A 57,671-nucleotide genomic window follows, 5' to 3' on the forward strand; every position below is an offset into this window, starting at 1 on the left:
ACCCTTTACTTTTACGGCAGCCAACTCAATGACTGTGTCGTATACAGCTGATAAACCTGTCGTCTCAACGTCGAAAACAACATACGTTTCCTCTGCAAGTAAACGATGCGCCTCGTTATACGCTATCGGTACACCATCATTAACTAAATTCGCTTCTACACCGTATATAACTTTAACTCCAGCTTTTTTCCCCGCAGAATATGCCTCCGGGAACGACTGAGCCACAGCATGGTCTGTAACCGCAATAGCTTCATGTCCCCATTTACCAGCTTGGGCAACAAGCCTAGAAACAGGAGTAACAGCATCCATTTGGCTCATCGGAGTGTGAAGATGAAGTTCTACACGCTTTTCGCCTTCTGGCGCTTTATCTTTACGAGACGGCCCTGTTATTTCATTAATATCATTTGCAATCATTACTAAATCTCGAACGAATGTATCGTTTTGAACAGAACCACGCGCTTTCACCCACATTCCTTTTTTCAAGGATTGCAGCATTGGAATATCTTCTTTGTCACGCGAGAACATTTTGATCATAATAGAATCCGTATAATCCGTTATTTTTAAAGTTAATAACGTACGCCCACTACGAAGCTCTTTTGTTTCTACATGGAAGACATATCCTTGAACCGTTTTTCTTCTTTCTTCATCTTGAATTTCTCGCATCGGTGTAATCTCTTCATCCGGCTTAATAAGATACCCGAGTGTAATCGGTCCTTCATGCACAACGCTGCTTTCTTCAGCTTGCTTCTTCGCCATTTCTTCCATAGCTTGTATAACACGCTCGCGGTCTTCTTGCTGCGTTTGCTCACGAAACTTTTGCATTTCTTCTGCATTTTGCTGTATATGTGTGTCTAACTGGAAACGCGGGAATCCAAAAGCTTCGTATTGATCCCCCACTGGTTTCGCAACGTTTTTCTTTAAAGCAGTAGACTCCAGCTCATTATTTACATTTATTAACAACTTCACTCCATTCACCTGCGGAAGTTGCTTCTTTAAGTACGCGAACATGGGTGAAAATGTAATTCGTTCCGTACAAAGTGGCCAATACGCCCTTACTTCTTCTTCTGTAAATTGTTTATTCTCTGTTTCTAATGCAAATGTTGTTCTTGCAATATGAGAAAATGATTGCTTAAGCTTTGTTTCTAGCAATTCATATAATTCTGTAGGCAAAATACGTGGCACTTGTAAATCAAAATGCCAACTTTTATTCGCTTTATCAATAACGAGCCTTTCAATACCACCGCCTTGTAAATATTGATTTATAAGGTCGTCTGGTATTTGCAACTGCTGGAGCAAAATTTGAAATCGCTCTTGTTGTTCATTTGTTAAAGACATAAGCACTCTCCTTCCATTTGCTATTATAAATTGAAACGTACTACAAAGAAAGATTTCTTCCTTCTTCTTTTACAAAATACGTTTACAAAGAAAGAGAAGGTACCCCATTACGAGGTACCTCTTCTTATTTTAAAATATTTGCAATATATGTTTGAAGTTCTTCTACTTTTACTTCTTCAGACTCACCTGTAGCACGTACTTTCACTTCTACAATACCTTCGTCTGCTTTTTTACCAACTGTAACGCGAACTGGAAGACCGAATAAATCTGCATCTGCAAACTTAACACCTGCACGTTCTGCACGATCGTCTAATAACACTTCATAGCCTTGTTCTTGTAATGAGTTGTAGATATTTTCACCCATTTCACGTTGTGCATCAGATTTCATATTTACTGGAATTACATGCACATGGAATGGTGCTACAGCTTTTGGCCAAACTAAGCCGTTCTCATCGTTAAACTGCTCTGCAATTGCTGCCACTGTACGAGATACACCGATACCGTAACAACCCATAATAAGTGGTTGTGTTTTTCCGTTTTCATCTAGGAATGTCGCGTTCATTGCTTCACTATAACGAGTTCCTAATTTGAATACATGACCAACTTCAATTCCGCGTGCGAAAAGAATTGTTCCGTTTCCATCTGGAGATTGGTCTCCTTCTTGAATGAAGCGTAAATCTGTATATTGACTTACTTTAAAGTCACGTTCTGGATTTACATTTACATAATGGAATCCTTCTTCGTTCGCTCCTGAACATCCGTTAACAATTGATGCTACAGCGTGATCAGCAATAATTTCAATATCACCTGTTACACCAATCGGCCCTAATGAACCAATTCCACAATTTAATAATTCTTTTACTTCTTCATGAGAAGCAAGCTCAACAACTGAAGCGCCGTATACATTTTTCACTTTCACATCGTTTACTTCGTGATCACCACGAACAAGTACAACTACTAATTTCTCATCTACTTTAAATACCATAGACTTAATGCACTTATCAGCTGCAATGTTTAAGAATGCAGATACTTCTTCAATTGCTTTTTGGTCTGGTGTTGCTACTTTTTCAAGAGCTTTTTCTACTTCGTCACTCTTCGTATACGTATCTACAACAGGAGCCATTTCGATGTTTGCTGCATAATCAGATGTGTCAGAGTATGCAATTGTATCTTCACCAACATCAGATAATACCATAAATTCATGTGTATCTTTTCCGCCCATTGCTCCAGAATCAGCAATAACTGCACGGAAATTCAAGCCACAACGAGCAAAAATGTTAGAGTATGCTTTATATAAGCGATCGTATACTTCATCTAAGCTCTCTTGTGTAGCATGGAAAGAGTATGCATCTTTCATTAGAAACTCTCTTCCACGTAATAAACCGAAACGAGGTCTTTGCTCATCACGGAATTTTGTTTGAATTTGGTATAATGTTAACGGTAATTTTTTATATGATTTCACTTCATCACGCACAAGATCCGTAATTACTTCCTCATGTGTCGCTCCTAATGCGAATTCACGAGCGTTACGATCTTTCATACGCATTAATTCAGATCCGTATGAATACCAACGACCTGATTCTTGCCATAATTCTGCAGCTTGCATAGCTGGCATTAATAATTCTACAGCTCCTGCACGCTCCATTTCTTCTCGAACGATACGTTCTACTTTGTGTAATACTTTTAATCCAAATGGTAGAAAACTATAAATACCAGAAGCATTTTGACGCATAAAACCTGCGCGAAGTAATAATTGATGACTCTTAATTTCAGCATCAGCTGGAACTTCACGTAATGTAGGACTGAATACCATACTTTGTTTCATTTATTTGCACCTCTTCATTTTACTCTTACACGCAGTAAAACCCCTCACCTCGAATTAGGTGAGGGATTTTATTCTACGAGCTCTATTTCATTATTAGTTTCATTCTATTTTACAAGAAAAACTTACGAATGTCATTCCATGTTACAACTAACATTAATAACATTAATAATGCAAAACCAATAAAATGAACCATTCCTTCTTTTTGACGGTCAATTGGTTTCCCTCGTAACGCTTCAATTAAGAAGAATAATAAACGGCCACCATCTAAAGCAGGAACTGGTAATAAATTAAATAAACCAAGATTAATGCTTAGAACTGCCGCTAAACTTAGTACACGCGTAAATCCATAATCTACAACTTGATCTGTTAGATTATAAATTCCTACTGGACCTGACAACTCATTAATAGAAAATTGACCAGTTACTAATTTCACAAGAGATTCAAAAATTAGTTTCGTCCATTGGTACGTTTGTTCAAATCCTGATTTAATAGAACCCATTACTGTTTTCTCTACAGGAGAATAAACACCAATTCTACCAACTTCGTCTTTTCCTTCTTTATCAAGTGTTGGCGTTACTTTCACATTAAACTGTTCATTATCACGCTTTACTTGTAACGTAATTTCTTTATTCGGGTTTTCACGTACAATAGTAACAACATCTTTCCATGTACTTGTGTTTTTCCCATCAATCGCTTGAATTGTATCATTCTCTTTCAGGCCAGCTTGCTGTGCTGCACTATTATCCATCACTTTTCCGACCATTGGTTTGTCAATAGGAACCCCTTGTACAAATCCAAGAATCACAAAAATAACAAATGCTAAAATGAAGTTCATTGCAGGACCCGCAAAGATTGTTAAAGCGCGTTGACCCAATTTTTTAGAGCCAAATTGCCTGTTATATGGAGCAATTTGAATTTCTTCTCCAGCAGTAATGATGCGAGCCTTTTTATTCACTCGGAATGTTTGAAGCTCTTCCTCATACTCTTCATAGCCTGAAATCGTTAGATTATGCTCTAAATCAGCTTGTTCGACTTCAATAACACGAACATTTGGATATTTTTCATATCCATCAAAAACTAATTTCACAGCTTCGTCTTTTTCATTTAGCACAAGGCCAACCTTTTTCCCTGGCTTTAACTCAACTGTGTCTGCATCCTCGCCAGCCATTCTTACATAGCCACCCAGAGGCAGTAATCGAATCGTATACACCGTTTCATTCTTTTCAAATGAGAATATTTTCGGACCAAAACCAATCGCAAACTCGCGGCATAAAATGCCTGCTCTTTTCGCGAAGTATAGATGCCCTAGCTCATGGAAAAATACGAGTGCACCGAAAATTAATATAAAGGCAATCGCTGTATTCAATTCCATAACCACCTTTGCTAAATTTGTTCCATCACAAACCGTCTTGTGGCTGCATCAATTTCCAGAATTTCCTCTAAGCTCGGACGTGCAATGACATTGTGATGGTTCATTGCTTTTTCAATGAGGTCTTCCACTGTTAAGAAACCAATTCTCTTTTGTAAAAAAGCTTCAACAGCTACTTCATTCGCTGCGTTCATTACAGCTGGCATACTTCCACCAGCTTTTCCAGCTTCATACGCAAAACGTAAACAACGGAATCGTTCTTGGTCCATTTTCTCAAAATGCAACGTCCCTATTTCCCATAAGTTTAACTGTTTTGTTTCTGAAAGAGGCAATCTATCAGGATATGTAAGTGCGTATTGAATTGGTACTCGCATATCAGGTGAACCAAGCTGCGCCATTACACTACGATCTTCAAATTCAACCATAGAATGGATAATACTTTCTTTATGTAAAACAACATCGATTTGCTCATAAGGGATACCAAAAAGCCAATGTGCTTCAATTACTTCTAGTCCCTTATTCATCATTGTAGCAGAATCAATTGTAATTTTCGAACCCATTGACCAGTTTGGATGTCGAAGCGCATCTTCTACGGTCACATGATGCAATTCATCTCTCGTTTTATCACGGAAACTTCCACCAGAAGCCGTTATAATAAGACGAGAAATTCTTTTTTCATTTTCACCATTCAAGCATTGAAAAATAGCCGAATGTTCACTATCTACTGGAAGTAACGAAACATTATGTTTTCGCGCTGCTTCCATTACAAGATGTCCTGCAGTTACTAACGTTTCTTTATTTGCAATTCCAATTGTTTTTTTCGCCTCAATCGCACGAAGTGTCGGTAACAACCCTACGCTACCTACAACAGCATTTACTACAATCTCCGCATCTGGATGTAATGCTACTTCTAAAAGTCCTTCACTACCATATACAATTTTTGTATTACCAGAAACAGTTTGTAATTTTAAAACATCTTCCTCTCTTTGCACAGAGACGATTTGCGGAGAAAATTCTTGAATTACCTTTACTGCGTAGTCAATATTTTTCCCTACAGAAAAAGCAACGAGACGGAATTGGTCTGGGTGCGAGCGTAATACATCTAAAGTTTGTGTACCAATTGATCCGCTTGCACCTAATAAACTAATGTTTTTCATGACTCCAACCCCTCGTTCATTTATTAATTGTATTGTAATAAGAAGTAGAGAATTGGTAAAACGAATAACCAACTATCTGTTCGATCTAATATACCACCATGCCCAGGTAAAATTGTACCTGAATCCTTTACGCCATAATGACGTTTAAAAGCAGATTGTACTAAATCACCAATTTGTCCAAAAATAGAAATGATAATTGTCAGCACAATTAAAATTACTACATTCGATTCGACTGGGAAGAACACGTTGTAAACAAGTGCCACAATAATTCCACAAACGATGCCGCCTAATGAACCTTCAATCGTTTTATTTGGACTAATTTCTGGCCACAATTTTCTCTTGCCTAATGCTTTTCCTACGAAATATGCGCCTGAATCAGTAGCCCATATAACAAATAATGCACAAAACACATATTTAATTCCTAATATTCTCGTTTCATTTAAATATAAGAATCCCATTGCCACATATGTCGTTGCCATTAGTAAAAATGAAGCATTATCAAAAGTAAATGTATTCTTAGAAAGGACTGTATATGATAAAAGTAATAAAACAATCACAAATGTGATTTCCAATTTACCTAATCCAATCCATGTAAACAGTTCTGATGCACTACTTGGAATTAAAAGAATCCACAATAATACTGCAGCTAAAACTGTCGGTACTGAAATAAGCGTAAGCTTATTCATACGAATTAATTCATATAAACCTATAGAAGCAAGTGCATACACTAAAACCGTAAAAGGCACGCCACCGTATATTACGATGGGAATGAATAGCGCGGCAGCAACCACTCCAGTAATAATTCTCTGTTTCACTACCAAACCCTCTCTTTCTACACGCCTCCGAATCTGCGCCCTCTATGTTGAAAGTCAGTAATCGCATTTAGCAAATGTTCTTCTTTGAAGTCTGGCCAATACACATCTGTAAACCAAAACTCCGAATATGCAATTTGCCATAACATGAAATTACTAATACGTAGCTCTCCGCTTGTTCGGATTAACAACTCTGGATCGGGTAAAGAACTCGTCATTAAGTAGGAGGAAAGCATTTCTTCACTTACCTCTTCAGAACGAATTTTTCCTTCCTCATTATCTTTCATCATATGTTGCACAGCAGAAACGATTTCATCTCGACTTCCATAGTTTAACGCGAAATTAAGAATTAATCCCGTATTCTCTTTCGTATCTTCCATGGCTTTCTCCATCGCTCTGCGTGTATGCGTAGGAAGACGATCTTTTTGCCCTATTACTCGGACTTGTACGTTTTCTTCAATCAATTCTGGTAAAAATGTACCTAGAAATTCTTCTGGAAGCTTCATTAAATAATCAACTTCCTTTTTCGGTCTTTTCCAGTTCTCAGTTGAAAAAGCATAAAGAGTTAACACTTTCACATTAAGTTTACTTGCAAATTTTGTAATTTTCTTTACAACTTGCATACCTTCATGATGTCCCGCAATACGAGGCATTGCTCTCCTCTTTGCCCATCTTCCATTCCCATCCATAATGATGGCAATATGTTCTGGGATATATCCTTTTTTCACTTCTTCAACGAGATGATCAAACGATGTGTCCTTTTTACCTTTAAAAAAAGGAAAGTTTTTAAACATCATTCATACCCTCCAACAAGCAGACGTATGCCTAAAAGTGTAAAAAGACCCCCTTAAGAAGAGGGTCATATTTGCGAAGTTATCGCTATTACACTTCCATGATTTCTTTTTCTTTGTTTTTTGCGATTTCGTCAACTTTTGCAATATATTTATCTGTTTCTTTTTGGATATCTTCAGTATATCCTCTTAAATCATCTTCTGTAATCTCGCCAGCTTTTTCAAGCTTCTTAAGATCATCATTTCCGTCACGACGTACGTTACGAACAGCTACTTTTGCTTCTTCAGCATATTTTTTCACAACTTTAACAAGATCACGACGACGCTCTTCTGTTAATGCAGGGAATGCAATACGAATTACAGTTCCATCATTAGAAGGGTTTAAGCCTAAATCTGCTTTTAAAATTGCTTTTTCGATATCACCGATAGAAGTTTTATCATAAGGTTGAATTACAAGTAAACGTGCTTCTGGAACTGTAATGTTCGCTAATTGCACAACTGGTGTTGGTGCACCATAGTAATCAACTTGTACCTTATCTAATACAGACGAGCTTGCACGACCAGCGCGAACTGTTGCTAATTCACGAGAATAAGCAGCAACTGCTTTTTCCATTTTTTCATTTGAAGACTTCAATACTTGTTGTCCCATATTTATTTCCCCCTTACAACTGTTCCAATATTTTCGCCTAAAACGGCACGTTTAATATTACCTTTTTCCATAACTGAGAATACAATTAATGGAATATCATTATCCATACATAGAGAAGAAGCTGTAGAATCCATTACACCTAAACCTTCTTTTAATACATCTAAGTAAGTAAGCGTTTCGTATTTCGTAGCTGTTGGGTCAATAGATGGATCTGCGCTATATACACCATCCACATTATTTTTTGCCATTAAAATAACGTCTGCTTCGATTTCCGCTGCACGTAATGCTGCTGTTGTATCTGTAGAGAAGTATGGATTACCTGTACCTGCTGCAAAGATAACAACACGTTTTTTCTCTAAGTGACGAACTGCTTTACGGCGAATGTAAGGCTCTGCCACTTGACGCATCTCAATTGAAGTTTGTACACGAGTTTGGATTCCAATATTCTCCAAGCTATCTTGAAGAGCTAATGAATTCATAACTGTAGCTAACATGCCCATGTAATCTGCTCCTGCACGATCCATGCCCATTTCACTTCCAATTTTCCCACGCCAAATGTTACCGCCACCAACAACAACAGCAACCTCTACATCAAGTTCTGCAATTTCTTTTACTTGTTCTGCAACTGACTTAATAACAGTTGGATTAATTCCAAATCCTTGCTCTCCAGCTAAAGCTTCTCCACTTAGCTTTAAAACGACACGATTATATTTCGGTTTACTCATAATGAACCTCCAATTGCTTACATCTTTATTTTAAAAAAGGGAACACAATGTGTTCCCTAATCTGTATTAGTTACTACCTTTTACTTGGTTCATTACTTCTTCAGCAAAGTTGTCTTCGCGTTTTTCGATACCTTCACCAACAGCGTAGCGAACGAATCCTTTTAATGTTCCGCCTTTAGACTCAACGAACTGACGAACTTTCATATCAGGGTTTTTAACGAATGCTTGGTCAAGTAAGCAAATCTCTTCGAAGAATTTGCCTAGACGGCCTTCAACCATTTTTGCAACGATTTTTTCAGGCTTGCCTTCGTTTAATGCTTGTTGTGTTAATACTTGACGCTCATGCTCAACTTCTTCAGCTGTTACAGCATCGCGGTCGATGTATTTAGGGTTAACTGCAGCGATGTGCATTGCAACATCTTTAGCAGCAGCTTCATCAGTAGAACCTTCAAGAACTGTTAATACACCAATGCGTCCACCCATGTGTAGGTAAGCGCCGAATGCATCTGCATCAGTTTTTGATACGATTTCGAAACGACGAAGTGTAAGTTTTTCACCAATTTTAGCGATTGCTTCGTTGATGTGCTCTTCAACGTTTTTACCGTTTTCCATTGTTTGAGCCATAGCTTCTTCAACGTTAGCTGGTTTGTTAGTTAATAAGTGAGCAGCTAATTCTTTAATTAGTGCTTGGAAACCTTCGTTTTTCGCAACGAAATCAGTTTCAGAGTTTAATTCTAAGATTAAAGCGTCGTTACCGTTTGTTTCGATGAAAGTTAAACCTTCAGCAGCAATGCGGTCTGCTTTTTTAGCAGCTTTCGCAATACCTTTTTCGCGTAAGAAGTCAATTGCCTTCTCCATGTCGCCGTTAGTTTCTGTTAAAGCTTTTTTGCAGTCCATCATACCTGCGCCAGTTTTTTCACGTAATTCTTTTACCATTTGAGCAGTGATTGCCATATTTTTCATCCTCCTAAAATATGTATTTATACCTTTTATAAAGGTGTTTATACCTTAAAAAAGGTGATAAAAGGCCGAACCCCTTATCACCTTTCCAACTTTGTTACGCAGTAACAGTTTCTTCACCTTGTTTTGCTTCAAGGATCGCGTCTGCCATTTTAGATGTAAGAAGTTTTACAGCACGAATTGCATCATCGTTTGCTGGGATAACGTGATCGATTTCGTCTGGATCACAGTTTGTATCAACGATACCGATGATTGGAATGTGTAATTTGCGTGCTTCAGCAACTGCAATACGCTCTTTACGAGGGTCTACTACGAATAATGCACTTGGAAGACCTTTCATATCTTTAATACCGCCTAAGAATTTCTCAAGACGCTCTAACTCTTTTTTAAGTTGAACAACTTCTTTCTTAGGAAGTACTTCGAAAGTACCATCTTCTTGCATTCTTTCGATGTCTTTAAGACGCTTGATACGCTTTTGGATTGTTTGGAAGTTTGTTAAAGTTCCGCCTAACCAACGTTGGTTAACGAAGTACATACCAGCACGAGTTGCTTCTTCTTTAATAGCTTCTTGTGCTTGTTTTTTAGTACCTACGAATAAGATGTCTCCACCTTCAGCAGCGATGTCGCGCATCGTTCTGTAAGCTTCCTCAACTTTTTTCACAGTTTTTTGTAAGTCGATGATGTAGATACCGTTACGCTCTGTGAAAATGTAACGCTTCATTTTTGGGTTCCAACGACGAGTTTGATGTCCGAAATGAACACCAGCTTCAAGCAATTGCTTCATAGAAATTACTGACATAATATAGTTCCTCCTAAATGGTTTTTGATATCCTCCGTTTACTTCATCTCTAAGCGAAACTACAAACGTAGCACCAACACTTAAATCAGTAAACGTGTGTACTTTGTACTGACACCACTGCTTACTATATCATACTGAAATATTACAATCAAGTCGAAAATGCGAACAATGTAAAACTTTCTTTGTTCATACTCGAATTCTAGTATTACCAACCTTCATTTCTTTTAAGCAAAAAAGTAAAACACAATTAATAGTTTTCCCAGAAAACACGCTTATGGCACTTTTCACAAGCGCCATCAATCCATTGCACAAAAAAACTCTCCTCGATCGAGGAGAGTTTTTTATAAATTAGTTTGTTTTTAATTTAGCAAGTTCCTGTAGAAACTTATCGTTTAGCACTTTAATGTATGTTCCTTTCATACCTAAAGAGCGAGACTCAATTACACCAGCACTTTCTAATTTACGTAGTGCATTTACGATTACAGAACGAGTAATTCCTACACGATCAGCAATTTTACTTGCAACAAGTAAACCTTCTGTTCCATTTAATTCTTCGAAGATATGCTCAATTGCTTCTAACTCACTGTAAGATAATGAGCTGATCGCCATTTGAACAACAGCTTTACTACGTGCTTCCTCTTCGATTTCTTCTGCTTTTTCACGTAAGATTTCCATGCCTACAACAGTTGAGCTGTACTCAGCAAGGATTAAATCGTCATCTAAGAACTCTTGACCAAGACGAGCTAATACTAATGTACCTAGACGCTCACCACCACCAACGATTGGTACGATTGTAGTTAAACCTTGACCAAATAATTCTCTGTTTTCTACCGGGAATGCTGTGTAAGCACTGTTCACATCTAAGTTTGAAGATGTTTCTGTAATGTTGAATAAGCTTTGTGTATATTCTTCTGGGAATTGACGTTCTGCAAGCATTTGCTTCATGCGTTCGTTTTCGATTTGTTGGTGAATTGCATAACCTAGTAATTTACCACGACGACTAACTACGAATACGTTTGCTTCGATTACTTCACACATTGTGTCAGACATTTCTCTAAAGTTTACAGGCTTCCCTGCTGCGCTCTGTAATAACGCATTTAATTTTCTTGTTTTTGCTAATAATTCCATTTCAAAAGTTCCTCCTACATGTTACTCACATATTTTTTCATCACTTGGAAACTAGGGCGAGTCACCTGATGACACTATTACAAAATAAACTGGCTCACATCTTTATTTTTAGCAATTGTTGCTAATTTCTCCTCAACGTATTGAGGGGTTATCGTTATTTTCTCTAACGTAATTTCAGATGCTTCAAACGATAAATCTTCAAGGAGCTTCTCCATAATCGTATGAAGTCTTCTTGCTCCAATATTATCTGTATCCTGATTAACTTGATAAGCAATCTCAGCAATCTTACGAATAGCTTCGTCTGAAAATTCAATTTCTATACCTTCGGTCGCTAATAATGCCATATATTGTTTAATTAACGCATTGTCAGGCTCGATTAATATTTTAACAAAATCGTCTGTCGATAATTTTGTTAATTCTACTCGAATCGGAAATCTCCCTTGCAATTCCGGAATTAAATCCGACGGTTTAGACATATGGAACGCTCCAGCTGCAACGAATAAAATATAATCCGTTTTTACTGATCCGTATTTTGTCGCAACATTCGACCCTTCTACAATAGGCAAAATGTCACGTTGCACACCTTCACGTGATACATCTACGCTATTCGACTGCTTACCAGCAATTTTGTCAATTTCATCAATAAAAATAATCCCGAGCTGTTCAGCACGATAAACAGCCTCTTGTGTAACTTCATCCATATCAATTAAGCGCTGTGCCTCTTCATTTGTCAAGAGTTTTCTTGCTTCTTTTACAGAAAGTTTACGTTTTTTTGTTTTTTTCGGCATAAAACTCCCTAACGCATCTTGGAAATTCATCCCCATTTGCTCCATGCCAGTTCCTTGTAACATATCAAACATTGACGACTGTTGCTCAGTCACTTCAATCGATACAATCTCTTCTTCAAGAAGCCCTGCAGCAAGCTTTCTCTCCACATCTTGACGTTTCTTTTCGATTTCACCATCTTCTTGTGTATCAGACGTTTGACTCGAATTTTGAGCGCCCCCAAAAAGCATCTCTAATGGATTTTTAAATCCAGATTGCTTCTCCGGACTCGGTACTAAAATTTCAACAAGACGTTGATTCGCTTGCTCTTCTGCTTTATCTTGAACTTTCACTACCATTTCTTCTTTTACGATACGAACCGATGTTTCCACAAGGTCACGTACCATCGACTCTACATCTCTACCCACATATCCAACTTCTGTGAATTTTGTAGCCTCAACCTTAATAAAAGGTGCTCCAACGAGTTTCGCCATTCGTCGTGCTACCTCTGTTTTCCCAACACCTGTCGGTCCAATCATCAAAATGTTTTTAGGTGCTATTTCATCACGTAAATTTTCAGCTAATTTACTGCGACGGTATCGATTTCTCAACGCTACAGCAACCGCTTTCTTTGCGTCTTTTTGACCGATGATATATTGATCTAATTTTTCCACAATTTGGCGCGGAGTAAAATGTAAATGCATATAAAATGCCTCCCTTACGATTCTACAATTCTTCAACAATTATGTTGTGATTCGTATAAACACAAATATCACCAGCAATCTCTAAACTCGCTTTCGCAATTTGTTTCGCTGTTAAGTGTTCACTTGCATATTGCTTTAAAGCACGACCTGCAGAAAGCGCATAATTTCCACCAGATCCAATTGCTAAAATACCATCATCCGGTTCAATCACTTCTCCTGTACCTGAAACAAGAAGCATAGTTGTTTTATCCATGACAATGAGCATCGCTTCTAGTTGACGTAACATTTTATCGCCACGCCATTGTTTTGCCATTTCAACAGCAGCACGCTGCAAGTTGCCATTATACTCTTCTAATTTTCCTTCAAACATTTCAAAAAGAGTAAATGCATCAGCAACTGAACCTGCAAAACCAGCTAAAACTTTACCTTGGAAAAGTCTGCGAACTTTACGAGCTGTATGTTTCATTACAACAGCATTTCCCATTGTCACCTGACCATCTCCAGCCATTGCACATTCTCCATTATGATGAACTGCAAATATCGTTGTAGCGTGGAAATTCCCCATAGAAAAAACTCCTTTATTTGTTTTTATAGCTTTTAAAGCAATTTATGCCCGCGGGTGATGCTTCATGTAAACAGAACGCAATCTTTCTTTAGAGACATGCGTATAAATTTGTGTAGTCGACAAATTCTCATGACCTAATAGCTCCTGTACAGTACGTAAATCCGCCCCTTCATCTAACATGTGTGTAGCAAATGTATGCCTTAACATATGGGGACTTATCCGCATTGTCAGTGACGCCTTTTTAATGAGTTCATTTAAAACATAACGTACTCCACGACTTGTTAGCGGTGTACCTTTCGCATTTAAAAATACCATACGAGAGTCTTCGTCAGTCTTATTAACTAACTGTTTTCTCCCATTCTCTATATAAGTAATTAAAGAATCTTGCGCATAGCTTCCGAACGGAATATACCTTTGTTTTTTTCCTTTTCCCATTACTAAAATTGTTCCCACCGCAAAGTCAATATCGGTAAGTTGTAAATTGACACATTCACTCACACGGATTCCAGTCGCATACATCAACTCTAATAAAGCTTGATTCCTTTGACCTAATGGTGTTCCCGTGTCAGAAACTTCAAATAATTCCTCTAACTCTTCAGCATATAAAAACTTTGGGATTGACAATTCTTTTTTGGGGAGTGACGCAAGTGCAAACGGATTATCTTTTCGATAACCTTCACGCATCAAAAAACGATATAAACTTCGTAAGCTTGATACTTTTCTTGCGACAGATTTACGGGCTAACTTTTCATCGTGCAACGTCGTTAAGTACAAACGAACATCCGCGTATGTAACGTCTAAAAAAGAGGATATGCCTTCTCGCTCCATAAATTGCACAAAATGTTCTAAATCATTTTGATAACTTGCAATTGTATATTTTGAATAATTTCTTTCAATTTGTAAATATCCAACGAATAATTGTAACAATTTCTTCACATTCACACAACTCACCTCAATAAAGGCTACTAAATCGTATCACAACTTAGTAGCCTTTGCAAGAAATTTAACTAAATATTTACAAAATTTTGAATTGTTTCTAAAGCGCGTGTTGCGTATGCTTCATTTCGTTCCGCTTTCTTTTTGATCTTTTTCTCTAACGGTGCAAATAGACCGAAGTTCGCATTCATCGGTTGGAAGTTTTTAGCATTCGTTGCCGTAATGTAATTTGCCATGCTACCCATTGCAGTTACTGACGGTAATACAACTGGCTCTTCACCTTGCACAAGACGTGCAGCATTAATTCCCGCTAATAATCCTGATGCTGCTGATTCAACATATCCCTCTACTCCAGTCATTTGACCAGCGAAGAATAAATCATCACGTTGTTTATATTGATATGTTGGACGAAGCAAATTAGGTGAATTAATAAACGTATTACGATGCATTACACCATAACGTACGATCTCTGCATTTTCCAGTCCCGGAATTAACTGTAGCACTTCTTTTTGTGGTCCCCATTTTAAATGCGTTTGGAAACCTACGATATTGTATAAAGTTCCCGCTGCATCATCTTGACGCAACTGAACAACAGCATATGGCGTTTTTCCTGTTTTTGGATCTTCCAATCCAACAGGTTTCATAGGTCCAAATACTAGCGTCTGTCTCCCTCTACTTGCCATAACTTCTACTGGCATACAACCTTCAAAGAAAATTTCTTTTTCAAACTCTTTTAAAGGCACTGTCTCAGCAGCAATTAAAGCCTCATAAAAACGGTCAAACTCTTCTTCTGTCATTGGGCAATTTAAATATGCAGCTTCACCTTTGTCATAACGCGATTTTAAATATACTTTATTCATGTCAATGCTGTCTTTTTCTACGATTGGTGCTGCCGCATCGTAGAAATAGAAATAATCTTCACCTGTTAGTTCTTTTAATTGTGCAGCAAGATCAGGAGATGTAAGTGGACCTGTTGCAATAATTGTTGGTCCTTCTGGAATTTCAGTAAGCTCTTCGTTCACTACAGTTACATTCGGATGGTTTTTTACGTATTCTGTTACTTTAGCTGCGAACTCATGACGGTCTACAGCTAAAGCACCTCCAGCTGGTACAGAGCACTCGTCTGCCGCACGAATAATTACAGAATCCATTAAACGCATTTCCTCTTTAATAACTCCAACTGCATTTGTTAAAGTGTTTGCACGAAGTGAGTTACTACATACTAATTCAGCAAATTTATCTGTGTGATGAGCTGGTGTTTGCCTTACCGGCCTCATTTCATATAATCTAACTTGGACACCACGTTTTGCAATTTGGTAAGCTGCTTCACTTCCTGCAAGACCTGCGCCAATGACGTTTACTACTTGTGTTGTCATTTATATCACCTTTCCTTTTCTTCCCGAAAAAAATGTGAGCAATTACGCTCACATTTGTTGTTCTTCTTCATAATCGCACGAAATACATTGTACTTGCACGCCTTTTTTTAACTTTTTCTCTACAAGCATGCCTTCACACTTCGGACATTTACGACCAATTGGCTTATCCCAAGATACAAAGTCACACTCTGGATACGTACCGCATCCATAGAAAAGACGTTTCTTTTTGTTACTGCGACGCTCAATAATTTGTCCTTCTTCACATTTCGGACAAGTTACACCGATTTCTTTCACAATCGCTTTTGTATTACGACAATCAGGGAAATTCGAACAAGCCATAAACTTCCCGTATTTACCCATTTTAAAGACCATTGGATGTCCGCATAATTCACAGTCTTCCCCAGCTGGCTCATCTTTAATTTCCACTTCACGCATTTCTTTTTCCGCTTTTTCTAAGCGCGGTTCAAATCCTACGTAGAAATCATCAACAATTTTCACCCAATTGGCATTTCCTTCTTCTACTTCATCAAGGCTTTGCTCCATATTGGCAGTAAATTCAATGTTAATAATTTCTGGGAAAAACTCTAAAATAAGTTCAATTACTATTTCACCAAGTTCAGTCGGAACGAAGCGTTTATTATCCAAACCTACATATCCACGTTTTTGAATCGTTTCAAGTGTAGGTACATAAGTCGACGGTCTTCCAATTCCAAGTTCTTCAAGTGTTCTTACTAGACGGGCCTCTGTATAGCGCGGAGGAGGTTGTGTAAAATGTTGCTTCGGTTCTAAATCCTTTGAAAATACAGTTTCCCCTACTTCTAAAGGCGGCAACATCTTATCCTTTTCTTCCGCACCATCATCTTTCGACTCTACATACACTTTCATAAATCCTGGGAACTTTACAACCGATCCACTTGCACGGAACTGAACATTGTTATTAATGAGTCTCGCTGTCACAGTATCCATTATAGCAGACGCCATTTGACTTGCAACAAATCGCTCCCAAATCAATTTATATAATCGAAGTTGATCACGACTTAAGAAACTTTTCAGTTCCTCTGGCTTTCTCATTACCGAAGTAGGACGAATTGCCTCATGTGCATCTTGTGCATTTGACTTTTTCGATTCTTTCTTCTTTTCTGTTCCTATGTATTCCGTACCATACGCTTCAGTGATGTAAGTACGTGCCTCTGTTTGAGCTGTTTCTGAGATACGTGTTGAATCAGTTCTCATATACGTAATAAGACCTACAGTTCCTTGTTTTCCAAGATCTATCCCTTCATACAATTGCTGTGCAAGCATCATCGTTTTCTTTGCTCGCATATTTAACTTACGTGCTGCTTCTTGTTGCAAGGAAGATGTTGTAAACGGTAATGCAGGATTACGTTTTCGCTCTTTGCGCGTTACATTTTCAACTGAAAACGCATTGTCTTTCATCTGTTCAATTATTTCATTCACTTGCGTTTCATTCGTTAATTGAACTTTTTCACCATCTACACCGTAAAAACTTGCTTCAAATGTGTCTTTTCCTTTTACAAATTCTGTTTTAATTGTCCAGAATTCTTCAGGTTCAAAGCTTTGAATTTCCTTTTCACGTTCGATGATTAAACGAACTGCTACAGATTGTACACGCCCTGCACTTAATCCTTTTTTTACTTTCTTCCATAATAAAGGACTAATATTGTAACCAACAAGACGATCAAGTATGCGTCTTGCTTGTTGTGCATCTACTAAATCCATATTAATTGCGCGAGGATGTTTAAATGATTCTTTGATTGCATCTTTCGTAATCTCATTAAACACAACCCGACAATCTGATTCAACGTCCACATTTAACGTATTCGCTAAATGCCAAGCAATCGCTTCCCCTTCGCGGTCTGGATCGGCCGCGAGATAAACTTTCTTTGCTTTTTTCGCCGCTGATTTTAAATCCTTTAAGACGGGACCTTTACCACGAATGGTAATATACTTCGGGGTGAAGTTGTTCTTTACTTCTATCCCCATTTGACTTTTTGGCAAATCGCGAACATGTCCCATAGACGCGACAACTTTGTATTTTTTCCCTAAATATTTCTCAATGGTCTTCGCCTTAGAAGGCGACTCCACGATTACGAGGTAATCTGACATGCTAGTGCCTCCTTAAGAGGTGGATTCAAGTCTTCATTAATCTTATTGATTTCTCTTGTTTTTGTCAATCAAGAATGAATATACCATACAGTGCCAATCTACCATTTGTCAATAATTGTTTAATAAAAATTTAAAAATATAAGGTTAATTTAAAATCTCCTCCAAGATATCTTCTGCATTTCTTACTAATTTTGCTCCTTGTTGAATAAGATGATTCGTTCCCGATGCCCCCTCTATAAATATAGGTCCAGGAAGCGCAAACACCTCTCTATTTTGCTCTAACGCAAGGTCTGCAGTAATAAGTGTTCCACTTCTCGATTTGGCTTCTACAACTAAAACACCTTTACTTATACCACTAACAATCCGGTTCCTTTTTGGAAAATACCATTTTTTCGGTGCATAGTGCGGAGGATACTCTGTCAATAACAATATATATTCCTTCCACATTTCATATAAATGTCTATTTTCTTTCGGATACATAAACGACAATCCGTGCCCTAATATCGCAATAGTCGGGCAATGATGCCTTACTGTAATCTCATGAGACATTGTATCTATCCCTTTTGCAAACCCACTGACAATAAGCCACTCTCTTTCTAATAAAGGGTGTAAAATAAACTTCAAACTCTCATGACCATATAATGATGGTTCTCTCGTTCCAACAACTGCTAATTTATTTACTTTATTGAGAAAATCTTTCTCTCCTTTTCCATATAAAACGAAGGGAGGATCTTGTATTTCACGTAATAATTGCGGATAATTTTCATCCCATATCGTTATATAAAAAATACGATTTTTCTCTAAATAAGATATATATTGCGGAAGATTTGAACTTTGAAGAAATTTCACTAGTTCTGAAGATTTTTTCGAGGATATTCCAGTGTAGTATTCCATTTGTTTTTCGTTAAAAGTATATATGTTCTTTAATTCTGGATCGACATATAGTAGCCTCTCCATCGCTTTCCAATAATCTGCTAGCAAGTAATGAAGATGTAATAATCGCTCTCTTTTCATCTCAATTCTCCTTACCCATAATTTTTATTATGTAAACAGAAAAAGTGTAAAAAGACACCCTCAAGTAAGAGGGTGTTTTTCAACAGATTAATAGTTTTTGCAAGTCTCAAATAAACCTTTTTCTTTTAAAACAGAGATTAGCGTTTCTCCCATAACTGCTGGAGTTTCAGCTACTTTAATGCCACAAGCTTCCATTGTTTTAATCTTTTCAGCAGCAGTTCCTTTACCGCCAGAAATGATTGCACCAGCATGGCCCATACGTTTGCCAGCAGGCGCTGTTTGACCACCAATGAAGCCTACAACAGGTTTTGTCATATTAGCTTTTACCCATTCAGCTGCCTCTTCTTCTGCTGTACCGCCGATTTCACCAATCATAATTACAGCATGTGTTTCTTCATCTTCATTAAATGCTTTTAACGCATCAATAAAGTCTGTACCGTTAACAGGGTCCCCGCCGATACCTACAGCAGTAGATTGTCCAATACCTTCTTGTGTTAACTGATGTACAGCTTCATACGTTAAAGTACCAGAGCGCGATACGATACCTACATGACCTTTTTTATGAATGTATCCTGGCATAATACCGATTTTACATTCATCAGGCGTGATAACACCTGGGCAGTTTGGTCCAAGTAAACGTGTATGTTTACCAGCCATATATCTCTTTACGTTTACCATATCTAATACAGGAATTCCTTCAGTAATACATACTACTAAATCAATTTCTGCATCAACTGCTTCCATAATTGCATCAGCCGCAAAAGCGGGTGGAACGTATACAACTGAAGCGTTTGCGCCTGTTGCTTTCACTGCATCTTCTACAGTATCAAATACTGGTACACCTTCAATATCAGTGCCACCTTTACCTGGCGTTACACCACCGACAATTTTCGTACCGTATTCAATCATTTGTTTTGTATGGAATAAACCTTGAGAACCTGTAATACCTTGAACAATAACTTTTGTATCTTTATTAACTAATACGCTCATTTTTCTCCCCCGCTTTCTATTAGCCCACTAGTGAAACAATTTTTTGTGCACCGTCTGCCATAGATTCTGCTGCAACAATATTTAAGCCAGACTCATTTAAAATTTTCTTACCTAGTTCTACGTTTGTACCTTCAAGACGTACAACTAAAGGTAACTCAAGACCTACCTGTTTCGTTGCTTCAATAACACCTTCTGCAATAACATCACACTTCATAATGCCACCAAAAATGTTAACGAAGATACCTTTTACATTTTTGTCAGAAAGGATAATTTTGAATGCTTCTGTAACTTTTTCAGCAGTTGCACCGCCACCAACATCTAAGAAGTTAGCTGGGTCACCGTGGTAATGTTTAATGATATCCATTGTAGCCATCGCTAAACCTGCACCATTAACCATACAACCGATATTTCCATCTAAAGGAATGTAGTTTAAGTCGTATTTTGAAGCTTCAATTTCTTTTGCATCTTCTTCGTCAAGATCACGAAGCTCTAAAATGTCTTTATGGCGATATAACGCATTGGAATCAAAGTTTAATTTTGCATCTAGTGCCATAACTTTACCTTCACCTGTTGTAACAAGTGGGTTAATCTCAGCGATAGAGCAATCTTTTTCAATAAACGCACGGTATAAGCCCATCATAAACTTCACAGCTTGTCCTACAAGCTCTTTTGGAATATTGATGTTAAATGCAATTCGGCGCGCTTGGAAACCTTGTAAGCCTACTGCCGGATCAATATATTCTTTAAAGATTTTTTCAGGTGTTTTTTCTGCTACTTCTTCAATTTCTGTTCCGCCTTCTTCAGAAGCCATTAAAACAACTTGAGAAGTTGCACGATCTAAAACTAGACCTACATAATATTCTTTTTTAATATCGCAACCTTCTTCGATAAGTAAGCGTTTTACTTCCTTACCTTCAGGACCTGTTTGATGTGTCACAAGTGTAGTTCCTAAAATGCTTTCTGCATATGTACGAACTTCATCTAAATTTTTTGCAACTTTTACTCCGCCAGCTTTGCCGCGTCCACCAGCGTGAATTTGTGCTTTCACTACACATACATCTGTTCCTAATTCTTTCGCTGCTTCTACAGCTTCTTCTACTGTAAATGCAACCTTCCCGTTCGGAACGCTAACCCCATAGCTTCTAAGGACTGCCTTACCTTGATACTCATGGATATTCATGGTCCCATCCTCCCCTGTTTTCCTGTTTTACTCGAAAAGTTTTTTAATGTTTAAAAAACATTACATTGCCATTGTATAAGATGATTGGCACGCTGTCTACAATAAAGTGTCAGAAAACTGAAATCGCTTTATTCTTTTTCGGAAATAGTAATGTTTATATGCCAAAATAAAAAATAAGCTGTATATTTACAGCTTATTTTTGAATCATATCTTTAATTGGCGCGAATGACTTTCGGTGTTCCTCTAATACTCCATGCACTTCAATTGCCTCTAAATGTTGCTTTGTGCCATATCCCATATGTTGCTCAAATCCGTATTCAGGATACTTCTCTCCCAGTTCTTTCATCATACGATCTCTCGTTACTTTTGCGATAATGGATGCAGCTGAAATCGAAACACTTTTCGCATCACCTTTAATAATTGAAGTTTGCGGAATTGGTGTGGGAAGCTTCATCGCATCAATTAATAAATGTTGGGGTGTATAAGATAAATTTGCAACAGCATCTAACATCGCTTGTTTCGTTGCTTGGTAAATATTAATTTCATCAATAACTTGCGGTGATACAATTCCAACTCCAATTGCAATCGCTTGTACTTTTATTTCATCATAAAAACGCTCACGTTTCGCTTCACTCAGCTTTTTTGAGTCATTTAACCCTGGAATATAAAAATCCTCAGGAAGAACGACAGCTGCCGTCACAACAGGCCCAGCCAATGGCCCGCGCCCTACTTCATCAATACCCGCGATATACGTGACCCCTTTTTCACGCAAAGCATTTTCATACTTGGACATTTCAAAAAACTTCTCTTTTTCTTTCTGTTCTAACTCTTTTTGTTTATACCACTTCAAAACGAGCTTTTGAACGCCTTTTCGCTCATCTTTCATTAACAGTTGAAAGCGATCATCTTCTTCATTCATAATTTCTTCCAATACATTTTCCGCTTCTTTTATCGTCATTGTTTGCATTTATACAAGCTCCTTTTTAAACGTATCCAAAAAGAAAAGACGCACAAACGCACGTCTTATACTTCTTCTATTTTTTCCACATCTTCTACTTGCTCTGCAAACTCTTCCGGTGTTTCAAACGTCATTTTTCCAAGTTTGCCACCACGAAGCTCACGAAGTACAAGCTCAGATGTCTTATCATAATCAATCATTCCGCCGCCCATTAAGCAGCCTCTATTTTTTCCAATTGCATCGAATAATTCCACAATATCTTCTGGAATCTCATTTAAATTGTAGCGTTCTTTCAAGCGTTCTGGATAATGTTTCTCCATAAAACGTAATGCGTAAACAGCTACATCTTGTAAATTTAAAATTGAATCTTTAATTGCACCCGTCGTCGCTAAGCGAAGACCCACTAATTGATCTTCAAATTTAGGCCACAGAATACCTGGCGTATCTAACAATTCCATTTCCTTCCCAACTTTAATCCATTGTTGAGCTGTTGTCACACCTGGACGATCTCCTGTTTTAGCAATATTTTTCTTTGCCAATTTATTAATTAATGTAGATTTACCAACATTTGGTATGCCTACAATTAATGCGCGAATCGCTCTCGGTCTAATACCTTTTGCAACCATTTTATCAAATTTTTCTTTAACAAGCACTTTACAAGCTGCTGCAATTTCTTTCATACCTTGTCCAGCTTGCGCATTAATCGAAATTGCCATATGGCCTTTTTCTTTAAAATATGCGATCCATTGTTTTGTTAAACGATCATCTGCCATATCCGCTTTATTTAAAACAACAAGCCTCGGCTTATGTGTAATGATTTCATCAATCATTGGGTTTCGAGATGATAATGGTAATCGAGCATCTACAAGCTCAATTACAACATCAATTAATTTTAATTTCTCCGTTACTTGGCGTCTAGCCTTCGCCATATGCCCTGGAAACCATTGAATTACCATGTTGCCACCTTCTTTTTCATTTATTTCACAATACGTGCGTCTTCTAACGGCCAATATAACATATTGGCTTTACCAATTACTTGATCCTTTGAAATCGTACCGATTGAACGGCTATCTTTACTAAAACGACGATTATCACCTAAAACAAATAATTGATCTTTTGGAACAGTTTTCTTGCCTGTCATTTCTTCAAGATTAAAATCATATGTAAGCGGTCCGTCAGCAATTTGCTTTTTCTGCTTGTCTAAATACGGCTCCTCATAAGCCTTTCCGTTAACATACAGTTTATCATTACGATACTCTATTTCATCGCCTGGCAGGCCTATAATGCGCTTAATGTAATCTTTATCTTCTGTTGCTCGAAATACGATAATATCAAAGCGTTTTGGATCTCCAATGTGATAACCAATTTTATTCACAATCATTCGATCACGATCATGTAAAGTAGGTGCCATCGATACCCCGTCTACGAGAATTGGAGCAAAGAAAAACTGTCTAATAACACCAGCTAATACAACAGCAATCAAAATTGCTTTAATCCATTCCCAAAGTGAACTCTTCTCTTTTTTCATGCATTTCCCCTCCACGGTTATGTAAGCTGTTCGTATTATACCAAAATTTCATATAGATTGGAAAAAGGGAGCTTGTGCATTTACAAGCTCCCATACATGTCTTATCGAATTTCTTTAATACGTGCTTTTTTACCGCGAAGGTTACGTAAGTAATATAACTTAGCACGACGTACTTTACCACGGCGAAGTACTTCGATTTTCGCGATTCTTGGCGTGTGAACTGGGAATGTACGCTCAACACCTACACCGTAAGAAATCTTACGAACTGTGAATGTTTCACTAATTCCGCCACCACGACGTTTAATTACAACACCTTCGAAAAGCTGAATTCTTTCACGAGTTCCCTCAACAACTTTTACGTGTACACGTAAAGTGTCACCAGGACGGAATGAAGGAAGGTCAGTTTTTAATTGGCCTTTTGTAATTTCTGCGATTAATTGTTGCATATTAAATTCTCTCCTTTAAACAGATGCTCTTATAAAGTCTTAATAAATTACAGCGGAACATCGTTAATACGGCTACTGATTTCAGTAGCACAAATGTTATAATAGCATATTACTAGGCCTGTTGCAATAGCAAATATATGAAGTTATTACTGCTCTCGCTTTATTTCCTCAAGCCATTTTTTCTCTTGTTTAGATAGATCTCTATCATCTAACAAATCAGGTCTACGCGTATACGTACGGCGCAAAGATTCCTTATGTCGCCATTCGTCAATATTTTTATGATTCCCTGACATTAATACATCCGGTACCTTCATACCACGAAAATCAGCCGGACGTGTATAATGAGGATGCTCTAATAAACCTGTACTAAACGAATCCTCCACTTGTGAAGCATGATTTCCTAGCACGCCTGGCAAGAGACGTACAACACTATCAGTAATAACCATAGAAGCTAATTCTCCGCCCGTTAATACATAGTCACCAATAGAAATCTCATCCGTTACGAGATGCTCACGAATTCGTTCGTCATACCCTTCATAATGCCCACATACAAAGATCAAATGTTCTTCCTCTGCAAGCTCTTCCGCTTTCTTCTGCGTAAATCTTTCGCCCTGCGGACACATTAAGACAACTCTCGGCTTACGCTCTGTCTCTTTCGTCAAATCTTCTACAGCATCAAAAATAGGCTGAGGAGTAAGCACCATACCAGCTCCTCCGCCGTAAGGATAATCGTCTACGCTATTATGCTTACTTGTTGTATAATCACGAAAGTTAACAACACGAAGGTTTACCGCTTCTTTTTCTTGCGCCTTCTTTAATATAGAAGATCCAAATACACCGGTAAACATGTCTGGGAACAACGTTAAAATATCAATTTTCATTATAGCAACCCTTCCATTACATGAATGGTTACTAATTTATTTTCAATATTAACTTGAAGTACAACGTCATCAATATAAGGAATTAAAAGATCTTGACCCTTCGGACGTTTAATCACCCAAACATCATTTGCACCAGGAGAGAGAATTTCTTTGATTGTCCCTAGCGCTTCTCCTTCTTCCGTTACAACGCTGCAACCAATAATTTCGTGATAGTAGTATTCACCTTCAGCAAGTTCGCCTAACTGCTCTTCTGGTACTTTTATTAAAGAACCTTTAAACTTCTCTACTTCATCTACATTGTTATATCCTTCAAATGTTAATAAATCGAATGTCTTATGTTGGCGATGAGAAGTTACCTTCACCGGAAGGTAGTCTGTGTCTTTCTCATTCGATATGTATAGTGTGTTTCCTACTTTATATCGCTCTTCTGGAAAATCAGTACGAGAAATAACACGGATTTCTCCTCTTACGCCATGAGTATTTACAATTTTCCCTACGTTAAACCACTTTGTCATAAATAGTATGTCACCCCTGGTTTCTATATAAATTAAGCATCTCCATTTCATAGATGGAACATGCAATCTCTATTTAAATGTTAAAAAAGGGAGAGGAATAACTCCTCGCCCTTTTTACGTTTATTGAATTTCCAGTGTTACTTTTTCATCATTATGATGTCCCACTGAATACAAGAGCATCCGAATCGCTTTCGCAACTCTCCCTTGCTTTCCAATGACTTTTCCAACATCCTCAGGATGTACAGTTAATCGATACTTTATCTCTCCGTTGTAAAGTTCCTGTGTAACTTTTACATCTTCAGGATGATCGACAAGAGGCTTGACAATCGTCTCGACTAACTTCTTCATAGTCATTGCCTCAATTACTTACCTTGTTTAGATAAGTGGAATTTCTCCATGATACCTTGGTTAGAGAATAAGTTACGAACTGTATCAGATGGTTTAGCACCATTTCCTAACCATTTTAATGCTGCTTCTTCGTTGATCTTAACTTCAGCTGGTTGAGCAACTGGATTGTAAGTTCCGATTTCCTCAATGAAACGTCCGTCACGAGGAGAACGAGAATCTGCAACAACTACACGATAGAAAGGAGTTTTTTTAGCTCCCATACGTTTTAAACGAATTTTAACTGCCATTTATAAAGCACCTCCGAATTTATTTCACACAGATAATTATATTAGCAAAAAGACTATTGCTTTGTAAAGTATTTTTTCTTAACAGAGCCATCTTTTTTTCCTTACATGAATGGAAACTTCAATCCACCTAGTCCTTTTTTCTTGCCTTTTTGCATTCCAGTCATCGTCTTCATCATTTTTTTCATGTCATCGAATTGTTTGATTAGACGATTGATTTCTTGTACAGTTGTACCGCTACCTTTGGCAATGCGCTTTTTGCGACTAGCATTGATTATTTCCGGTTGTTCTCGTTCTAATTTAGTCATAGAACGAATAATTGCCTCAATATGCCCAATTTGTTTTTCATCAACTTGCGCATTTTTCAGCCCTTTAATTTTATTTGCACCAGGAAGCATTCCTAACAATTCATCAAGCGGCCCAAGTTGACGCACTTGTCCAAGTTGTTCTAGGAAATCGTCAAGCGTAAACGAAAGCGTACGCATTTTTTGCTCAAGTTCTTTTGCTTTCTCTTCATCAACTGTAGCTTGCGCTTTTTCAATCAATGTTAAGACGTCGCCCATCCCTAAAATACGGGATGCCATACGCTCTGGATGGAACGCTTCAATTGCATCTAGTTTTTCACCCATACCAGCAAATTTAATTGGTGTGTTTGTTACAGCCTTAATAGATAATGCAGCACCACCGCGCGTATCACCATCTAATTTCGTTAATACAACACCTGTTAAACCTAACTGTTCATGGAAACTTTGTGCAACATTTACCGCGTCTTGTCCCGTCATCGCATCGACAACAAGGAAAATTTCATCCGGTTTCGCAACTTCTTTAACTTTCGCTAATTCATCCATTAGTTCTTCATCAATATGCAGGCGACCCGCTGTATCAATTAAAACATAATCATGATGATCTTCTTTTGCTTTTGCAATCGCTTGTTTCGCAATTTCAACAGGACTTACTTGATCTCCTAAAGAAAATACAGGCATGTCCAATTGCTTCCCTAATGTTTCAAGCTGTTTAATTGCTGCTGGACGGTAAATATCAGCTGCAACAAGCATCGGTTTACGATTATGCTTTTTACGAAGCAAATTCGCAAGCTTACCTGTCGTCGTTGTTTTACCCGCACCTTGCAGACCAACCATCATAATAACAGTCGGTGGCTTATTAGCAACAGCAATTTTGCTTTGCTCTCCGCCCATAAGTTCTGTAAGTTCTTCCTGTACAACTTTAATTACTTGTTGTCCAGGTGTCAAACTTTTCATTACATCTTGTCCGACAGCACGTTCAGACACACGCTTCACAAAATCTTTTACTACTTTAAAGTTAACATCTGCTTCTAAAAGAGCTAGACGAACTTCTCTCATCATTTCTTTCACATCGGCTTCAGAAACTTTTCCTTTGCCGCGGATTTTTTGCATTGTCTGTTGAAGTCGGTCGGCTAATCCTTCAAATGCCATATTGCCGCCCTCCTAATCTAATTTTTCGATAGCTTCAACAACTTGTTTCATTTCTTCATTCACATGCTCTTCTTCGCTGATTAGCTGTTTTAGCTTTGCAACAAGTCGCTGTCGCTCTTGAAACTTTTGAAGTAATACTAATTTTTCTTCATATTCTTCAAGCATCGCTTCAGTCCGTTTAATGTTATCATACACGGCTTGGCGACTTACATCAAATTCTTCCGCAATTTCACCAAGAGATAAATCATCTAGATAATAAAGCGACATATAACTTCTTTGTTTTTGCGTTAACAACGATTGATAAAAATCAAATAAATAGTTCATTCTCGTTGTTTTTTCGAGCATGTTGGATCATCCTTTGTTAAGTGATTTCCCTTTACATGAATTAGTTTACATGGAGTCCAAAAGAGTGTCAAGTTTTTTTCTTAACATCATATATTTTTATAGAAAAAGAAGCGGAAATACCGCTTCTTTCGCTTATACTTCTTCTGTTTCTACTAAGTTCGCAAATAAACCATACACATATTGTTCTGGATCAAACTGCTGCAAATCATCCATTTGCTCTCCTAATCCAACAAACTTCACCGGTACATCCATTTCGTTACGAATCGCTAATACAATACCACCTTTAGCAGTTCCATCTAACTTCGTTAAAACAATACCAGTTACATTCGTTGCCTCCCGGAATGTTTTCGCTTGGCTTAAACCGTTTTGTCCTGTTGTTGCATCAATAACAAGCAATACTTCATGAGGAGCACCTGGTACTTCACGCTCAATTACACGCTTCACCTTCTCTAACTCTTTCATTAAGTTTACTTTATTTTGCAAGCGTCCTGCTGTGTCACATAGTAATACATCTACCTTACGTGCTTTCGCAGCTTGTACAGCGTCATACATAACCGCCGCTGGATCAGATCCAGATCCTTGTTTAATCACTTCTACACCAACGCGATCGCCCCATACTTCTAATTGTTCAATCGCCCCAGCACGGAATGTGTCTCCTGCTGCTAATAGGACTGACTTACCTTCTGATTTAAACTTATGCGCCAGTTTACCAATTGTTGTCGTTTTTCCTACACCGTTAACACCAACAAATAAAACAACCGTTAATTGGTCCTCTTGCATATTAATTTCGTTACTGAAATCGCTGTCACCTTTGTAAATTCCCACTAGTTTTTCTGAAATAACAGCTTGTACTTCTTTTGGATCTTGAATGTTACGACGTTGTACTTCTTCTTTCAATTGATCAATTAATTCCATTACCGTCGCAACGCCAACGTCTGCACCAATTAAGATTTCTTCTAACTCTTCGAAGAAATCTTCGTCCACTTTACGGTAACGATAGACTAAATCATTCACTTTATCCGCAAATGAATTTCTAGTTTTTTCTAATCCGTGTTTAAATTTCTCTGTAACTGTATCCGTTTGTTTTGAAATTTTTTCTTTTAGTTTTTTAAAAAAACTCATACTTTCCCATCCTTCCTATTCACTTGCAATAAGTTCTTCTCCGGCATCTAAACGAACCGATACAAGTTTAGATACCCCTGATTCTTGCATTGTTACACCGTACAACACATCAGACTCTTCCATTGTACCTTTTCTATGTGTAATTACAATAAACTGCGTCTCATCACTAAATTTCTTTAAATACTGTGCAAAACGAGCTACATTCGCTTCATCAAGGGCAGCCTCTACCTCATCTAGTACACAGAACGGTACTGGGCGCACTTTTAAAATACCAAATAAAAGCGCAATTGCCGTTAAAGCACGCTCGCCACCTGAAAGTAAACCTAAGTTCTGCAATTTCTTCCCTGGCGGTTGTGCTACAATATCAATACCCGTATTTAGTAAATCCTCTGGATTAGTCATTACTAAATCCGCTCTACCGCCTCCAAATAATTCAGAGAATACCGATTGAAACTCCATTCTAATGCCTTCAAACGTAGTAGAAAAGCGTTTTTTCATTTCTTCATCCATTTCGGTAATAAGCTGGTGCAATGTCGTTTTCGCTTCTTCTAGATCGTCTCTCTGCTCTAGTAAGAATGTATGCCGCTCCGCTACACGTTCATATTCATCAATTGCCCCTAGGTTCACTGTACCTAACTCTTCTATGGATAATTTGATTAATTTTACTTTCTTACGCGCATCTTCTGCAGGCATTGTCATTGTATATTTTAGTTTCGCCGCTTCAAATGAAATCGTATATGTTTCACGTAAATGTTGTAATCTATTTTCCAACTCTACATCAAGTCGGTTTATTCTCACTTCTTGATCTTTCAACATTTCAAGAATATATTTATGTTTACCTGTCGTTTCTTTCAAATTGCGTTCTAAATGTTCTACTCTCTCTTGCAACGATACACGTTGTTCACGACGAGAGCGAATTAATTCTGAAGTTTGATTACGATCATACGCTTTCTTCTCAATCATATTCGTAATTTGCTCTTCACCACTTGAATTAGATGTCATTTCTTGTTTTAAGAATGCTAAATCCTCTTTCGTTTTTACAAGTGTCGCATCCGTTTCTTCTTTTTCCTTCGTCAATCGTTCAACTTTTTCTTTTTGATTAGATAAGCGTTGTTGCTTTTCAGCTGCCAGCACTTTTAATTCAGTCATTTCTTTTTGAACTTTTTCTTTCGAAGAATGTTGCTCACTTTTTTGTTTTGTTAAAGCTACAATTTTACTATCTAACTCAGTGATATCAGCTTGAAGATTCGCTAAAATCCCTTCTAACTCCTCTTTACGCCCTTGCATTTTTACTCGATCTTGTAAAAACCCTTCAATCTCTAAATCATAAATAGACAAGCGGTCATTAATACGATGTTCGTCTAATTCTAAACGATTAATCTCTTCTCTTAATTTCTGCTCTTCTACACGATCCACTTCTACAGTTTGCCTTAGTTCGCGTATTTTCACTTCTTTTTCTTGAATCTCTTGTTTTACTGCTTTAACAAAGTTTTCTAACTTCGTTGTTTTTTCTTCCATATCAGTTAACTTGCGAGTCCACTCTTCCAGTTCACGTTGGCGTCCTAATAAAGAAGATTTCGCTTGTTTTACCGCCCCACCAGTCATAGAACCGCCAGGATTCACTACGTCACCTTCAATTGTTACAATGCGATAACGGTATTGCAGTTGTTTCGCCAACTCATTTGCTCCGCGTAAATCTTTCGCAACAATAACAGTACCTAATAAATTTGAAACTACATTTTCATATTTATTGTTGTACTGCACAAGTTCTGCCGCCACACCTACAAACGATGGGTGTTGATTTGCAATGCGTAATTGCTCAAATGATAACGATCTGCTTTTAATAACAGCTTGCGGTAAAAACGTTGCACGTCCGTGTTTATTTTGCTTTAAAAATGCAATCGCATTACGAGCATGCTCCTCTGTTTGTACAACAATATGCTGCATCGCTGCACCTAGAGCGATTTCCATTGCAACTTCGTATTCTTTCGGAACCGTTAACAGTTCCGCAACAGCACCCTCGATACCTTGCAACCTATTTTCTCTAGCTTTCAATACTTCACGTACACCTTGATAGAAGCCAGAATAATCTTCTTGCATCTCTTCAAGCATTTCTTTTCGAGAACGTGCCTGTTGCACAAATTGGTATGCTTGGTATAGTTTTGTTTCATTTTCACTATACTGCGTCTTACATTTCCCAAGTGCCGCCTCTGTCTTCTGTATGTTTGAGAGAATGCCCGCTACTTTTTCTTTCGCTTGTTCGTAACTTTCTACAAGTTTCGTCTTTTTCGCTGTAATTTCCATACGCATTTCTACATATTTCGCATTCTCTTCATCTAGACGCTCGTTTTTAGACGTTTGCTGTTTAGATTGTTCTTCAATCATAGATAATTCATTGCGATGACTAGCTTGTTGATTTAAAAGTTCAATATAGTCACCTTTTAAATTCTCAATCTGTTCCTCTAAATTGTCAGCAAAAGTAGCAAGCAATTGCTCATTATCATGCAATTTTTGCTCCAACTCTTTTACTTCATTCACAAATTGCATTAAAGCTTCTGTACTTGACTCAATCTCACCATCGTAAATTTTAGCTTTCTCTGTTAATTCAACAATTAACTGCTCAAGTTGCGCACAATGCGTCGTAGCATTTTGCTTTCTCTCTTTTAACAACTCGCGCTGCCCTTCTAGTTTTTCTAGCTCTTTACTAGAAAGAAGAAGTACCTCTTGCAACGAGTCTACAGACTCATCTACCGCTTGTAATTGTCCTCGTAATTCCTCAAGTTCTTCTTCACTTTTTTGTAAATTCGTTGACATTTTAGCCTCTTCATTTTTATTATGCCCAAACTGATTTCGAAGTGCTTCCCATTTCTCATGCAATTCTTCAATTTCATGGACAATAAGCGCAGCTTCTACTTTCTCTAATTCTTCTTTATTCTCAAGATAATCTTTCGCAATAGAAGCTTGTCTTTCTAAAGGTTCTACTTGACTACTTAATTCATGAATTATATCTTGTACACGATTTAAGTTTTCTTGTGTTTCTTCTAATTTTCCTTCAGCTTTCTTTTTGCGAAGTTTGTATTTTAGTACGCCTGCCGCTTCTTCAAATACACCTCGACGCTCTTCTGACTTACTACTTAAAATCTCTTCCACTTTCCCCTGGCTAATAATTGAAAAAGCTTCTCTTCCCATACCAGAGTCCATAAATAAATCAATAATATCTTTCAATCTACATGATTGTTTATTAATATAAAAATCACTTTCACCTGAACGAGATACACGACGTGTTACACACACCTCATTGTATTCAATTGGTAAACGTTGATCTTCATTATTTAAAGTTATTGTTACTTCAGCAACATTAACCGCTCTCCTCGTATCACTGCCTGCAAAAATAATATCCTCCATCTTTGCACCACGTAATGATTTTGCAGATTGTTCACCAAGTACCCAGCGAATTGCATCAGTAATATTACTTTTCCCGCTTCCATTAGGTCCTACTACAGAAGTTACACCCGGGACAAAATCAACAGATACACGCTCAGCAAAAGACTTAAACCCTGCTATTTCTAATCTTTTTAAAAACACGAAAGGCCTTCCTCCTATTCTCCGTCGTTATAAATGTTCTCTATACAAAAACAAGCTATTATACGGATTTACCTTCTTTTTATTTACAAACAAAAAGAAAGTTTCATTCTATGCACAAGGAATCCCCCTCATTCAAAGGGGGATTCCTTATAGTTGTTCTTTTAATTTTTTCAATGCTTCTGCAGCAGCTTGTTGCTCTGCTTCTTTTTTCGACTTACCACTACCAAGACCTAAAGCTACGTTATTTAACGTAACACGTGACACAAATTCTCGATTGTGAGCTGGTCCTTTTTCTTGCAAAATTTGATACTCAACATTGCCACTACCATCACGCTGAATCAATTCTTGTAACTGACTCTTATAATCCATCACATGAGAAAAAGCACCCTCATTAATTTTCGGATATACAATTTCTTTTAAGAATTCCCAAACTGTTTCTAACCCTTGATCAAGATAAAGGGCACCAATAAACGCTTCAAAGACATCCGCTAATAAAGCTGGTCGTTCACGTCCACCTGTCATTTCTTCACCTTTTCCTAATAAAACAAGGCTACCAAATGACAATTCGTTCGCAAAACGAACAAGAGATGGCTCACATACAATAGCTGCACGTAGTTTTGTTAACTCTCCTTCGCTCATTGTCGGATATTTTTGAAACAGATACTGCGATACAGTAAGTTCCAATACTGCATCTCCAAGAAATTCAAGACGCTCATTATCTTCATGCGGTTTTTTTCGATGCTCATTCACATACGATGAATGCGTAAATGCTTGAATCAATAATTTTTCATCTGTAAACGTAATACCTATCTTTTCTTGAAACACTTTAAATGCTTCACGATATTTTGTTTCGTATTTTTTTTCTCTATATTTTCGGTACGGCATAGGTCCCTCCAGATATAAGCCAGAAAGCCCCGCTAAAAAACGGGACTTCACTTAAGCATTATAGATGACTCTCTATGTAAGTCACAGCATCGCCAACAGTAGCAATCTTTTCAGCATCTTCATCAGAAATTTCCATTTCGAATTCATCTTCTAATTGCATTACAAGTTCTACTACATCTAGGGAGTCTGCTCCTAAATCTTCCTTGAAGCTTGCAGCTGGTACTACCTCAGTCTCTTCTACTCCTAAACGATCAACGATGATTTTTGTTACGCGTTCTAAAACATCTGCCATTCCATTCACCTCCCCTCAAATATTATATTAAATATTGAACAAAAAAACTAGGTGAAATCGATTCTTTTATTACATTACCATACCGCCATCAACATTTAACGTTTGACCTGTAACATATTTGCTTTGATCAGAAGCAAAAAACGTTACAGCATTCGCGATATCTTGCGCTTCACCAAATTGAGCAGCTGGAATAACTTTTAACATTTCGGCTTTAATATTCTCATCTAGTACATCAGTCATATCAGTCGCAATAAAGCCTGGCGCAATTGCATTCACAGTAATATTTCGACTTGCTAACTCTTTTGCAGATGTTTTTGTTAATCCAATAACACCCGCTTTAGCAGCAACATAATTAGCTTGCCCTGGGTTTCCTATAACACCCACAACAGAAGCGATATTTATAATTCTACCGTGACGTTGACGCATCATATAACGAGATACTGCTTTTGTACATAAGAATACACCTTTTAAGTTTGTATTAATAACTGTATCCCATTCTTCTTCTTTCATACGCATTAATAAATTATCTTTTGTTACACCAGCATTATTTACAAGAATATCAACTTGTCCAAATGTGTCTACTGTTTGTTTCACCATATTTGTAACATCATCAGCATTTGCAACATCTGCTTTTACCGCAATTGCATCAGAACCTAATTTCTTAATTTCATCTACTACTTCATTTGCTTTTTGTTCATTACCTGCATAATTTACTACTACATTTGCCCCTTGTTTCGCTAAATCGATCGCAATCGCGCGACCAATTCCACGTGAAGCGCCAGTTACTAATGCTACCTTCCCTTTTAACATCAGTTTTCTCCTCTCAAATTTGAAATGGTATCTTTTAATGTCTCTTCATCATATATCGCATATGCTTTCACTGATGAATCAATTGACTTCATAAGTCCAGCAAGTACTTTTCCAGGCCCAATTTCAATAAATGTATCTACTCCCTGCTTCACCATACATTCAATAGACGGGTACCATAATACAGGCGAATAAAGCTGTTCGATTAACTTTTCTTGAATGTCGGCACCACGTGTAATAACATCCGCCGTAACATTTGCAATAACAGGAATATTCGTATCATGAATTGTAATTTCATTCAAAACACTTTGGAACTTCTCAGCTGCCGGCTTCATAAGTGAAGAATGGAATGGCCCACTTACTTTTAGTGGAATTGCTCTCTTTGCACCATTTTCTTTCGCTCTTTGAGAAGCAAGCTCTACGCCTTGCTTCGTTCCAGAAATTACAATTTGCTTCGTACTATTCATATTAGCGATTTGCACTGCATATCCTTCACTTGTTACTTCTTCTGTAACTTGTTTCAGCATATGTGGGTCAGCACCTAATATAGCTGCCATTGCACCTTCCCCGCCCGGAACAGCTTCTTCCATATATTCCCCGCGTTTCCTTACAGCATATACCGCATCTTCAAAAGTTAATGCACCAGCTGCTACAAGAGCGCTATATTCACCTAAACTATGACCAGCGACAAAGTCAGGTGTAATGTCATACTCTTTCAAAGCTGTCAAAATAGCAAAACTCGTTGTTAATAATGCAGGCTGAGCATTTGTTGTTAATGTAAGCTTTTCCTGCGGTCCTTCAAAAATCACTTCTGAAAGTGAATCTTGTAACACCTCATCTGCTTTTGCAAACACTTTTGCAACCTCTTTATTATTCTCTGCTAATTGTTTACCCATTCCAACTGCCTGTGAACCTTGGCCCGGAAAAAGAAATGCTATTTTTCCCATTTCAAATCCTCCTCTTATTGGAGTGACTCTTTCTCCATTACGCTTGAAATTGTAGGAATTACTTCTTTCGCTACCATTTCTCTCGTTTGACGAATCGCACTAAATATCGACTGGTCATTAGAAGAACCGTGAGCCTTAATGACAGGTGCTTTCAATCCAAATAATGCAGCTCCCCCATACTCCGAATAATCCATTTTATCTTTTAATACCATAAGTTTTGGCTTTAATACCGCCGCTGCTAATTTGCTCGTAAACGAACTCATTAGTTGTTCTTTCAACATAGAGAATAGCGCAAGTGCTGTTCCTTCTAATGATTTCAACGCTACATTCCCTGTAAAACCATCACATACAACAACATCTGCTACACCTTGCAATAAATCTCTCGATTCAACGTTCCCAACGAAATTAATTGGCGCATCCTTAAGCATTGCAAATACTTGCTTTGAAAGCTCGTTTCCTTTTCCATCCTCTGTTCCAACGTTTAATAGTCCAACACGAGGATTTTCAATTCCTCTTACCTTCTCAGCATAAACAGATCCCATTACTGCATATTGATATAAATGAATTGGTTTTGCATCAACATTTGCTCCAACATCTAACATAACAAAACCTTTTCCATCTACAGTTGGCATTGTAGGCGATAAAGCTGGTCGCTCAATTCCTTCCATACGACCGACAACAAATAATCCAGCTGCCATTAAAGCTCCTGTACTACCTGCGGATATACAAGCGTCTGCTTCTCCATCCTTTACTTGCTGTGCCGCAAGTACCATTGAAGCTTGTTTTTTTCGACGAACCGCTCTTACTGGTTCCTCCGTCGATTCTATTTTTTCGTCTGTATGAAGAATAGTAATTCGTTCATCACTCGTTAAATATTGACGAATTTCCTCTTCTTTCCCTACTAACGTAATATGTAAATCAGAATATTCCTTAATAGCTTTCATTGCCCCTAATACTACAGCCTTTGGAGCGTGATCTCCGCCCATTGCATCTATTGCGATTTTCATAAGTTGTTACCTTCCTCACTATAATTACTAGATCGATACATTTCAAAAGTGCCTGTAAAAACAAGTTCTTCTCCAACGAAGCTACGCACTTTGACAACCGTCCGTCCCTTATCATTCTCTACGTCTTCAACACGCGCTTTTGCAACAACACGCTCTCCTAATTTTACAGGGCGAATGTATCGAATGGTAGACTTTGCAGTTAAAGCTAATTCTTCATCAATAACCGCAACAGCTAGTGAGTTTGCTTGCGCAAACAGATGATGCCCACGGGCAATTTGATTTCTTTTAAATACATGTTCTACCTTTACTTCAAAGATAGAGATTGCATGTCTATCTAATTCAATATCAATAATTTCTCCGACAACCTCTTCTAACGGTAAAGATTTCACATCTTCTTCATGTTGCTTTGTAGCTACATGTTTAATTCTCTCTCTTAATTCAGGAATAGACAATTCCATACGATCCAATCGTACTGTTTGTATACTCACTTGAAATTTTTCCGCTAAATCTTCATCCGTAATAAAAGGATTTGATTCAATTGTTTGTTGTAATAATTCTTGTCTTTCTTTTTTACTTCTTCTTTTCTTCATACCGCACCATCCATTTTTATGACTAGGTACTAACAGTAGTATATAATCATTAAAAGTAGAATGCAACAAAAATTTTTGTTGACTCCCTTTAATCGAGCTTCTCTCCTTGGAACACACCTGTCCCATCAAGATACGTACGCAAGGCAGCGTACTGATCATTGTGCCAAAATGCTTCTGAATCTACTAGTATCGCCGCATCTTGCCTTGCTGTTTCTAACGCTCGATAATCGTGTACCATGTCAGCAACCTTAAATTCTGGTAAGCCACTTTGCTTACTCCCAAAGAAATCTCCAGGACCTCGTAATTCTAAATCTTTTTCTGACAATACAAATCCATCATTTGTTTCAGTCATTATGCGCATTCTTTCTTTTCCTGTTTCTGATTTAGGGTCTGCTATTAATAAACAATATGATTGTTCACTACCACGCCCGACACGCCCTCTAAGCTGATGAAGCTGCGATAAACCGAAACGTTCTGCATCATAAATAACCATCACAGTCGCATTCGGTACGTTCACACCCACCTCAACAACTGTTGTCGATACAAGAATTTGCACTTTATTTTCACTAAACTGGCCCATTATCTCTTCTTTTTCCTGAGACGATAATCTCCCATGCATCAATCCAACTTGGCATTTCCCTTGGTAATGATGCGTCAGCATACTATGTAAGTCGATAGCATTTTGCACATCAAGTTTCTCAGATTCTTCAATTAGAGGACAAATAACGTATGCCTGTCTTCCTTTTTTTATTTCCTTCTCAACAAAACCGAGGACGCGATCTAACATATCATGTTTTGCCCAGTATGTTTCAATCACCTTTCTACCTGCTGGCATCTCATCGATTATCGAAACATCCATCTCTCCAAATGCAGTAATTGCAAGCGTACGCGGAATTGGTGTCGCTGTCATAAATAATACATCTGGACTTTCACCTTTCTCCCGTAAAACTCGGCGCTGCGCTACACCAAATCGATGCTGTTCATCTGTAATAACGAGACCCAACCTATGAAATATAACTTCATCTTGAATTAAAGCGTGCGTTCCAACAAGAATATCTATTTCTCCTTGTTCTAACTTCGCTAAAATTTCTCGGCGTCTTGCACCTTTAACAGAACTTGTTAGCAGTTCCACCTTCATACCAAAATGCGAAAACGTTTCAGCAAGCGACTGATAATGTTGCTCAGCTAAAATTTCTGTAGGAACCATTAAAGCACCTTGATAATGAGCTAATTTCGATGCATAAAGGCCAATCGCAGCAACAACTGTTTTCCCAGAACCAACGTCACCTTGTAATAGTCGGTTCATCCGATAAGGAGATGTCATATCTTTTAAAATTTCATCTACAACTCGGCGCTGCGCACCAGTTAACGGGAACGGCAATGCATCGATAAATTCTTGTAATTCTACTGACGGAATCTCTTTCTTCGTCCCTTTTGAATTTTCCCTCTCCATTTTCCTCAGTGTTTGCATTTTCAGCTGAAATAAGAAAAATTCCTCATATACAAAACGGCGACGCGCTTGCTTTAAATCCTCCTGTCCTACCGGAAAATGCAAAGCCTTAAGTGCTTCATATCTTGGTAATAATTTATACCGGCCTAACAAACCATCCGGTAACACTTCGACTATAGAATCTCCATATTCCTTTAACGCTTGAGCAATAAAACGACGCATCTGTTTTACTGTAAGTTTCCCCTTTACTGAGTAAACAGGCTCCACTTCTTGTTGACGTACAACTGGCCCAAAATGAAGTTCTGATACAGCAATTGTTTGACGATGTTGATCCCATTTACCAGTAATCGTTACCGTTTCATCTAACGTTAATTTTTGCTTATAGTAAGGCCTATTAAAACATACCGCCGTAATTAAATAACGACCGACGAGAACACGAACTGTTAGACGCGATTTCTTCTTACCATAATATTGCAGCAAAGGAGCACTATGAACCTTCCCTTCAACCGTTACACGTTCATCATGCTTTACTTCAGCAAGATCTTTCATCGCATAATCTTCATAACGGTACGGAAAATGTTCTAATAGATGAGAAACTGTATAAATCCCCATCTCATGTAGTAACTCAGATGTTTCTCCTCCGATCCCCTTTACATCCGTAACAGGAACTTGTACAACATCATTCAAGATTCTCACACCCCGTCACATTATTTTCTTTATTGCATTTTATTTGAGTACCAATTAGCATCTGTAATCGCTCTCTTTCACCTTATATATTCTATCATAGGCATTCTAAGAGAAACTACTCAAATCCCTTATATAAAACAAGTAAAAAAGAGCCTCACTATTAGCAGCAAGGCTCTTTCTCTCTTCAATATGCTAGCCTTTTGAATAAAAACTAGTAATAAACTTCATATTACTACTTCTTATCCATTAGCAAGTAAGTAATCCATTTATTTTCAAAACGAATCTTATCTTATTCTACAGAGAAGATGAAAGAATACACTGGTTGGTTTCCAGCATGCACTTCTACTTCTGCATCTTCAAATTTCTCTTCTACAAATTCAACTAACTCCGCTACTTCTTCGTCAGTTGCATCTTCACCTTGTAGAATCGTTACGATTTCAGAATCTTCATCAATAAGCGCTTCTAGTAATTGCTTCGCAGCTCCTACTTTTTCAGCATTTGTAGATACAATTTTTCCATCTGCAATACACATGAAGTCATCTTTTTGAATTGCTACACCATCAATTTCCGTATCACGTACAGCATACGTAATTTGACCTGTTTTCACATGAGATAAAGCTTCTTGCATGTTTTCTTCATTCTCTTCTAACGTTCCAACTGGGTTAAATGCTAACATTGCTGCCATACCTTGAGGAACTGTTTTCGAACGAACAACAATAACTTCTTGATCTACAACTGATGCCGCTTGTTCTGCTGCCATTACAATATTTCCGTTATTCGGTAAAATAATGATTTTTTCAGCATTCGCTTCTTCAATTGCCTTCACGATATCCTCCGTACTTGGATTCATCGTTTGACCACCTTCGATAACTTTCGTTGCGCCGATGCTCTCAAATAAAGTTTTAATACCAGACCCCATTGCCACAGTTACGATACCATATGGTTGTTTTTCTTTCGATTGAGCTGGTTGTTCAGGAACCATAGCAGGTTCATCTAATAAAGCAGTATGCTGTTCACGCATATTTTCTACTTTAATCTTAATTAAACTACCGTATTTTTGCCCGTAGTTCATAGCGTCTCCAGGATGTTCTGCGTGGATATGAACTTTTACAATTTCATCATCAGACACAACTAGTAGAGAATCACCATATACACTAATATCTTCACGGAATTTTTGTTCAGAGAAATTATGCTCTTTCACCTTTTCAGCCTCTAATTTCACCATGAACTCCGTACAATATCCATACTTAATATCTTCTGTACTCAATTGGCTTTGTACACTACGGTGATGTTCTGCGCGTACCATCTCATTCATAGATGTTTGCGTCGGTGCATCAGAAGAAATCGTTTCTCCTTTTAAGTCAGCTAAAAATCCTTCGTATACTACTACAAGACCTTTACCACCGCTATCTACAACGCCAACTTGTTTTAATACAGGTAATAAATCTGGCGTACGATTTAACGATGCGTTTGCTTCTTTCACAACGTCTTCCATAAACAAAACAAAGTCGCGCTGTTTTTTCGCAACTGTTACTGCATATTTACCCGTTTCTCTTGCAACCGTTAAAATCGTTCCTTCAATCGGTTTCATAACCGCTTTATAAGCCGCCTCTACTCCAGCTTCTAGTGCTGCAGCAAAATCAACTGTTGTTAATTCTTCTTTTTGTTCAATGGATTTAGAGAAACCACGGAACAACTGAGATAGAATAACTCCAGAGTTACCACGAGCTCCCATTAATAATCCTTTGGCTAAACTTACGCCGACTTTACCAGCATGCTGTGAAGGATTTGCTTTCACTTCACGCGCACCTGAAGTCATAGATAAGTTCATGTTTGTACCGGTATCGCCATCTGGAACTGGAAATACGTTTAATGCATCAACAAGCTGAACATTATTTGTTAAATTATTCGCTCCTTGCATGATCATTTGTGATAAACGTTTTCCATCAATTTTTTGAATTGACACAGATTTTCCTCCTTAATGCACATTACAAGTTTATTACTTTAACTCCTTGTACGTAGATGTTTACAGAATCTACTGCTAGTCCTACAGTTTGATCTAATGTATATTTCACTTTCGTCTGCACATTATGTGCCACTTCTGAAATTTTCGTACCATAGCTCACAATAATATACATATCAATATGTACTTCATCTTCATCTTTACGAACAATAACACCTCTAGTGAAGTTTTCTTTTCGTAAAATGTCTGTTAATCCATCTTTTAACTGATTTTTTGATGCCATACCTACGATACCGTAGCAATCTACCGCGGCACCTCCAGCAATTGTTGCAATTACATCTGTACTAATATCAATTTGACCGTACTTCGTTTTAATTTCAATTGACATCTCGTTTCCCCCTTCATAAATGGTGAAAGTGAGCTAGACTACTTTAGTTACTATCATATAATCTTTTTAAAGAAAATTCCATCGTTCTTTCTTTTCACTCTCATATTTTATGTTTTAAATTACACTTTTTTATGATGAGCAAAATAGTCCATTGTTATTATACAACATGTACCACTATAATATGTCAAGCAATTTTTATGGATTTTAACTTTTCTTCATTGACATATAGTGTCAAGTAAATTTTCTTGATTTCTTTTTTCTACGGTGTTGCATTCTCTTTTTAGTTGTGTTAAATTATAGTAGTGTTTTTAGCATCGCATAAAAGACTAACATTGAAAAATTACGTATGGTAAGGTATCAAGGGAGGGAAATATAAATGGCTCGTGTTTGTGCTATTACTGGAAGAAAAGCTCGTTCTGGTAACTCTCGTTCTCACGCAATGAACGCTACAAAACGTAAGTGGGGCGCTAACCTTCAAAAAGTTCGCGTACGCATCGACGGAAAAGTTCAACGTGTTTACGTTTCTGCTAGAGCATTAAAATCTGGCAAAATCGAACGTGTTTAATAATAAAAAAAAGAGCCGATAGGCTCTTTTTTTACTATAACAATGGAAAAAGCACCGGTGATAGGTGCTTTTTTTAATCTTTTTTGAAGGTATTTAACATTGCACGAACAATTCCACCAAGAAATTTAGGTAACTTAATTGTATAAAATCTCATGGTTTCCCTCCTAATCCCCATTACTCCACTTGGTCACTATATGATGTAAGGAGCAAAATTGTTTCTTCAATCAGTGCTTCTTATCAACATTAATATGCCAGAAGTAAATGAAAAAGTACCTTTTTCCTCAACGAGTTCGTTACTAATACAAAGTGTTGATCCCCACTCTATTGTTTTATTAGTAAGAGGGTACTTAAAACCAAACAATGTAATCCCTTCCACTATTTCAGTAACTGGTACAAAAGATACATAAGGAAAATTTTTATTTTCTTCAATTATATGTGTACCCACTTTTTTAACTGTTATTTCATTTTTATTGTCCACAATACACATTTCTATCTCTACTTCTAACCCTTTTAAAAGCATTTGTATATTTGCCAAACCGTGATCAAGTCTTCCACCGGTAGCACCAAAAATACGAATTAGTGCCGGCTTCTGTCCTAATGCCCAGTTGATTGCAATTTCTAAATCCGTTTGATCTTTTTCCCGCGGAACAATATGTAATTCGTTCGTTTGCTGTCCCATCCATACTAATTCTTCTTCAGTAACTGAATCGTAATCTCCAAACGCAACAGCCGGGGTAATCCCTTTCTTTAATAGACGGTATACTCCCCTATCAACCGCAGCCCACACTACTTCCTCATTCTCATATCGAGCAAAATCTGCGCAATATTCCGAAGGTCCTCCTGCTAAAATATGAATAATCATTTTTTCTTCCCCTTCCATTGTAAAAAGGCAATCTGCCATTCGGTAGATTGCCTTTTTACATATTTTTACCCTATCCTATGAATACCTTACTAGGATAAAAGTTCATCACTACCCACGAATTACGCGAATTGCTTCACCGCGGTCTTTTTGATTGTATACTGCTGATCCAGCTACAAGTACATTTGCTCCTGCTTCCACACAAAGTCTTGCTGTTTCAGCATTTACACCACCATCAACTTCAATTTCTACTTCTAGATTGCGCTCTTTCACCATGTCTGCAACTTGTTTAATTTTCGGTAATACAGAATGGATAAACTTCTGTCCACCAAATCCAGGGTTTACTGTCATAAGTAGTACCATATCTATATCTTCTAATACATGCTCAATCACTGAAACTGGCGTATGTGGATTTAATACAACGCCCGCTTTAATACCGTGAGATTTAATTAACTGAATTGTACGATGCAGATGTGGACACGCCTCTACGTGAACAGTAATAATATCCGCTCCCGCTTGTGCGAAAGTCGGGATATAGTTATCAGGATTTTCAATCATTAAATGTACATCTAATGGTAATGATGTAATTGGACGGATAGCTTCTACAATTAATGGTCCAATCGTAATATTTGGTACGAAGTGTCCATCCATTACGTCAACGTGAATGTAATCCGCTCCGCCCTTTTCTACATCTTTAATCTCTTCCCCTAATTTTGAAAAATCTGCTGATAAAATCGATGGTGCAATTTTAATCATAACTAATACCTCGGCTTTCTCTCTCTAATTTCTTCTACGAATTGTTTATAGTTCTTATAGCGATATTCTGTAATCTTCCCTTCTTCAACCGCAGCTTTCACAGCACATTTCGGTTCAGAAAGATGTGTACACCCTCTAAATTTACAGTATTGGCTCGCTTCTTTCAACTCTGGAAAACAATATGTAAGATCTTCTACTTCTATATCAATGAAATCTAGTGAACTAAAACCCGGTGTATCTGCTACTAGTCCACTCCCAATTGCAATTAATTCTACGTGTCTTGTCGTATGCTTCCCGCGTCCTAAATGGGAGGATATATCATTTGTTTTCAGCTCTAATTCTGGACGTAGCACATTAAGCATTGAAGATTTCCCAACACCAGATTGACCCGCAACGACAGAAACACAATTTTCTAAGTATGGTTTTAATATATCAATACTTTCTGACGTATTAATAGAAGTAAATAAAACATCATAACCCATCTCACGATAATCATTCGCATATGCTTCAACAGTTGCTTTCATCTTTTCATCTACTAAATCCATCTTGCTAATACAAATAATTGGCTTAATGTTATGATATTCAATCAGCACTAAAAATCGATCTAACAGTCCAGGATTAAAATCTGGTTCTACTGCAGAGAACACAAGGATCGCTTGATCGACATTAGCAATAGGAGGTCTAACAAGTTCATTTTTTCGATCAAACACTTCAAGCACATAACCTTCAGTTGGATTATCTGCCTGAAAAACAACTTGGTCTCCTACAAGTGGTGTAATTTTATTTTTTCTAAATACACCTCGCCCACGACATTGCGTAACCCCTTCTTCATGCTGCACGTAATAAAACCCACTTAAAGCTTTTATAATTTTTCCTTCTGGCATAGAATTCTCCTTTTTTTGTATAAGGTGATGCTGAATTTAAAAATGAATGGATTTAAATTTTCCAAATAACGATTTCAAAACCTACCATATATACTTTCGCTAATATACATTAAATTTCCCATTAAATGCAAAAAAATAATTACAGCTGCATCACTTTACTAGCTTTTTGAATCATATATTTTTGCCTGCTATACCGTCCACTTTGTAGACAGCATAACAGGCAATAATAATAAGTAGACTTTCACTATTATTGAGTTGGATATGGTACTTCTTTATCAATAATCGTTACTCCATCTCGTACAATTTTATAGTGTCCCTTTGAACCTTCTTGAATTACAAATTCTAAAGAAATAGTCGCTGATTCAGTAATTGTTCTCGTTTCAACCGGTCTATCCATTTTTTGCTGCATGTCTTCTTTATAAATTTCTATTGTTTGCGGCTTTTTTTCACCTGTTACAGCAGGCTCATATGGGATAGAGATATTGTCCACTTTTACCGTTTTAGTCACTTTAGGCTTTTGACCATCAGAGATAATAATAGTTACTTTATCTCCCTCTTTTAATGGTGTACCTGGTTTTGGAAATTGCGAAATTACAAGTCCTTTTTCGACTGAATCTGAATACTCTCGTTTTATATCTGACGTTAGTTTTCTCTCATTCAAATAACCAGTTACACTATTTTCAGTCCACCCCGAAAAGTCACCTGGTCTAATTTGATAAGGACCTTTACTTACCCAGATTTTCAGTTCTTGCTCCGCTTCTATAACCATTTGATCAGGCGTCGGAATTTGCTCTACAATTTCACCTTTCGGCTTATCATTTTCAATATAATTTACTGTAACTTGTTTATATTTTTCTTCTAACTCAGCTTTTACACTCTCAAAGTTTTTCCCTGTGAAATTCGCCATCTTACTTTTCTTTTTTCCACCTGATTGATAGATAGTAATTTTAGCGTTTTCTTTTACGACTCTTCCTGCTACAGGTTCCGTTTTTATTACATCCCCAACTTCAATATCATCTGTATATACAATATTAGGCTCCGTCACCTCAAAGCCCTTTTCTACTAACGTATTTACAGCTGTCGTGTATTTCATACCAGCCACATCAGGAACTTTCACATCTTTCGGAATAAATAATCCTGGAATAACCGTAAGCGCTAATGTTATTCCTATTGCTAAAAATAAAAATGTTGAAATTAAAACTTTAAGCCACTTGTTACTCCGTTTTTTCTTCTTATCTAACTCAGCTGCTTCTGCTCTTATCGGTTCTTCCACCTTACTCCCTTTTAAAACAATCGTTTCATCACTTACATTTTCAAATAATTGTTCTTGTTGAATAATCGGAATCGCTTTCGTCGCTTCCATATCTTCTGGTATGTAAAATGGTTGCTCATTTATCCTCTCTGGATATAGCGCAGTTTCAATATCTCGCTTCATCGCATTGGCAGATTGATATCGATGGAAAGGATCTTTTGCAGTTGCCTTTAATATAATATTTTCAACACTTTGCGGAATATTTTCATTCCATCTTTTTGGTGATGGGATTTCACTTTGTAAATGTTTTAAAGCTATAGCAACAGCAGATTCGCCAGAAAACGGTTGTCTTCCTGTTAACAATTCAAACATAACTATTCCAAGAGAATAAATATCCGATTGTTTATTTGCTATCCCGCCACGTGCCTGTTCTGGTGATAAATAATGGACTGAGCCCAGTACTGAATTTGTATGTGTAATTGTTGTTGCACTTGTAGCTGTCGCAATTCCAAAATCTGTTACTTTTATTATTCCATCAGCTCGAATTAAAATATTGTGCGGCTTTATATCACGATGCACAATTTCAAAATGATGGGCGTGTGCCATGGCGGATGTTAACTGCTCCATAATATCAAGAGCTTCTCCTATAGGTAACATACCTCGCTCAATTATGTATTGCTTCAATGTTTGCCCGGGTACATATTCCATGACAAGATAATATATACCATCTTCTTCTCCGACATCATACATATTCACAATATTTGGATGCGACAACGTTGTAACAGACTGCGCTTCTCGATGGAAACGTTTAATAAACTCTTCGTTATTTGAGTAGTCGAGTCTTAATATTTTTACCGCTACATCTCGGCCAAGTATATCATCATGAGCTAAATATACATTGGCCATTCCGCCACCACCAATCATTTTCAGCAGCTTATAACGGTCATTTAAGCGTTTTCCAATCAGCACGTTGCACTTCACCTACTTTCGTTTGTCGAACCCGCATAATCAATAAGAACAAGTGTGATATTATCTTCTCCACCGCGATCATTCGCCAATTGAATGAGACGCTGCCCTTTACCTTCAAGCTGTTCATTTAACTGTAAAATTTGTTGCATATCATCAATAGAAACTTTGTTTGATAACCCATCAGAGCAAAGAAGTAATTGATCATCTTCCTCAAGCACCAACGTTTTAACATCTAATCCAACTTTTTCTTCTGTTCCTAGCGCTCTTAATAACACATTCTTTTTCGGATGATACTCTGCATCTTCCTTTGAAATTTCACCATGTCTCACAAGCTCATTTACAAGCGAATGATCTTCCGTTACAAGCGTCATTTCTCCTTCTGATACCATATAGCAACGACTATCTCCTATATGCCCTATCGTCACAAAACTTGGTGTACAAACAGCTATTATAAGCGTTGTTCCCATACCATTACATTCTACATTTTGCTGAGCGTATTCATATATGCGCTCATTAATAATCCCAACACTAGTATGTAACCATTGTTCTACTTTTTTCGGTTCATTCATATTATGCGTTTGCTTCCAATAATCATGGAATAATTGAATGGCCATCGAGCTAGCTACATCACCAGCTCGATGACCTCCCATTCCATCTGCTACTACCGCTAAAACATTTCCATCTAAATTGTGAAAAACTCCTGCACTATCTTCATTATGTTGACGAACTTTTCCTTTATCCGATAGAAATACGGCTTTCATCTCGTCACCTCGTCTCTTCTTTGCGCTCCTTCGCACGCAACTGACCGCAGGCTGCGTCAATATCATGACCTTGTTCACGGCGAATCGTTACATTCACTCCACGATCTTTTAACGTTTTCTCGAACAAGAAAATTTGCTCACGTGGTGTACGTACATAATCACGTTCAGGTACGTAGTTTACCGGGATTAAGTTTACATGACATTTTACACCTTTTAAGAGCGCAGCAAGCTCTTCAGCGTGCTCAACTTGGTCATTTTCTCCTCCAAATAATCCATATTCAAAAGTAATACGGCGCCCTGTTCTATTTACATAGTATTTAATAGCTTCCATTAAATCCGGTAATTTATAAGCACGGTTAATCGGCATTAACTTTGAACGTAATTCTGAGTTTGGAGCATGCAATGAAATCGCAAAATTAATTTGTAGTTCTTCTTCAGCAAACTTATAAATTTTCGGGATAATTCCACTCGTCGAAACAGTCATATGTCTAGCACCAATATGAAGTCCTTTTTCATGGTTAGTGATGCGTAAGAATCCCATTAAATTATCGTAGTTATCAAATGGTTCTCCAATTCCCATAACAACAAGAGAACTTACACGTTCTTCTGTTTCATCAAGCGCACGCTGAACTTCTACTACTTGCGCTACGATTTCTCCAGCTTCTAGGTTTCGTTTTAGTCCACCAAGTGTCGAAGCACAGAACGTACATCCAATACGACAACCAACTTGCGTTGTTACACAAATGGAATTTCCATATTCATGTCGCATTAATACCGTTTCAATAGAATATCCGTCATATAATTGGAATAAGAATTTAATCGTTCCATCTGAAGACGTTTGTTTTACTAACGTGTTTAAAGTAGTAATATCAAAGGAATTCGACAATTTATCACGCAATCCTTTAGAAAGGTTTGACATATCCTCATAATTTTTTACACGTTTTTTATATAGCCAGTCAAAAATTTGTCCAGCGCGGAACTTCGGTTCTCCTTGTTCCTTTAACCAATCTTGCATTTCATGAAGTTGTAAAGAGTAAATTGATGGTTTCTTCGTTTCTACATTTTTCTTTTGTTTTCTTACAGTTGTTTCCATGATGCTACACCTTCTTCCTTAAACAAGCAATATAAAAGCCATCCGTTGCAAAATAATGCGGTAAAATTTGTAATTGACCTTCATTAATATACGGACTTAATTTTTCTGGCATACGTTCTTTTATCGTAGTATCCCATTCAAATTCAGGATGTTCTTTTAAAAATTTATCTATTACTTGTTCATTTTCTATTTTCTCAATTGTGCACGTACTATAAACAAGACGACCGCCTTGTTTTAATAATGGTGCTATTTTTTCTAGTATCGCAAGTTGAATCGTCGATAATCTTTCACTATCGCCTTTATCTTTTCCTAACTTAATATCAGGCTTACGTCTAATTACACCAAATCCAGAACACGGTGCATCTACCAATATTTTATCAAACGTTTCATTTGCAAAGTGCTCTTGCACTTTTCTAGCATCTAGCGCTTTTGTTTCGACATTTTCTAGACCAAGTCGCTCTGCTTGCTGTTTAATTAAACGTACTTTGTGTGCATGTAAATCAAGGGACATGACCTTACCAGTTCCCTTTAATCGTTCCGCGATATGCGTTGTTTTTCCGCCTGGAGCAGCACAACTATCAAGAACTGCATCTCCCGTATTCGGTTCTAAAGCGCGTGCTACAAGCATAGAACTTTCATCTTGAATAGAAAGAAATCCTTTTTTAAACGCTTCTGTATGCGCTACATTTCCTCTTTCAATCTGAATTGCATCATCTGACAAGTCACCACGTTTTGCTTCTATACCTTCACTTGCCAACAACTCAATCGCTTCTTCTACCGTTACCTTATCAACATTCACACGTGCTGTTGGTACAGGTGGTAACATGTTTACTTCGCACATTTTCTCTGCAGTTTCTAAGCCATATGCAGAAGTCCACTCTTGTACAAGCCAAACTGGATGACTCGTCGCAATTGCAAGACGTTCTACTGGATCCTTGATTTCATCTACAGAAGGTACACCTTCTCTCTGAATCGAACGTAATACACCGTTCACCATACCAGCAATTCCTTTATGCCCGCGACGCTTTGCAATCTCAACCGCTTCATGAATAGCCGCTCTTTCTGGCACTCGGTCTAAATAAATCATTTGATATAAAGATAAGCGAAGCAATACTCTTACCCACGCCTCAACCTTCTTTTTTAAAAAAGGCTGTAAATAATAATCTAATGTGTCACGACGTTGAATCGTTCCATATACAATTTCAGTTAATAAACCAATATCTTTTCTATCAATTGCACTTTTTTCAATTAGATTATTTAAAAGTAAGTTGCTATATGCACCACTTTTTTCCACTTGAATTAAACCATCAAGAGCTAATTCACGAACATTTTGTCTCATGCATTTTCTCCTAACTTCGTTCCAATTTCAGGTTTTGTTCCACGTAAAAATTGTGAACAACTCATACGCTTTTTACCAGAAGGTTGCAATTCAGTAATTTTAACACCTGTTTCATTACTAGTTGCTACAACAAAACCATCTTCTTCGATTGCAACAATCGTACCTGCTTCAGCCGGTTCAGTTACAGGCACTTTTTCTCCCCACCATACTTTAACAACTTGTCCTGCTAAAGTTGTATAAGCAACTGGCCATGGATTCAATCCGCGAATGTGATTGTATACTTCTTCACCTGTTTTTGTCCAATCAATTTTCTCTTGTTCACGTTTTATATTGTAAGCAAACGTTACTTCTTCTTCATTTTGTTTAATCGGTTCTAACTTACCTTGAATTAATAAAGGTACTGTTTTAGATAGAAGGTGTGCTCCAGCTTCACTTAATTTATCAAATAATGAGCCTGTCGTTTCACGCTCTTCAATTTCCACTTCCACTTGCGTTAAGATATCACCAGCATCCAATTTTTCTACCATATACATAATTGTAATACCAGTTTTTTCTTTACCTTCCATAATTGCATAATGAATTGGTGCACCACCACGAAGTTCAGGAAGTAAAGAAGCGTGGACATTAATACATCCATAGTTCGGTGCTTCTAAAATTTCATTTGGTACAATCTGACCAAATGCAGCTGTTACAATTAAATCTGGCTCTAATGCCAATACTTTTTCATATTCATCTTTTTCACGAATTTTTAACGGCTGTAACACAGGGATACCATGTTTTTCCGCTTCAACTTTAACAGGTGTAGGTGTTAATACTTTTTTTCTACCTACTGGACGATCAGGTTGCGTCACAACACCTACTACCTCATAGCCATCTTCAATAAGACGACGAAGCACCGGCACTGAAAAGTCCGGTGTTCCCATAAACACTACTTTTATCATTTAAAAACCGCTCCTTTTAACACCTATTCTAGTTCGTTTTCTTCATAATATCTTGTCACTTTCGATGTAAATAAAACACCGTGTAAATGATCGATTTCATGTTGAATTGCACGCGCTAAAAATCCTTCCGCTTCTAATAAAAATACTTTCCCACGGCGATTTTGCGCTCTTACTTTAATATAATCGGCACGTTCTACTTCACCATAAAGTCCCGGGAAGCTTAAACAGCCTTCGGGACCTACTTGTTCACCACGTTTTTCTAATATTGATGGATTGATTAACTCGATTTTCCCAGTATCATCATCGACATCAACAACCGCTACTTGCAAGCTTACACCTACTTGAGGCGCAGCTAAACCGACTCCGTCCGCAATTAACATTGTTTCATGCATATCTTTCAACAATTTCACTAACTTTTTATCAAAGTTAATTACTCTTTCACATGGTGTTTCTAACACTTCATTTGGATGCTTTATTATTTCTAAAACTGCCATATTTCCCTCCGCTACATTAACATTGTTGGATTAAAATCAATTGAGATTTGTAGCTCTTTTTGCATTTCTGCTTGATAATGTTCATTTACCATTTTGAGCACGTTCTTTAAGTTTGGTTCCCGTTTGTATTTTATCATGCATTGATAACGATATCTATCTTTTATCCTTGGAATTGCTGAAGCAACTGGTCCTAACACCATTGTTTGCTGTGAGCAATGCGTTCGTAAATACGAGGCAATTTTTTCCGTCACTTGCACCGCTTTTAATAATTCTGGATGAGATACGGTTATGAGTACAACATAGTAATATGGGGGATATTGTCTTGTTCGCCTCATTTGCATTTCTTGGTCAAAAAACACATCATATTGTTGGTTCTTTGCTAACTCTATACTGTAATGTTCTGGCGTATACGTTTGAATCACAACTTCCCCTGGCAATTCATGTCTACCCGCTCGTCCACTTACTTGCGTCAATAACTGATATGTCTTTTCACTTGCCCGAAAATCAGGTAAGTGAAGCATCGTATCTGCAGTTAAAACCCCAACAAGAGTTACTTTCGGAAAATCTAATCCTTTAGCAATCATTTGTGTTCCAAGTAATATATCTGCTTTTTCTTCCCCAAATGCCTTTAATAATTTTTCATGCATTCCTTTTCGACTTGTCGTATCTACATCCATTCGAATGACTCGCGCCTCTGGAAATAGTTTTGTAATTTCTTCTTCTACCTTTTGTGTACCTGTACCAAAGAAACGAATGTATGTACTTTGACAAGCAGGACACTCAGTTGGCATATTTTCTTCATAACTACAATAATGACATTTTAAACGATGATTCATTTTATGATATGTCAATGAAATATCACAATGCGGACATTGTACAACATACCCACAATCACGGCACATAACAAATGTAGAATGACCTCTTCTATTTAAAAATAGTACCATCTGTTCTTTCTTTTCTAATCGATCTGCTATTTTTTCATGCAGCGCCTTAGAAAACATTGATCTATTCCCGTCACGAAGTTCTTCTCGCATGTCAACAATCTCTACCGTTGGTAAAGCTTGTTCATTCATACGTTTTTCCATTGTTAGTAGTTCATAAACACCTTTTTTCGCCCTTGCAAACGATTCAAGTGTTGGTGTCGCACTACCAAGAACGATAGGACATTTATGATATTGCCCTCTCCAGATAGCTACATCTCTTGCATGATACCTCGGATTATCTTCTTGTTTGTAACTTGATTCATGCTCTTCATCAATAATAATAATCCCTAAATTCTCAAAAGGCGCAAAAACGGCTGAACGCGCACCAACTACAACTTTCACTTCTTTTCTTAAAATCTTACGCCACTCGTCATACTTTTCTCCAACAGACAACGCACTATGAAGAACTGCAACTTGTGAGCCAAACCTACCTTTAAAACGATCCACCATTTGGGGCGTTAGTGCAATTTCAGGAACAAGAACGATAGCTTCTTTTCCTTTCTCGAGCACTGCTGCTATAGATTGTAAATATACTTCTGTCTTTCCACTTCCTGTAACACCATATAGTAAAAATGGATTATAAGTTTCATTTGTAATTGATGATAAAATCGGTGTAATAACTTGTTTTTGTTCCTCCGTAAGTGGAAATGGTTTCGTTTGTTCAAAATCATCATCGTCATACGGATTTCGGTATACTTCCACATAATTTTCTGAAATGAAGCCCTTTTTAACAAGTGCTTTTATTGGAGCATCTGTTATTTGTAACTCTTCTGTAATTATTTTCAACGGTACACTTTTATAATTTTCCACAAAATAATAAAGTACATCTTGTTGTTTTTTACTTTTCAGTTCAAATGCCGCTAATTCCAATTTATCTTCTGGCAACTCCGGCTGAACAACTCTTTGCTTCTTCTTTTGTACTTTATCTTTCACTTGATAAACGACTTCAACCGTACCATTTTTAATTTCTTGTTGAATAGTCCGGTATAAATGTGGCTGCTGCTCGATTACTTCAAAATCAATTGCTTCTTTATCCTGAAATAAATATAGTATTTCAGATGCTATTTCTTCCTGCTTACAAATTTGTAGACGTTTTTTATACGTTGCTTTTATCGCAGTTGGAAGCATCACTTGAAAAGCTGAAATCATGTAGCATAACGTTTCACTTGTAAGCCAATATCCAAGCTTTAATAATTCATCATTTAAAACCGGTGTTACATCTAATATTTCATGGATTGTCTTTAACTTCTTACTTTCTACATCCACCGAATCTTTAATCCCAATAATAAAACCTTGTAATTTCCTTGGCCCAAACGGAACTACTACACGCATTCCTGTCTGTACAATATCTTCCCATTTTTCAGGGATAATGTAATCAAATGGTCGATCTGTCTGACGGGCAGGTACATCAACAATTACACTTGCAAATTTCATAAACGATCATCTTCTAACATCATTTCAATTTGCTTTAATATTTCACGAGCTACCTCTTTTTTCAGTAAAAGTGGTAACTCAATAACTTTTCCATCTTTTCTATACATTGTTACAATATTCGTATCCGTGCCAAATCCAGCTCCTTGCGCTTTTACATCATTCGCGACAATCATATCTGCATTTTTCTCACGTAGTTTTTTCGTTGCATATTCCTCTACATTTGTCGTTTCAGCAGCAAAACCGATAAGTAACTGTTTATCCTTTTTCTGACCTAACGTTTTTAAAATATCCACCGTTCTTTCGAGTTCAATGACAGCATCACCATTTTGCTTTTTCATTTTATTATCATGAACATATTTCGGACGATAATCTGCAACTGCTGCTGTTTTAATGACAACGTCTACGTTTTGATAATGTTGAAGAACTGCTTCTAACATATCTTGTGCAGATTCCACTTGCACTGTCGTTACATGTAACGGTGGATTTAATGCTGTCGGTCCTGAAACGAGTATAACATCAGCGCCTAAATTCGCCGCCACTTCTGCAATCGCATACCCCATTTTTCCAGAAGAAAAATTCGTCATAAAACGAACTGGATCAACTTTTTCACGTGTTGGGCCAGCAGTTATTAATATTCTTTTTCCCTGCAATGGTTTGTGTTCTGAGAAAGCTTCCTCTAACCGTGCAATAATCGCTTCAGGTTCTTCTAGTCGTCCCTTCGCTACATATCCACATGCTAAAAAGCCTTCCCCAGGCTCAATAAATGTATATCCTAGCGTTTTCAATGTCATCATATTTTTTTGAACAATTTTATTTTCATACATATGCACATTCATAGCAGGCGCAATCCATACCGGGGCTGTAGTAGCTAACAGAGTAGTTGTAATCATATCATCTGCAATACCACCAGCTAACTTTCCAATACAATTGGCAGTAGCAGGTGCGACAAGTACAACATCCGCCCAATCTGCTAAATCAATATGAGCAATAACAGCCGAGTCTTTCTCATCAAACGTATCCGTATATACATCATGGCGAGAAAGCGCTTGGAATGTAAGAGGCGTAACAAACTTCATTGCCGACTCACTCATCATTACTTTTACAATCGCGCCAGATTGTGTCAATTTACTCGTTAACGCAGCTGCTTTAAAAACCGCAATGCCTCCTGTTACACATAGAAGTATCTTTTTCCCTTTTAGCATATGACTCGTCCTCTTTCTTTTTCAAACTTATAATACTGAAATAGAATTCCCAGCTCGTCAGTACCAATATTTCATTCCTTTCGTAAAAAAATAACAACCTACTTGTAAATAGGTTGTTACCGTTACATAGAAAATTATAAAGTCTATGTTTTATTTTGTCGAAGGCAAAGGCTTATTCAGCTACTTTATCTTCACTTGGTACGTAGCTTAATGCTTCTGCATCGATTTCTTCTAATGCTTTACCTACACATTTATGAGAAACAGGTTGCTCTACAACACAGTTATTAGCAAGTTGCATTTCACGTGCGCGTTTTGCAGCCACTGTTACTAATGTGTACTTAGAATCGATTTTTTGTAGTAATGAGTCAATTGATGGATTTAACATAATTATAGACCCTCCGTCATTTCTTTATAATATTTTGCTACCCTTTCGCGGCGGCAATGTTCGCCAACCACAATTGCTTTAATTCTATCACAAGCTAATTCAACTTGATCGTTTTCTACTACATAGTCGTAAGCGTCCATCATCTCGATTTCTTCTTTCGCTACAGTTAAACGATTTTCAATAACATCTTCAGTCTCTGTACCACGTCCGACAATACGGCTCTTTAGTTCAGATAAACTTGGAGGTGCTAAGAAAATAAATACACCTTCTGGGAAAGCTTTCTTAACTTGAATTGCTCCTTGCACTTCAATTTCTAAGAATACATCTTTTCCTTCTTGTAATGTTTTTTCAACATAGTCAATTGGTGTTCCGTAATAATTACCTACGAACTCAGCCCACTCAAGTAATCTTTCATTACGAATCATTTCCTCAAATTCTTCTCTTTCTTTAAAAAAATAATCCACACCATCTACTTCACCTTCACGCGGCTTACGTGTCGTTACTGAAATAGAGTACTGAAAACGTGTATCCTCATGGCTAAACAGCTCTTTACGAACCGTTCCTTTTCCAACCCCAGAAGGCCCTGAAAGAACGATGAGCAATCCTCTTCTACTTCTCATAAATATGTAAAACCTACCCTTCCTCACTTAAATCTTCTTTATTATTCAAACGATGTGCAATCGTCTCTGGTTGAATTGGACTTAATACAACATGCCCATCATCCATAACAATAACCGCCCTTGTTTTTCTCCCATACGTAGCATCAAGCAAAGCATTATGTTCGCGTGCTTCTTGTACTGTTCGTTTAATAGGAGCTGACTCCGGACTTACAATAGCAATAATTCGATGAGCAGATACAATATTTCCGTATCCAATATTTAAAAACCGCATGGCCATAGTTTGCGCCTCCTAGTAAGTCTATCCGATTTCTCCACCACGTATAACTTTATATATTTTTTGAAAGCTACTCAATATTTTGTACTTGTTCACGAATTTTTTCAAGGTTATTTTTCATTTCTACAACATATTTTGAAATTGTTAAGTCATTTGCCTTAGAACCAATCGTATTAATTTCTCTATGCATCTCTTGCACGATGAAATCCATTTTCCTTCCAACAGGCTCTTCAATCTGCAATGTTTCACGAAATTGCTCTAAATGACTTTGCAAACGAACTAACTCTTCATGAATATCACAACGCTCTGCAAAGATTGCGACTTCTGTTAGCAATCTTTGTTCATCTAACTCTTGATTATGTAATTCTTTTAAGCGATTTTCTAATCGTTCACGATATTTTTGTGTAACAATTGGTGCATGTGGAATAATTGCATTTACACAATTGCTAATCTCTTGTAAACGATACGCTATATCTTTATGTAATCGTTCTCCTTCGTCATCTCTCATCGTTTTCAACATATGAGCAGCTTGACGAACAGCCTCATATAAACTGTTCTCAAAATGTTCATTTACATTTTCTATTTCTTCAATTGCTGTTACTTCTGGCATTGCCATTAATTGCTCGAGTGTAATAGAATCTTGTAATTGAAACTTTCCTTTTATATCTTCCATCATCGATTGGTACTGCTCAAGAAGTGACCAATTCACACTTAATTTTCTTTCAACAAGTCCTTCACCTGCTATACTAATAGACACTTCAATGCGTCCACGTCGAACTTGCTGTGCAATTATTTTACGAATTTTGTCCTCAAATACCATCATTTGCTTAGGAAGTCGAATACTCATCTCTAAAAAACGGTGGTTCACCGATTTCATTTCTACTGTAATTTGAAAAGTATCACTTTCTACTTTCGATCTTCCAAACCCTGTCATACTAGAAATCATTTTTATCACATCCAAGCCATAAAATAACTCAATGAAAAAGGTAATAGAGACAAGGCTCTACTACCTTCTGTAAATTATATCACATTTTCATAACATTGACTATTTCAAGTTTAATCCCTTCTTATATAACATTGGCTTTTTCTTTTTCGCCTTTTTCCCTGTTAATAAAGAACCTACTAGTAAGAAAGTCGGAATTGATGACAAACCTCCAATTAATAACCAATC

The 57,671-nt window shown here is 37.4% G+C and carries 58 protein-coding genes (2 of these 58 running past the window's edge); 1 reads left to right on the top strand and 57 read right to left on the bottom strand.

Annotated elements, in window-relative coordinates:
* From BUA87_RS19705 to BUA87_RS19900, 40 genes are all read right to left on the bottom strand, one after another.
* Positions 1 to 1,335, bottom strand: partial view of a PolC-type DNA polymerase III gene (locus BUA87_RS19705; protein WP_016512389.1) — the start only. 2,967 nt of this gene lie to the left of the window's left edge; only the first 1,335 of its 4,302 coding nucleotides appear in the window; the start codon lies at positions 1,333 to 1,335; the stop codon falls past the left edge of the window.
* 124 nt (positions 1,336 to 1,459) lie between these two features.
* Positions 1,460 to 3,160 (bottom strand): proline--tRNA ligase, encoded by a 1,701-nt coding sequence (locus tag BUA87_RS19710; protein ID WP_072940519.1) that lies wholly within the window; start codon positions 3,158 to 3,160, stop codon positions 1,460 to 1,462.
* A gap of 109 nt (positions 3,161 to 3,269) precedes the next feature.
* Entirely contained in the window at positions 3,270 to 4,526 is a 1,257-nt protein-coding gene (gene rseP / locus BUA87_RS19715; protein WP_072940522.1) for an RIP metalloprotease RseP, read from the bottom strand.
* A gap of 17 nt (positions 4,527 to 4,543) precedes the next feature.
* A complete protein-coding gene (gene dxr, locus BUA87_RS19720) occupies positions 4,544 to 5,686 on the bottom strand; it encodes a 1-deoxy-D-xylulose-5-phosphate reductoisomerase (RefSeq protein ID WP_000790380.1) in 1,143 nt (380 codons plus the stop codon).
* A 23-nt stretch (positions 5,687 to 5,709) separates the two neighbouring features.
* Positions 5,710 to 6,501 (bottom strand): phosphatidate cytidylyltransferase, encoded by a 792-nt coding sequence (cdsA, locus tag BUA87_RS19725; RefSeq protein WP_000813592.1) that lies wholly within the window; start codon positions 6,499 to 6,501, stop codon positions 5,710 to 5,712.
* A gap of 17 nt (positions 6,502 to 6,518) precedes the next feature.
* A complete protein-coding gene (gene uppS / locus BUA87_RS19730) occupies positions 6,519 to 7,295 on the bottom strand; it encodes an isoprenyl transferase (protein ID WP_000971296.1) in 777 nt (258 codons plus the stop codon).
* 85 nt (positions 7,296 to 7,380) lie between these two features.
* Positions 7,381 to 7,938, bottom strand: coding sequence for a ribosome recycling factor (gene frr / locus BUA87_RS19735; RefSeq protein WP_000531505.1), 558 nt, complete (start codon positions 7,936 to 7,938; stop codon positions 7,381 to 7,383).
* A 2-nt stretch (positions 7,939 to 7,940) separates the two neighbouring features.
* On the bottom strand, positions 7,941 to 8,663 hold the full coding sequence (gene pyrH, locus BUA87_RS19740) for a UMP kinase (RefSeq protein ID WP_000042669.1): 723 nt from the start codon (positions 8,661 to 8,663) through the stop codon (positions 7,941 to 7,943).
* A 66-nt stretch (positions 8,664 to 8,729) separates the two neighbouring features.
* A complete protein-coding gene (gene tsf / locus BUA87_RS19745; RefSeq protein WP_001018577.1) occupies positions 8,730 to 9,617 on the bottom strand; it encodes a translation elongation factor Ts in 888 nt (295 codons plus the stop codon).
* Positions 9,618 to 9,720: 103 nt separating this feature from the next.
* Positions 9,721 to 10,422, bottom strand: coding sequence for a 30S ribosomal protein S2 (gene rpsB / locus BUA87_RS19750; RefSeq protein ID WP_000111485.1), 702 nt, complete (start codon positions 10,420 to 10,422; stop codon positions 9,721 to 9,723).
* A gap of 348 nt (positions 10,423 to 10,770) precedes the next feature.
* Positions 10,771 to 11,550, bottom strand: a complete 780-nt coding sequence (gene codY, locus BUA87_RS19755) for a GTP-sensing pleiotropic transcriptional regulator CodY (protein WP_000421290.1) — start codon at positions 11,548 to 11,550, stop codon at positions 10,771 to 10,773.
* A 77-nt stretch (positions 11,551 to 11,627) separates the two neighbouring features.
* Positions 11,628 to 13,019: an ATP-dependent protease ATPase subunit HslU gene (gene hslU / locus BUA87_RS19760; RefSeq protein ID WP_000550085.1), complete on the bottom strand. Its 1,392-nt coding sequence runs from the start codon at positions 13,017 to 13,019 to the stop codon at positions 11,628 to 11,630.
* Between the two features lie 22 nt (positions 13,020 to 13,041).
* Positions 13,042 to 13,584, bottom strand: coding sequence for an ATP-dependent protease proteolytic subunit HslV (hslV, locus tag BUA87_RS19765; RefSeq protein ID WP_000526274.1), 543 nt, complete (start codon positions 13,582 to 13,584; stop codon positions 13,042 to 13,044).
* Positions 13,585 to 13,626: 42 nt separating this feature from the next.
* A complete protein-coding gene (gene xerC, locus BUA87_RS19770) occupies positions 13,627 to 14,526 on the bottom strand; it encodes a tyrosine recombinase XerC (RefSeq protein WP_001101245.1) in 900 nt (299 codons plus the stop codon).
* A 65-nt stretch (positions 14,527 to 14,591) separates the two neighbouring features.
* Positions 14,592 to 15,896 (bottom strand): FADH(2)-oxidizing methylenetetrahydrofolate--tRNA-(uracil(54)-C(5))-methyltransferase TrmFO, encoded by a 1,305-nt coding sequence (trmFO, locus tag BUA87_RS19775; protein ID WP_000213006.1) that lies wholly within the window; start codon positions 15,894 to 15,896, stop codon positions 14,592 to 14,594.
* A gap of 48 nt (positions 15,897 to 15,944) precedes the next feature.
* Positions 15,945 to 18,023 carry a type I DNA topoisomerase gene (topA, locus tag BUA87_RS19780; RefSeq protein WP_001286955.1) on the bottom strand — a complete coding sequence of 693 codons (2,079 nt, stop codon included), beginning with the start codon at positions 18,021 to 18,023 and terminating at the stop codon, positions 15,945 to 15,947.
* 144 nt (positions 18,024 to 18,167) lie between these two features.
* Positions 18,168 to 19,037 (bottom strand): DNA-processing protein DprA, encoded by an 870-nt coding sequence (gene dprA, locus BUA87_RS19785; RefSeq protein ID WP_000818046.1) that lies wholly within the window; start codon positions 19,035 to 19,037, stop codon positions 18,168 to 18,170.
* Positions 19,038 to 19,124: 87 nt separating this feature from the next.
* Positions 19,125 to 20,027, bottom strand: coding sequence for a succinate--CoA ligase subunit alpha (sucD, locus tag BUA87_RS19790; protein WP_000115178.1), 903 nt, complete (start codon positions 20,025 to 20,027; stop codon positions 19,125 to 19,127).
* Positions 20,028 to 20,046: 19 nt separating this feature from the next.
* On the bottom strand, positions 20,047 to 21,207 hold the full coding sequence (gene sucC, locus BUA87_RS19795) for an ADP-forming succinate--CoA ligase subunit beta (RefSeq protein ID WP_001020790.1): 1,161 nt from the start codon (positions 21,205 to 21,207) through the stop codon (positions 20,047 to 20,049).
* A gap of 193 nt (positions 21,208 to 21,400) precedes the next feature.
* Positions 21,401 to 22,174 (bottom strand): ribonuclease HII, encoded by a 774-nt coding sequence (locus BUA87_RS19800; protein WP_001194259.1) that lies wholly within the window; start codon positions 22,172 to 22,174, stop codon positions 21,401 to 21,403.
* Between the two features lie 56 nt (positions 22,175 to 22,230).
* Positions 22,231 to 23,121 (bottom strand): ribosome biogenesis GTPase YlqF, encoded by an 891-nt coding sequence (gene ylqF, locus BUA87_RS19805; RefSeq protein WP_000236702.1) that lies wholly within the window; start codon positions 23,119 to 23,121, stop codon positions 22,231 to 22,233.
* A gap of 20 nt (positions 23,122 to 23,141) precedes the next feature.
* Positions 23,142 to 23,693: a signal peptidase I gene (lepB, locus tag BUA87_RS19810; protein ID WP_000711852.1), complete on the bottom strand. Its 552-nt coding sequence runs from the start codon at positions 23,691 to 23,693 to the stop codon at positions 23,142 to 23,144.
* 101 nt (positions 23,694 to 23,794) lie between these two features.
* The gene (gene rplS, locus BUA87_RS19815) at positions 23,795 to 24,139 is read right to left on the bottom strand and encodes a 50S ribosomal protein L19 (RefSeq protein ID WP_001186516.1); all 345 of its coding nucleotides are present in this window, start codon (positions 24,137 to 24,139) and stop codon (positions 23,795 to 23,797) included.
* A 146-nt stretch (positions 24,140 to 24,285) separates the two neighbouring features.
* The gene (gene trmD / locus BUA87_RS19820) at positions 24,286 to 25,020 is read right to left on the bottom strand and encodes a tRNA (guanosine(37)-N1)-methyltransferase TrmD (protein ID WP_000686899.1); all 735 of its coding nucleotides are present in this window, start codon (positions 25,018 to 25,020) and stop codon (positions 24,286 to 24,288) included.
* Positions 25,020 to 25,535 (bottom strand): ribosome maturation factor RimM, encoded by a 516-nt coding sequence (gene rimM, locus BUA87_RS19825; protein ID WP_000170272.1) that lies wholly within the window; start codon positions 25,533 to 25,535, stop codon positions 25,020 to 25,022. Before rimM ends, trmD begins: the two co-directional genes overlap by 1 nt.
* Before the next feature lie 120 nt (positions 25,536 to 25,655).
* Entirely contained in the window at positions 25,656 to 25,883 is a 228-nt protein-coding gene (locus BUA87_RS19830; RefSeq protein ID WP_000737399.1) for a KH domain-containing protein, read from the bottom strand.
* A 14-nt stretch (positions 25,884 to 25,897) separates the two neighbouring features.
* Entirely contained in the window at positions 25,898 to 26,170 is a 273-nt protein-coding gene (gene rpsP / locus BUA87_RS19835) for a 30S ribosomal protein S16 (protein WP_000268750.1), read from the bottom strand.
* A 101-nt stretch (positions 26,171 to 26,271) separates the two neighbouring features.
* Entirely contained in the window at positions 26,272 to 27,621 is a 1,350-nt protein-coding gene (gene ffh / locus BUA87_RS19840) for a signal recognition particle protein (RefSeq protein WP_000863460.1), read from the bottom strand.
* Between the two features lie 12 nt (positions 27,622 to 27,633).
* Positions 27,634 to 27,966 (bottom strand): putative DNA-binding protein, encoded by a 333-nt coding sequence (locus tag BUA87_RS19845; RefSeq protein ID WP_000891062.1) that lies wholly within the window; start codon positions 27,964 to 27,966, stop codon positions 27,634 to 27,636.
* Positions 27,967 to 28,098: 132 nt separating this feature from the next.
* Positions 28,099 to 29,088: a signal recognition particle-docking protein FtsY gene (gene ftsY / locus BUA87_RS19850; RefSeq protein ID WP_000007642.1), complete on the bottom strand. Its 990-nt coding sequence runs from the start codon at positions 29,086 to 29,088 to the stop codon at positions 28,099 to 28,101.
* A 15-nt stretch (positions 29,089 to 29,103) separates the two neighbouring features.
* Entirely contained in the window at positions 29,104 to 32,673 is a 3,570-nt protein-coding gene (gene smc, locus BUA87_RS19855) for a chromosome segregation protein SMC (protein ID WP_072940525.1), read from the bottom strand.
* A gap of 147 nt (positions 32,674 to 32,820) precedes the next feature.
* A complete protein-coding gene (rncS, locus tag BUA87_RS19860) occupies positions 32,821 to 33,558 on the bottom strand; it encodes a ribonuclease III (protein ID WP_001146875.1) in 738 nt (245 codons plus the stop codon).
* Between the two features lie 58 nt (positions 33,559 to 33,616).
* Complete coding sequence (gene acpP / locus BUA87_RS19865; RefSeq protein WP_000786062.1) at positions 33,617 to 33,850, bottom strand: acyl carrier protein; 234 nt, start codon at positions 33,848 to 33,850, stop codon at positions 33,617 to 33,619.
* 69 nt (positions 33,851 to 33,919) lie between these two features.
* Positions 33,920 to 34,660 carry a 3-oxoacyl-[acyl-carrier-protein] reductase gene (fabG, locus tag BUA87_RS19870; RefSeq protein WP_000911769.1) on the bottom strand — a complete coding sequence of 247 codons (741 nt, stop codon included), beginning with the start codon at positions 34,658 to 34,660 and terminating at the stop codon, positions 33,920 to 33,922.
* Positions 34,660 to 35,604 carry an ACP S-malonyltransferase gene (gene fabD, locus BUA87_RS19875; RefSeq protein WP_000515902.1) on the bottom strand — a complete coding sequence of 315 codons (945 nt, stop codon included), beginning with the start codon at positions 35,602 to 35,604 and terminating at the stop codon, positions 34,660 to 34,662. The genes fabG and fabD overlap by 1 nt, the downstream gene beginning before the upstream one ends.
* Positions 35,605 to 35,618: 14 nt before the next feature.
* Positions 35,619 to 36,611, bottom strand: a complete 993-nt coding sequence (gene plsX, locus BUA87_RS19880) for a phosphate acyltransferase PlsX (protein ID WP_000684100.1) — start codon at positions 36,609 to 36,611, stop codon at positions 35,619 to 35,621.
* Entirely contained in the window at positions 36,608 to 37,201 is a 594-nt protein-coding gene (gene fapR / locus BUA87_RS19885) for a transcription factor FapR (protein ID WP_000747349.1), read from the bottom strand. The genes plsX and fapR overlap by 4 nt, the downstream gene beginning before the upstream one ends.
* 88 nt (positions 37,202 to 37,289) lie before the next feature.
* A complete protein-coding gene (gene recG, locus BUA87_RS19890) occupies positions 37,290 to 39,338 on the bottom strand; it encodes an ATP-dependent DNA helicase RecG (protein WP_001000823.1) in 2,049 nt (682 codons plus the stop codon).
* A gap of 289 nt (positions 39,339 to 39,627) precedes the next feature.
* The gene (locus BUA87_RS19895) at positions 39,628 to 41,304 is read right to left on the bottom strand and encodes a DAK2 domain-containing protein (protein ID WP_000027131.1); all 1,677 of its coding nucleotides are present in this window, start codon (positions 41,302 to 41,304) and stop codon (positions 39,628 to 39,630) included.
* 22 nt (positions 41,305 to 41,326) lie between these two features.
* Positions 41,327 to 41,689, bottom strand: a complete 363-nt coding sequence (locus tag BUA87_RS19900; RefSeq protein ID WP_000021109.1) for an Asp23/Gls24 family envelope stress response protein — start codon at positions 41,687 to 41,689, stop codon at positions 41,327 to 41,329.
* Between the two features lie 376 nt (positions 41,690 to 42,065).
* Here BUA87_RS19900 and rpmB point away from each other — a divergent pair, with 376 nt between their 5' ends.
* Positions 42,066 to 42,254 (top strand): 50S ribosomal protein L28, encoded by a 189-nt coding sequence (gene rpmB, locus BUA87_RS19905; RefSeq protein WP_000124776.1) that lies wholly within the window; start codon positions 42,066 to 42,068, stop codon positions 42,252 to 42,254.
* Between the two features lie 73 nt (positions 42,255 to 42,327).
* On the opposite strand, the gene spoVM is transcribed toward rpmB, so the two are convergent.
* The 17 genes from spoVM to BUA87_RS19990 all read right to left on the bottom strand — a co-directional run.
* Positions 42,328 to 42,408: a stage V sporulation protein SpoVM gene (gene spoVM / locus BUA87_RS19910; RefSeq protein ID WP_001213599.1), complete on the bottom strand. Its 81-nt coding sequence runs from the start codon at positions 42,406 to 42,408 to the stop codon at positions 42,328 to 42,330.
* A gap of 66 nt (positions 42,409 to 42,474) precedes the next feature.
* The gene (locus tag BUA87_RS19915) at positions 42,475 to 43,155 is read right to left on the bottom strand and encodes a thiamine diphosphokinase (protein ID WP_000752665.1); all 681 of its coding nucleotides are present in this window, start codon (positions 43,153 to 43,155) and stop codon (positions 42,475 to 42,477) included.
* A gap of 69 nt (positions 43,156 to 43,224) precedes the next feature.
* Positions 43,225 to 43,869 (bottom strand): ribulose-phosphate 3-epimerase, encoded by a 645-nt coding sequence (gene rpe, locus BUA87_RS19920; RefSeq protein WP_000589974.1) that lies wholly within the window; start codon positions 43,867 to 43,869, stop codon positions 43,225 to 43,227.
* A 2-nt stretch (positions 43,870 to 43,871) separates the two neighbouring features.
* Complete coding sequence (gene rsgA, locus BUA87_RS19925) at positions 43,872 to 44,753, bottom strand: ribosome small subunit-dependent GTPase A (protein WP_001113932.1); 882 nt, start codon at positions 44,751 to 44,753, stop codon at positions 43,872 to 43,874.
* 247 nt (positions 44,754 to 45,000) lie between these two features.
* Positions 45,001 to 46,974, bottom strand: coding sequence for a Stk1 family PASTA domain-containing Ser/Thr kinase (pknB, locus tag BUA87_RS19930; RefSeq protein WP_000904744.1), 1,974 nt, complete (start codon positions 46,972 to 46,974; stop codon positions 45,001 to 45,003).
* Positions 46,975 to 46,982: 8 nt separating this feature from the next.
* The gene (locus BUA87_RS19935) at positions 46,983 to 47,735 is read right to left on the bottom strand and encodes a Stp1/IreP family PP2C-type Ser/Thr phosphatase (protein WP_000648708.1); all 753 of its coding nucleotides are present in this window, start codon (positions 47,733 to 47,735) and stop codon (positions 46,983 to 46,985) included.
* Positions 47,736 to 47,739: 4 nt separating this feature from the next.
* Positions 47,740 to 48,828, bottom strand: coding sequence for a dual-specificity RNA methyltransferase RlmN (gene rlmN / locus BUA87_RS19940; RefSeq protein WP_000450550.1), 1,089 nt, complete (start codon positions 48,826 to 48,828; stop codon positions 47,740 to 47,742).
* 4 nt (positions 48,829 to 48,832) lie between these two features.
* Positions 48,833 to 50,167 carry a 16S rRNA (cytosine(967)-C(5))-methyltransferase RsmB gene (rsmB, locus tag BUA87_RS19945; RefSeq protein WP_072940527.1) on the bottom strand — a complete coding sequence of 445 codons (1,335 nt, stop codon included), beginning with the start codon at positions 50,165 to 50,167 and terminating at the stop codon, positions 48,833 to 48,835.
* Positions 50,164 to 51,108 (bottom strand): methionyl-tRNA formyltransferase, encoded by a 945-nt coding sequence (gene fmt, locus BUA87_RS19950; protein WP_000598809.1) that lies wholly within the window; start codon positions 51,106 to 51,108, stop codon positions 50,164 to 50,166. The genes rsmB and fmt overlap by 4 nt, the downstream gene beginning before the upstream one ends.
* 23 nt (positions 51,109 to 51,131) lie before the next feature.
* A complete protein-coding gene (def, locus tag BUA87_RS19955) occupies positions 51,132 to 51,602 on the bottom strand; it encodes a peptide deformylase (protein WP_000279455.1) in 471 nt (156 codons plus the stop codon).
* Between the two features lie 11 nt (positions 51,603 to 51,613).
* Positions 51,614 to 54,019, bottom strand: a complete 2,406-nt coding sequence (gene priA / locus BUA87_RS19960; RefSeq protein WP_000666697.1) for a primosomal protein N' — start codon at positions 54,017 to 54,019, stop codon at positions 51,614 to 51,616.
* A complete protein-coding gene (gene coaBC, locus BUA87_RS19965; protein ID WP_000911748.1) occupies positions 54,016 to 55,221 on the bottom strand; it encodes a bifunctional phosphopantothenoylcysteine decarboxylase/phosphopantothenate--cysteine ligase CoaBC in 1,206 nt (401 codons plus the stop codon). The genes priA and coaBC overlap by 4 nt, the downstream gene beginning before the upstream one ends.
* Before the next feature lie 172 nt (positions 55,222 to 55,393).
* On the bottom strand, positions 55,394 to 55,606 hold the full coding sequence (gene rpoZ / locus BUA87_RS19970; protein WP_000933961.1) for a DNA-directed RNA polymerase subunit omega: 213 nt from the start codon (positions 55,604 to 55,606) through the stop codon (positions 55,394 to 55,396).
* 2 nt (positions 55,607 to 55,608) lie between these two features.
* Positions 55,609 to 56,226 (bottom strand): guanylate kinase, encoded by a 618-nt coding sequence (gmk, locus tag BUA87_RS19975; protein ID WP_001257742.1) that lies wholly within the window; start codon positions 56,224 to 56,226, stop codon positions 55,609 to 55,611.
* Positions 56,227 to 56,239: 13 nt separating this feature from the next.
* A complete protein-coding gene (locus BUA87_RS19980; RefSeq protein ID WP_001251456.1) occupies positions 56,240 to 56,503 on the bottom strand; it encodes an extracellular matrix/biofilm regulator RemA in 264 nt (87 codons plus the stop codon).
* Between the two features lie 67 nt (positions 56,504 to 56,570).
* A complete protein-coding gene (locus BUA87_RS19985) occupies positions 56,571 to 57,446 on the bottom strand; it encodes a YicC/YloC family endoribonuclease (RefSeq protein WP_000625865.1) in 876 nt (291 codons plus the stop codon).
* A gap of 99 nt (positions 57,447 to 57,545) precedes the next feature.
* Positions 57,546 to 57,671, bottom strand: partial view of a calcium-translocating P-type ATPase, SERCA-type gene (locus BUA87_RS19990; protein ID WP_001104774.1) — the end only. The gene runs 2,598 nt beyond the window's last position; only the last 126 of its 2,724 coding nucleotides appear in the window; the start codon falls outside the window, past its right edge — the gene reads right to left on this strand; it ends in the stop codon at positions 57,546 to 57,548.

Origin of the sequence: Bacillus sp. bc15 (genome assembly GCF_900142585.1) — a bacterium.
GTDB lineage: Bacteria > Bacillota > Bacilli > Bacillales > Bacillaceae_G > Bacillus_A > Bacillus_A cereus.

Coding starts and splice junctions, on each gene's coding strand:
- BUA87_RS19710 (WP_072940519.1), bottom strand. CDS start 3,160: ATGAAACAAAGTATGGTATTCAGTCCTACATTACGTGAAGTTCCAGCT.
- dxr (WP_000790380.1), bottom strand. CDS start 5,686: ATGAAAAACATTAGTTTATTAGGTGCAAGCGGATCAATTGGTACACAA.
- uppS (WP_000971296.1), bottom strand. CDS start 7,295: ATGATGTTTAAAAACTTTCCTTTTTTTAAAGGTAAAAAGGACACATCG.
- frr (WP_000531505.1), bottom strand. CDS start 7,938: ATGGGACAACAAGTATTGAAGTCTTCAAATGAAAAAATGGAAAAAGCA.
- pyrH (WP_000042669.1), bottom strand. CDS start 8,663: ATGAGTAAACCGAAATATAATCGTGTCGTTTTAAAGCTAAGTGGAGAA.
- tsf (WP_001018577.1), bottom strand. CDS start 9,617: ATGGCAATCACTGCTCAAATGGTAAAAGAATTACGTGAAAAAACTGGC.
- rpsB (WP_000111485.1), bottom strand. CDS start 10,422: ATGTCAGTAATTTCTATGAAGCAATTGCTTGAAGCTGGTGTTCATTTC.
- codY (WP_000421290.1), bottom strand. CDS start 11,550: ATGGAATTATTAGCAAAAACAAGAAAATTAAATGCGTTATTACAGAGC.
- hslU (WP_000550085.1), bottom strand. CDS start 13,019: ATGCATTTACATTTTACTCCGCGCCAAATTGTGGAAAAATTAGATCAA.
- hslV (WP_000526274.1), bottom strand. CDS start 13,584: ATGGGGAATTTCCACGCTACAACGATATTTGCAGTTCATCATAATGGA.
- trmFO (WP_000213006.1), bottom strand. CDS start 15,896: ATGACAACACAAGTAGTAAACGTCATTGGCGCAGGTCTTGCAGGAAGT.
- topA (WP_001286955.1), bottom strand. CDS start 18,023: ATGTCAGATTACCTCGTAATCGTGGAGTCGCCTTCTAAGGCGAAGACC.
- dprA (WP_000818046.1), bottom strand. CDS start 19,037: ATGAAAAGAGAGCGATTATTACATCTTCATTACTTGCTAGCAGATTAT.
- sucD (WP_000115178.1), bottom strand. CDS start 20,027: ATGAGCGTATTAGTTAATAAAGATACAAAAGTTATTGTTCAAGGTATT.
- sucC (WP_001020790.1), bottom strand. CDS start 21,207: ATGAATATCCATGAGTATCAAGGTAAGGCAGTCCTTAGAAGCTATGGG.
- BUA87_RS19800 (WP_001194259.1), bottom strand. CDS start 22,174: ATGCAAACAATGACGATAAAAGAAGCGGAAAATGTATTGGAAGAAATT.
- ylqF (WP_000236702.1), bottom strand. CDS start 23,121: ATGGTAATTCAATGGTTTCCAGGGCATATGGCGAAGGCTAGACGCCAA.
- lepB (WP_000711852.1), bottom strand. CDS start 23,693: ATGAAAAAAGAGAAGAGTTCACTTTGGGAATGGATTAAAGCAATTTTG.
- rplS (WP_001186516.1), bottom strand. CDS start 24,139: ATGCAACAATTAATCGCAGAAATTACAAAAGGCCAATTAAAAACTGAC.
- trmD (WP_000686899.1), bottom strand. CDS start 25,020: ATGAAAATTGATATTTTAACGTTGTTCCCAGACATGTTTACCGGTGTA.
- rimM (WP_000170272.1), bottom strand. CDS start 25,535: ATGACAAAGTGGTTTAACGTAGGGAAAATTGTAAATACTCATGGCGTA.
- BUA87_RS19830 (WP_000737399.1), bottom strand. CDS start 25,883: ATGAAGAAGTTAGTCGAGACGATTGTCAAGCCTCTTGTCGATCATCCT.
- rpsP (WP_000268750.1), bottom strand. CDS start 26,170: ATGGCAGTTAAAATTCGTTTAAAACGTATGGGAGCTAAAAAAACTCCT.
- ffh (WP_000863460.1), bottom strand. CDS start 27,621: ATGGCATTTGAAGGATTAGCCGACCGACTTCAACAGACAATGCAAAAA.
- BUA87_RS19845 (WP_000891062.1), bottom strand. CDS start 27,966: ATGCTCGAAAAAACAACGAGAATGAACTATTTATTTGATTTTTATCAA.
- ftsY (WP_000007642.1), bottom strand. CDS start 29,088: ATGAGTTTTTTTAAAAAACTAAAAGAAAAAATTTCAAAACAAACGGAT.
- rncS (WP_001146875.1), bottom strand. CDS start 33,558: ATGCCGTACCGAAAATATAGAGAAAAAAAATACGAAACAAAATATCGT.
- acpP (WP_000786062.1), bottom strand. CDS start 33,850: ATGGCAGATGTTTTAGAACGCGTAACAAAAATCATCGTTGATCGTTTA.
- fabG (WP_000911769.1), bottom strand. CDS start 34,660: ATGTTAAAAGGGAAGGTAGCATTAGTAACTGGCGCTTCACGTGGAATT.
- fabD (WP_000515902.1), bottom strand. CDS start 35,604: ATGGGAAAAATAGCATTTCTTTTTCCGGGCCAAGGTTCACAGGCAGTT.
- plsX (WP_000684100.1), bottom strand. CDS start 36,611: ATGAAAATCGCAATAGATGCAATGGGCGGAGATCACGCTCCAAAGGCT.
- fapR (WP_000747349.1), bottom strand. CDS start 37,201: ATGAAGAAAAGAAGAAGTAAAAAAGAAAGACAAGAATTATTACAACAA.
- BUA87_RS19900 (WP_000021109.1), bottom strand. CDS start 41,689: ATGTCAATTGAAATTAAAACGAAGTACGGTCAAATTGATATTAGTACA.
- rpmB (WP_000124776.1), top strand. CDS start 42,066: ATGGCTCGTGTTTGTGCTATTACTGGAAGAAAAGCTCGTTCTGGTAAC.
- spoVM (WP_001213599.1), bottom strand. CDS start 42,408: ATGAGATTTTATACAATTAAGTTACCTAAATTTCTTGGTGGAATTGTT.
- BUA87_RS19915 (WP_000752665.1), bottom strand. CDS start 43,155: ATGGCAGATTGCCTTTTTACAATGGAAGGGGAAGAAAAAATGATTATT.
- rpe (WP_000589974.1), bottom strand. CDS start 43,869: ATGATTAAAATTGCACCATCGATTTTATCAGCAGATTTTTCAAAATTA.
- rsgA (WP_001113932.1), bottom strand. CDS start 44,753: ATGCCAGAAGGAAAAATTATAAAAGCTTTAAGTGGGTTTTATTACGTG.
- BUA87_RS19935 (WP_000648708.1), bottom strand. CDS start 47,735: ATGAAAGCCGTATTTCTATCGGATAAAGGAAAAGTTCGTCAACATAAT.
- rlmN (WP_000450550.1), bottom strand. CDS start 48,828: ATGGAAACAACTGTAAGAAAACAAAAGAAAAATGTAGAAACGAAGAAA.
- rsmB (WP_072940527.1), bottom strand. CDS start 50,167: ATGAGACAAAATGTTCGTGAATTAGCTCTTGATGGTTTAATTCAAGTG.
- fmt (WP_000598809.1), bottom strand. CDS start 51,108: ATGATAAAAGTAGTGTTTATGGGAACACCGGACTTTTCAGTGCCGGTG.
- def (WP_000279455.1), bottom strand. CDS start 51,602: ATGGCAGTTTTAGAAATAATAAAGCATCCAAATGAAGTGTTAGAAACA.
- priA (WP_000666697.1), bottom strand. CDS start 54,019: ATGAAATTTGCAAGTGTAATTGTTGATGTACCTGCCCGTCAGACAGAT.
- coaBC (WP_000911748.1), bottom strand. CDS start 55,221: ATGCTAAAAGGGAAAAAGATACTTCTATGTGTAACAGGAGGCATTGCG.
- rpoZ (WP_000933961.1), bottom strand. CDS start 55,606: ATGTTAAATCCATCAATTGACTCATTACTACAAAAAATCGATTCTAAG.
- gmk (WP_001257742.1), bottom strand. CDS start 56,226: ATGAGAAGTAGAAGAGGATTGCTCATCGTTCTTTCAGGGCCTTCTGGG.
- BUA87_RS19980 (WP_001251456.1), bottom strand. CDS start 56,503: ATGGCCATGCGGTTTTTAAATATTGGATACGGAAATATTGTATCTGCT.
- BUA87_RS19985 (WP_000625865.1), bottom strand. CDS start 57,446: ATGATTTCTAGTATGACAGGGTTTGGAAGATCGAAAGTAGAAAGTGAT.